Annotated in this window: 38 protein-coding genes, 1 other RNA gene and 1 pseudogene; 22 read left to right on the top strand and 18 right to left on the bottom strand. The window is 40.0% G+C overall.

Annotated elements, in window-relative coordinates; genetic code table 11:
• Positions 1-102: 102 nt before the first annotated feature.
• From RI561_RS10150 to queA, 4 genes are read right to left on the bottom strand one after another with little or no spacing between them, the layout of a single operon-like run.
• A complete protein-coding gene (locus RI561_RS10150) occupies positions 103-750 on the bottom strand; it encodes a DedA family protein (protein ID WP_395080120.1) in 648 nt (215 codons plus the stop codon).
• On the bottom strand, positions 750-1,235 hold the full coding sequence (gene ispF, locus RI561_RS10145; protein WP_395080119.1) for a 2-C-methyl-D-erythritol 2,4-cyclodiphosphate synthase: 486 nt from the start codon (positions 1,233-1,235) through the stop codon (positions 750-752). Before ispF ends, RI561_RS10150 begins: the two co-directional genes overlap by 1 nt.
• Positions 1,228-1,917, bottom strand: coding sequence for a 2-C-methyl-D-erythritol 4-phosphate cytidylyltransferase (gene ispD / locus RI561_RS10140; RefSeq protein ID WP_395080118.1), 690 nt, complete (start codon positions 1,915-1,917; stop codon positions 1,228-1,230). The genes ispF and ispD overlap by 8 nt, the downstream gene beginning before the upstream one ends.
• Positions 1,918-1,919: 2 nt before the next feature.
• Positions 1,920-2,975: a tRNA preQ1(34) S-adenosylmethionine ribosyltransferase-isomerase QueA gene (gene queA, locus RI561_RS10135; RefSeq protein ID WP_395080117.1), complete on the bottom strand. Its 1,056-nt coding sequence runs from the start codon at positions 2,973-2,975 to the stop codon at positions 1,920-1,922.
• A 164-nt stretch (positions 2,976-3,139) separates the two neighbouring features.
• Between queA and RI561_RS10130 the strand changes: the two genes are divergently transcribed.
• From RI561_RS10130 to RI561_RS10055, 16 genes are all read left to right on the top strand, one after another.
• Positions 3,140-3,646, top strand: coding sequence for a hypothetical protein (locus tag RI561_RS10130; RefSeq protein WP_395080116.1), 507 nt, complete (start codon positions 3,140-3,142; stop codon positions 3,644-3,646).
• Positions 3,647-3,661: 15 nt separating this feature from the next.
• Positions 3,662-4,126 (top strand): LytR C-terminal domain-containing protein, encoded by a 465-nt coding sequence (locus RI561_RS10125; RefSeq protein ID WP_395080115.1) that lies wholly within the window; start codon positions 3,662-3,664, stop codon positions 4,124-4,126.
• A gap of 184 nt (positions 4,127-4,310) precedes the next feature.
• Entirely contained in the window at positions 4,311-4,595 is a 285-nt protein-coding gene (locus tag RI561_RS10120) for an RNA polymerase sigma factor (RefSeq protein ID WP_395080114.1), read from the top strand.
• Positions 4,579-4,893, top strand: coding sequence for a sigma-70 family RNA polymerase sigma factor (locus tag RI561_RS10115; protein WP_395080122.1), 315 nt, complete (start codon positions 4,579-4,581; stop codon positions 4,891-4,893). Before RI561_RS10120 ends, RI561_RS10115 begins: the two co-directional genes overlap by 17 nt.
• Before the next feature lie 94 nt (positions 4,894-4,987).
• Entirely contained in the window at positions 4,988-6,043 is a 1,056-nt protein-coding gene (locus RI561_RS10110; protein ID WP_395080113.1) for a FecR family protein, read from the top strand.
• 229 nt (positions 6,044-6,272) lie between these two features.
• The gene (locus tag RI561_RS10105; protein WP_395080112.1) at positions 6,273-9,353 is read left to right on the top strand and encodes a SusC/RagA family TonB-linked outer membrane protein; all 3,081 of its coding nucleotides are present in this window, start codon (positions 6,273-6,275) and stop codon (positions 9,351-9,353) included.
• A 343-nt stretch (positions 9,354-9,696) separates the two neighbouring features.
• Entirely contained in the window at positions 9,697-11,190 is a 1,494-nt protein-coding gene (locus RI561_RS10100) for a hypothetical protein (protein ID WP_395080111.1), read from the top strand.
• Between the two features lie 195 nt (positions 11,191-11,385).
• The gene (locus RI561_RS10095) at positions 11,386-11,742 is read left to right on the top strand and encodes a hypothetical protein (RefSeq protein ID WP_395080110.1); all 357 of its coding nucleotides are present in this window, start codon (positions 11,386-11,388) and stop codon (positions 11,740-11,742) included.
• Between the two features lie 297 nt (positions 11,743-12,039).
• A complete protein-coding gene (gene rsfS / locus RI561_RS10090; protein WP_395080109.1) occupies positions 12,040-12,459 on the top strand; it encodes a ribosome silencing factor in 420 nt (139 codons plus the stop codon).
• A 9-nt stretch (positions 12,460-12,468) separates the two neighbouring features.
• Positions 12,469-13,452, top strand: coding sequence for a 2-hydroxyacid dehydrogenase (locus RI561_RS10085; RefSeq protein ID WP_395080108.1), 984 nt, complete (start codon positions 12,469-12,471; stop codon positions 13,450-13,452).
• A gap of 41 nt (positions 13,453-13,493) precedes the next feature.
• Positions 13,494-16,679, top strand: a complete 3,186-nt coding sequence (locus RI561_RS10080) for a HAMP domain-containing protein (RefSeq protein ID WP_395080107.1) — start codon at positions 13,494-13,496, stop codon at positions 16,677-16,679.
• Positions 16,680-16,700: 21 nt separating this feature from the next.
• Positions 16,701-17,369 carry a sensor histidine kinase gene (locus RI561_RS10075; protein WP_395080106.1) on the top strand — a complete coding sequence of 223 codons (669 nt, stop codon included), beginning with the start codon at positions 16,701-16,703 and terminating at the stop codon, positions 17,367-17,369.
• 120 nt (positions 17,370-17,489) lie between these two features.
• Positions 17,490-18,851: an MATE family efflux transporter gene (locus RI561_RS10070; RefSeq protein ID WP_395080105.1), complete on the top strand. Its 1,362-nt coding sequence runs from the start codon at positions 17,490-17,492 to the stop codon at positions 18,849-18,851.
• A 51-nt stretch (positions 18,852-18,902) separates the two neighbouring features.
• On the top strand, positions 18,903-20,006 hold the full coding sequence (locus RI561_RS10065; protein WP_395080104.1) for a type III polyketide synthase: 1,104 nt from the start codon (positions 18,903-18,905) through the stop codon (positions 20,004-20,006).
• 5 nt (positions 20,007-20,011) lie between these two features.
• Positions 20,012-20,707, top strand: a complete 696-nt coding sequence (locus RI561_RS10060) for a class I SAM-dependent methyltransferase (protein WP_395080103.1) — start codon at positions 20,012-20,014, stop codon at positions 20,705-20,707.
• The gene (locus RI561_RS10055) at positions 20,694-21,872 is read left to right on the top strand and encodes an FAD-dependent oxidoreductase (RefSeq protein ID WP_395080102.1); all 1,179 of its coding nucleotides are present in this window, start codon (positions 20,694-20,696) and stop codon (positions 21,870-21,872) included. The genes RI561_RS10060 and RI561_RS10055 overlap by 14 nt, the downstream gene beginning before the upstream one ends.
• On the opposite strand, the gene RI561_RS10050 is transcribed toward RI561_RS10055, so the two are convergent.
• Both RI561_RS10050 and ffs read right to left on the bottom strand, forming a co-directional pair.
• Positions 21,869-22,885, bottom strand: a complete 1,017-nt coding sequence (locus RI561_RS10050; RefSeq protein WP_395080101.1) for a GAF domain-containing protein — start codon at positions 22,883-22,885, stop codon at positions 21,869-21,871. The two genes, RI561_RS10055 and RI561_RS10050, sit on opposite strands and share 4 nt — an antisense overlap.
• Positions 22,886-23,114: 229 nt before the next feature.
• Positions 23,115-23,215: signal recognition particle sRNA small type (gene ffs, locus RI561_RS10045), an RNA gene on the bottom strand.
• 178 nt (positions 23,216-23,393) lie between these two features.
• Between ffs and RI561_RS10040 the strand changes: the two genes are divergently transcribed.
• The gene (locus RI561_RS10040) at positions 23,394-23,969 is read left to right on the top strand and encodes a DUF2179 domain-containing protein (protein WP_395080100.1); all 576 of its coding nucleotides are present in this window, start codon (positions 23,394-23,396) and stop codon (positions 23,967-23,969) included.
• Here RI561_RS10040 and RI561_RS10035 read toward each other — a convergent pair whose 3' ends face one another.
• The 9 genes from RI561_RS10035 to rpmH all read right to left on the bottom strand — a co-directional run bounded on the left by RI561_RS10035 (position 23,970) and on the right by rpmH (position 31,123).
• Entirely contained in the window at positions 23,970-24,389 is a 420-nt protein-coding gene (locus RI561_RS10035; RefSeq protein WP_395080099.1) for a secondary thiamine-phosphate synthase enzyme YjbQ, read from the bottom strand.
• Between the two features lie 70 nt (positions 24,390-24,459).
• On the bottom strand, positions 24,460-25,707 hold the full coding sequence (locus RI561_RS10030) for a 4-hydroxy-3-methylbut-2-enyl diphosphate reductase (RefSeq protein ID WP_395080098.1): 1,248 nt from the start codon (positions 25,705-25,707) through the stop codon (positions 24,460-24,462).
• Positions 25,697-26,029, bottom strand: coding sequence for a type II toxin-antitoxin system PemK/MazF family toxin (locus RI561_RS10025; RefSeq protein WP_395080097.1), 333 nt, complete (start codon positions 26,027-26,029; stop codon positions 25,697-25,699). The genes RI561_RS10030 and RI561_RS10025 overlap by 11 nt, the downstream gene beginning before the upstream one ends.
• Positions 26,014-26,205: a DUF2281 domain-containing protein gene (locus RI561_RS10020; RefSeq protein ID WP_395080096.1), complete on the bottom strand. Its 192-nt coding sequence runs from the start codon at positions 26,203-26,205 to the stop codon at positions 26,014-26,016. The genes RI561_RS10025 and RI561_RS10020 overlap by 16 nt, the downstream gene beginning before the upstream one ends.
• Before the next feature lie 47 nt (positions 26,206-26,252).
• Positions 26,253-27,590, bottom strand: coding sequence for an aminopeptidase P family protein (locus RI561_RS10015; RefSeq protein ID WP_395080095.1), 1,338 nt, complete (start codon positions 27,588-27,590; stop codon positions 26,253-26,255).
• Positions 27,591-27,660: 70 nt separating this feature from the next.
• Positions 27,661-28,575, bottom strand: coding sequence for a type I restriction enzyme HsdR N-terminal domain-containing protein (locus tag RI561_RS10010; protein ID WP_395080094.1), 915 nt, complete (start codon positions 28,573-28,575; stop codon positions 27,661-27,663).
• A 149-nt stretch (positions 28,576-28,724) separates the two neighbouring features.
• Complete coding sequence (gene yidC, locus RI561_RS10005) at positions 28,725-30,533, bottom strand: membrane protein insertase YidC (RefSeq protein WP_395080093.1); 1,809 nt, start codon at positions 30,531-30,533, stop codon at positions 28,725-28,727.
• Positions 30,534-30,546: 13 nt separating this feature from the next.
• Positions 30,547-30,987, bottom strand: a complete 441-nt coding sequence (rnpA, locus tag RI561_RS10000; RefSeq protein WP_395080092.1) for a ribonuclease P protein component — start codon at positions 30,985-30,987, stop codon at positions 30,547-30,549.
• Positions 30,965-31,123: a 50S ribosomal protein L34 gene (rpmH, locus tag RI561_RS09995; protein WP_071594700.1), complete on the bottom strand. Its 159-nt coding sequence runs from the start codon at positions 31,121-31,123 to the stop codon at positions 30,965-30,967. Before rpmH ends, rnpA begins: the two co-directional genes overlap by 23 nt.
• Positions 31,124-31,388: 265 nt before the next feature.
• On the opposite strand from rpmH, the gene RI561_RS09990 reads away from it, so the two are divergent.
• A complete protein-coding gene (locus RI561_RS09990) occupies positions 31,389-32,126 on the top strand; it encodes a tetratricopeptide repeat protein (RefSeq protein ID WP_395080091.1) in 738 nt (245 codons plus the stop codon).
• 669 nt (positions 32,127-32,795) lie between these two features.
• Here RI561_RS09990 and RI561_RS09985 read toward each other — a convergent pair.
• Positions 32,796-34,253 carry a glycine--tRNA ligase gene (locus tag RI561_RS09985; protein WP_395080090.1) on the bottom strand — a complete coding sequence of 486 codons (1,458 nt, stop codon included), beginning with the start codon at positions 34,251-34,253 and terminating at the stop codon, positions 32,796-32,798.
• 201 nt (positions 34,254-34,454) lie between these two features.
• On the opposite strand from RI561_RS09985, the pseudogene RI561_RS09980 reads away from it, so the two are divergent.
• The 3 genes and pseudogenes from RI561_RS09980 to nth all read left to right on the top strand — a co-directional run.
• Positions 34,455-36,251: pseudogene (locus RI561_RS09980) on the top strand (CotH kinase family protein); the annotation flags it as partial.
• Positions 36,234-37,418, top strand: a complete 1,185-nt coding sequence (locus RI561_RS09975) for a lamin tail domain-containing protein (RefSeq protein WP_395080121.1) — start codon at positions 36,234-36,236, stop codon at positions 37,416-37,418. The pseudogene RI561_RS09980 and the gene RI561_RS09975, both read left to right, overlap by 18 nt.
• A 39-nt stretch (positions 37,419-37,457) precedes the next feature.
• On the top strand, positions 37,458-38,144 hold the full coding sequence (gene nth, locus RI561_RS09970; RefSeq protein ID WP_395080089.1) for an endonuclease III: 687 nt from the start codon (positions 37,458-37,460) through the stop codon (positions 38,142-38,144).
• A gap of 36 nt (positions 38,145-38,180) precedes the next feature.
• Here nth and RI561_RS09965 read toward each other — a convergent pair whose 3' ends face one another.
• On the bottom strand, positions 38,181-38,528 hold the full coding sequence (locus tag RI561_RS09965; protein WP_395080088.1) for a four helix bundle protein: 348 nt from the start codon (positions 38,526-38,528) through the stop codon (positions 38,181-38,183).
• Positions 38,529-38,613: 85 nt separating this feature from the next.
• Here RI561_RS09965 and amrB point away from each other — a divergent pair, with 85 nt between their 5' ends.
• Complete coding sequence (amrB, locus tag RI561_RS09960; RefSeq protein WP_395080087.1) at positions 38,614-39,870, top strand: AmmeMemoRadiSam system protein B; 1,257 nt, start codon at positions 38,614-38,616, stop codon at positions 39,868-39,870.
• 795 nt (positions 39,871-40,665) lie between these two features.
• Here amrB and gldC read toward each other — a convergent pair.
• Positions 40,666-40,995 carry a gliding motility protein GldC gene (gene gldC, locus RI561_RS09955; protein WP_395080086.1) on the bottom strand — a complete coding sequence of 110 codons (330 nt, stop codon included), beginning with the start codon at positions 40,993-40,995 and terminating at the stop codon, positions 40,666-40,668.
• Between the last annotated feature and the right edge of the window lie 324 nt (positions 40,996-41,319).

Below are 41,319 nucleotides of genomic sequence, written 5' to 3'. Positions count from 1 at the left end.
ACAAAACCGTTGCTCTACCAACTGAGCTACACTGGCTTTTCGCGAAAGACTTCAAAATTAAGTATGATTGCATTGATTGTCAATACAATTTATTAAAAACTTTCAGTTACCTCTGTTGGTGTTTGAAGTCTTTTTTGCCGAATATGAAAAGTAAACTTTTCCTACTATAAAAAGAATAATAAGAGCCAAAATAATTTTCCCATAATTGGATAAATAATCCCCAATTATTGGCCAATTATCACGAATAATCCACCCCATACCTATCAACAGGCTGTTCCATAAAATTGAACTCAATAGCGAACTTAGTACTGTAGGCACAATCGGGAGCCCGGACATGCCTGCTGTTAAAGAAATGACTGACCGGGTTCCGGCTAAAAATCTATTGGCTATAACCACCCCTTGCCCCCAACGCTTCATCCATAATTTACCTCTTTTAAAATATTTATAGGGTATAAAACGGAGTATAAAATGGCTTTCCCTGTTCTCTTCAATTTGTGTTCCCCACCTTAATCCCAGCCAATACATTGTCATGAATCCAACAACTGAAGCTCCAATAGTTAAACTCCAAATTGGAAATAGTTTTATAACTCCTTCTGCTGCCAAATATCCACCGAAGGCTACCAAAACATCGCCGGGCATGGGGGGTATTAAATTCTCAAAATAAGCTACAGCCAGAAAAATCAGATAAATTCCTATTGGAGGAGCATAACTTATCCAGTCAACAATATTTTGAATTATTTGATCCGCCATTAGCCTGTTTTTTTGACAAGTAGCACTGCCTGTGCAGCTATCCCTTCTTCGCGTCCAATAAACCCTAATTTCTCAGATGTAGTAGCTTTAACGGATATATTCTTTATTGAAGTATCAAAATCATCGGCAATGCATTTCCGCATAGCTTCAATATAGGGTGATAATTTTGGCTTTTCTGCAATCAAAGTCGCATCAAGGTTCACCAATTCATACCCCTCTGCAGTTATCAAAGTGTAGCTTCTTCTTAGTAACTTTCTACTATCAGCATCTTTGTATTTTTCATTGGTGTCAGGAAAATGTGTGCCAAGGTCTCCTAATGCTAAAGATCCCAACAGGGCATCTGTTATGGCATGTAGTAGTACATCCGCATCAGAATGCCCTAAGAGTCCTTTATCATAAGGAATTTCAACTCCACCTAATATAAGTTTCCTGCCCTTCTTTAGTTGGTGTACATCGTAGCCATAACCAATTCGAATATTACTCATGATTTCCCTCCAATATTGATGCGGCTACTTTCAGATCGAATGGATAGGTAATTTTTATATTTTCAGGACCACCTTCAATCATCTTTACAGTACCTCCGATACGCTCCACTAATGATGCATCGTCTGTTCCAACAAAATTGGAAGCAGCTGAATATGCTTTCTTAAGAAGTTCAGTTTTAAAAACCTGGGGAGTTTGAGCTTGCCATAAGCTAGCCCTGTCAGGCGTTAACTTTATAATAAGATCTTCATCAACTTGCTTTATAGTATCTTTTGATGGAATACCTATTACTGCACCTCCGACTTGTTCGGCAACTTCACAGGCTTTATTTATCAAAGATGCTCGAATAAAAGGACGAACTGCGTCATGAATTGCTACCAGATCTATATCATCACCAACCTTTTGGATAGCATTCTCAATGGATTGTTGCCTTTCACTTCCACCTTCAACTATGACAAAATAATTCACTTTTTGGGTGAATGAGCTGCAAATAGATTCCACTTCTGAAAAATTCTCGCTGGAAGCAGCAATAATTATTTGGGAAACTTGTGGTAAGCCCACAAAGTTTACAATCGTATGCTGAAGTATGGGCTTTCCCCCAACCTTTAAAAAAGGCTTAGGGGTCTCGGTTCCCATTCTTTTACCCGACCCTGCCGCCGGTATTATGACCGACAGTTTGGACATGATTATAGAATCAGCATTGCATCACCGAAGGTAAACATTCGGTAATTTTCTTTCTTCGCTTCTTCGTATGCTTCCATCATAAAGTCGTATCCCGCAAAAGCGGCTGCCAACATTAAGCGTGTTGATTCAGGCTGATGAAAGTTAATAATTAGTCCCTCGGTGATCTTAAAATCATAAGGTGGGTAAATAAACTTATCTGTCCATCCGGTACCCGGTTTTGACATACCACTGGCCATTACACTGGTCTCGATGGTACGTGTAGGACTTGAGCCCACGGCAATCACTCTATTTTTCTTTTTCTTGAGTGTTTCGTTGATTTTATCGGACGTGTCTTTTGATATGAAATAATTATCCGAATCCATTCGGTGCTTCGTAAGATCTTCCACTTCTACATTTCGGAAAATTCCCCAACCAATATGAAGCGTGGTTGGCAAAAACTCGATACCTTTCTTTTCTAATTTTTCCACCAATTCCGGGGTGAAATGCATTCCGGCATTAGGAGCTGAAACCGCCCCTCTTTCTGTAGCAAATATCGTTTGATATCGCTCTTTATCTTCCTCAACAGGCTCCCTTTCTACATACGGAGGGAGAGGCATTTTTCCTAACTCATCCAAGCGCTTATACAGTTCTTGGTTGGGCCCCTCATATAAAAAACGAATAGTTCTTCCTCGTGAAGTTGTATTATCTACAACCTCTGCCATCAGCTCTTCATCTTCTTCTCCGAAATATAATTTATTGCCGATTCTGATTTTGCGGGCAGGCTCTACCAACACATCCCAAAGCATATTTTCGGGCATCAACTCTCGTAGTAAAAATACTTCAATATCGGCTTCCGTTTTCTCCTTCTTGCCCTCCAGGCGAGCAGGAAATACTTTTGTGTTGTTGTAAATCATTACATCACCATCATTCACATATTCGTGAATTTTATCGAAGGTGGTATGTTCAATTGTTTTTTCTGCACGATTTAGAACCATTAATTTTGCTGAATCTCTTTTTTCCAGCGGTTCTTCAGGGATATTTAAATCGTCAATCTCAAATTTAAAATCGGTGAGCTTCATGTATATATTTAGGTTTTCGGTCTAATTGGAAAAGTTGATAAAGATACAGTTTTTCTATAGCTATTTCAATTCCACAACTTAAAGTAAGTTGTTTCATTATTTAGCCCTATTCGTTATACTTATTGATGTGCTTTTGCGTTGTGATTATAAATCAATTGAGTATCATGAAAAAATTATTTTCTACTACTGTTATATTCCTTCTATTATTTAGTGTGCAATTATCAGCTCAACTACGGAGTGATGCGCCAAAATCCTATGAATTTTCGGGCCCCATTATAAACGCACAGGCTCCCACAGTGCAAAATTGGTTAAATGATTTTTTCCAGAACAAAGTCACAATGAGCCATTCCTATTCAATGAATTTTGGATCGTACGGCGGTTCTTATCAAAATGTTAATGCTTATACTAATACCCTTCATTTCAACTTCACCAAAGATTTAACCGGTCGTGTAGATGTTTCTTTTCTGCATTCTCCCTTTGGCGGCTCTGATTTTGTAAACACCAACAACAACATGAATGGTGAAATCATTATCAGAAATGCGGAACTTAATTATGACATTAGTGATAACGCCCGCATTAGTTTTCAGTATCAGCAGCTACCTCGTTCCTACGGATTTTATAATCGGGGGTTTGGAAATTATGGCTACAACAGGTTCAACCCTTGGTATTAGTAGAACGTGTAGTTAATGACAAAAGAAGACAGCAAAAGTTCCTCCGATACTAATCAACTATATTTAAACGCTGCCATTGGATTTCTGAGTGTTCTGCTATTGGTATTAGTGGCAGCACTTTTTACCCGCATTGTTTATCCCCGTATTTTTAATGAACGCTCTGAACTTCAATCGCAACTGATAAGCGAAGTTATTCAGATTGAAGTGTTAAATGGCTGTGGTGTTCCCGGTATTGCCAACGCTTACACCGGCTTACTTCGCGCGAATGGTTTTGATGTAGTGGAAACCGGGAATTTCGAAACATTTGACCTACAAGAAACTGTTATAATATCCAGAAGCGGGGTTATGGATAATGCTTACAGAGTAGCAAATGCCTTAGGAGTTTCTGAACAAAATGTAATTCAAGAATCTTCCGCTGATTTTTATCTCGATGTTAGTGTGGTTATTGGCCACGATTACGAAAAATTAAATACCGATTAAGTAGTAAATTTACTTTTTGCCTACCTTAATTTCTTATCCAAAACTACCTTCTTCGCCTTAGCTTTGTTTACAAATAATTGATAATATTTTATTACGTTTTTTATTTCAATCAATTTTGTCGATTATCAATCGCCTTTTTAAAATCGCCAATGAATTTAAGTTTTTAGCCTAAAGCACAAGTTTTATGTCAAACCTCGACGAACTTACGCAAAAAGACCTTTTGCGATTGGCACAGAAAATACGTCGTGGAGATCATCAAGCTTTCAAAAAGCTATTCAAGTATTTTCACGCCCCTTTATGTGAGTTCGTTTTGAGGTATGTACACAACAAACAATCTGCTGAAGATATTGTACAATCGCTCTTCCTCGACATCTATGAAACAGGGATGGACTGGAATCCACAAGATAATGTTAAAACCTATATATACAGTTCTGCCAGAAATAAAGCGTTGAATTTTTCTGCGGGATAATGAAAAACACACCTCTGCCTCTGAATTAGATCAAACAATCCATTCTATTTTTAAACACTGCCATATTGAAGAGGAACAACATGTTCGCGACCTTCGTGAAGCACTCCAAAAAGCATACGAAGTGATGCCTGACAAGCGCAGACTTGTATTTATCCTTAGCAGAGAAAGCGAACTTACCTACAATGAAATTGCATCTGTTTTAAACATTTCGAAAAAAACCGTTGAAACACATATGGGCAGAGCTTTAAAAGCCCTTCGTAATGAACTTCAAAGCTTCTTTACTCATGTTAAAAATTAGCAGAGATCACATCTATCAAAAGTAATTAGAATTTCTTGTAGGGGTATACCTCATGATTTAGTGTCTTATAAGAAAGGACACTAAAAAAAAGCACATGAGTTTTAATTCTGATTATGACGATATAGACTGGAACATACTTGCAAAATATTTTTCAGGTAATGCCAGCGAAGCTGAAACTAATACAATTAAAGAATGGGTAAACAGTTCAGCTGAAAACAAAACAAAATTCGAGAATGCCCGTGAAGCTTGGGAGGCAAGTAAAACCACCCGTCAAGTTTGGGATACTGAAGCAGCCTGGGCTAAGCTGAATAATCAAATAAGAGAAAAAGAAAGAGCATCCGCCCCAATTCCTATCCCGACAAAACGGGAGAATGCCTCTTCTTGGAAACACTATTTAAAAGTAGCTGCTATATTATTATTTGCGGTGTTGGTTGGTGTATTGTCTTTTCAAAACAAACAGGTGAAAAAGTCTTTAGCCATCGAAGAAGCTGCACCTGTTAAAGAGTTTTCTAATCAAAAAGGACAACGTTCTACTCTTAACCTGCCAGATAATAGCAAAGTTTATTTAGCCGCAGACAGCAGGCTCATATTACAGCCCGATTTTAATGACAAAAACAGAAAAGTGTTTATTGAAGGGGAAGCCTATTTTGAAATTACTAAAAATGCAGACCTTCCATTTATTGTTGAAACAAACCACGGAAGAATAGAAGTATTAGGTACAAAATTTAATGTAAATGCTTTCCCGGAGACAAATCAACAAGAAGTTGCTGTAACCGAAGGCAAAGTAGCATTTAGCTCGAATCAATCTACTCAAAATGCAACCATTTTAACTGCCGGCAAGCTCGGTATTTTATCCTTTGACAGTAAAACTGTTTCTGTTCAATCCATAGAAGATCTTGATTATCACACCGGGTGGATTACTGGTAAACTTGTATTTAAAGACACTGCCCTGCCTACTGTAATAAAAAAACTAGAACGTTGGTACGATATTGACATTAAATCTACTATCGGTGAAGAAGAAATGGGTAAAAAAGAGCTAGCAAGTACTTTTAAAAACCAACAACTGAATGAAGTATTAGAAGCTATTTCCTTGTCATTAGACATCAACCTCTCTAAAAAAGATAACACCTATACATTTTCACAAAAATAGTAAAGATAGTTGGGATTAAAGCCTATTGATGATTCCGTCATTTTATATGGCCACCGGAAATACATTCATCACATTAAAAATTTTCTCACTCCATATCATTAAAACAATAACACTAGCCTAACGAAATAATATGACAAAACATGCTACAATAATATTGACGTTAGTCTTTGCATTTTGCTCGAGTTTATCCTCAACAAGCATTGCAAAGCAAACGCAAGAGTCAAACTTTGTGCCAATTAACTGGTATGCACATGCAGAAAGCACAACCGCTTTCAAACAAAAAATTGATATAGATTTAAGTAATGTATCAATTGAAAAAGCCTTGCAATTAATTAGCAAAAAAGGAAATACGAGGCTTACCTATGCTAAAAACATATTGCCGGAGATTAACATTACACTGGAGCGAAATAGTATAAGTGTTATAGATGCTCTTCAAGCTGTGGTAGAAAATACTAATTTACGAATAATGGCTTCCCCTTCCGGGCAAGTTGTGATTTTAAAAAAAGAAGAAGCTATTCTAAATGGAACCATATCAGGTACCGTAATTGATGCTCAAACCGGCGAAACTGTAATCGGTGCCAGTGTTTACCTGGAAGACCGTGGAAAGGGAGATGCAACCGGTATTGATGGTAAATATTCCATTGATGGTGTTGAACCCGGTGAGTATAAACTTACAGCCAGTTTCCTCGGATACAGAAAAGTAACCAAAGATATAACGGTAAGCTCAAATGACAACTTAGTTGTCGACTTCGAACTCAATCCCAGCTCATTTACACTTGATGAAATGGTAGTAAGTGGCATGGTTGACCCTATTGACGGAAAGAAAATTCCATTCTCAATTGGAAAGGTAAGCAAAGAAAATATTGCTTCCGTACCCACCACCAACTCAGCTCTGGGAGCTATTCAGGGTAAAGTTGCAGGTGCACAAATTGTTCGAAGTGGCGGACAGCCAGGTACCGGAGTGTATATCATGTTGCGGACTCCTACTTCTATTGAAGGCAGTAACTCTCCCATGTATGTAGTGGATGGAGTTGTACTCGGTACTTCCTTTGGAGGAACAACCGTCGACTTGGAATCACTTGATATTGAAGATGTAGAAGTTATTAAAGGAGCTGCTGCAGCATCTCTTTATGGTTCAAGAGCGGCAGGTGGAGTAATTTCAATTACTACCTCCAGAGGTAAAAATCTAAACCTTGATGAAACCAGAATCACCTATCGCGGAGAGCTGGGAGTAACACAAGCTGCTTCAGATTTTCCAGTTTCTAACAGCCATTTTTATAAAACTAATGAGGATGGAAAATTCATAGATAGCGATGGGAATGTGACAACAGACCCAAATGCCAGAGTAACTTCAGACGATCTTATGATGGACAATGAATATGGCGTTCCTTTGTATGACAACCTCGGCACATTCTATAATCCAGGTGTTTTTAGGACCAACAGTATTAGTGTAAGTCAACGCCTCGATCGCACTAACTTTATGATTTCTGCCAATAATTACCGTGAGGAAGGATCATTGGCAAACAGTGATGGTTTCAAAAGAAACAACTTTAGAGTAAATGTAGATCATATTATAAATGACAAACTATATTTAAGCGTCAGCGCCTATCATAACAGAGGACATCGTGATAATAATGCAAGCGGATTTCAATCCCTTCTTTTATATCCAAGAACTGTTGATTTAGGAAAAAAAGATGAAAATGGAGACTATCTCATTCAGCCTGATTCATCAGTAAACCTCACTAACCCCATTTGGGCACAGGCTTCATCGGATAGTTACTCCGACCGCCAAAGGACATTAGCCAGCATTGATGTTAGGTTCACCCCCTTCAAATGGCTGAATGCATCCGGTAACTTTAGCTACGATCGTTCTGATATTATTTCTAGCTCATACACGGCTAAAGGCACCCCAACTTCACCAAATGAAGAAAGCAGATCAGATGGGTCCCTATCTAAATCTGTAACATATACCGATGCCCTGAACGGCTCTTTTAGCTTGAGTGGCCTTAAAAGATTCGGAAAGCTAAACACCCGAATTACCTTAAGAGGGATGTTTGAAAGTGAAACTTACAATAGTATTAGAGCCAGTGGAAACACCTTTGCTTTAGTTGGTCTTCCTGATTTGGACTACACCGAAGAACAGTATGCTTCCTCCTACGTTCAGGAGATAAAATCTAACGGCTATTTTGTGCAATCCGGATTAGATTATGATGACAAATACATTGCCGATCTGCTAATTCGAAGAGATGGAAGCTCACTTTTTGGACCCGATGCAAGATGGAATACCTACTACAGAGTAGGATTAAGCTATCGTTTATCTAAAGAAAAGTGGTGGAATATTGATGACATAACCGAATTCAAACTACGCTATTCACAAGGTACTGCAGGTGGTAGACCAGGGTTTGGAGATCGCTTTGAGACCTGGAGTTATAATACATCTACCGGGAGTGTATCAAGAAGTTCTTTAGGGAATCGTAATCTGCGACCTGAAAAAACTACCGAGCAAGAATTCGGGCTCGATATGATTCTCTATGATCGGTACTCATTTCAGTTAACCTATGTAACCCAATTAACAGATCAGCAGTTATTAACTAAACCTCTGCAAGCCGTATATGGTTATCCTGCACAGGTTGTTAATGACGGTAAGTTTGGTGGTACCACCTTAGAAGCTACTATTGAGGCTCAAATTATAAATACCCGTGATGCCCGATGTTCAGCAACTCTTGTAGCCGATAAATCAAACAGTGAAATTGAAGAGTGGAACAGACCTTCTTACTTCTCAGGTTTTAGACTGATTGAAGAAGGAGCCAACTTAAGTGACATGTATGGTGAGTATCACTACAGAAGCTTAAACAATTTACCTCAAGAGTTACAAGCCAATAGTGATCAATTCCAGATCAATGACGACGGATATGTTGTTGCTGTAGGTTCTGGGAATTCCTGGAAAGAAGGCCTTGAAAAAGACTTATGGGGTTCAACAGTTGAGATTGATGGCGAGCAATACAAGTGGGGACACCCAATAATAGCCAGAGATGAAACCGGCGGGCCGGCAACCGTAAAAATTGGTAGCAGTAATCCGGATTTTAACCTGGGATTACTAAATAACTTCTACTATAAAGGTTTCACCGTGCATTCCCACCTACATGCTCAAATTGGCGGAAATGTATATAACTACACTCGCCAACGTCTTTATTTCTATGAGAACCATGGTGACATGGATCAAAGAGGTAAATCAGAAGCAACCAAGAAGCCTCTTGGATATTACCAAACACTGTACAACTTCAGCAACTACACCAAAGAGTTTTCATAAAGTGGAACGTACCTGAAACTGCGTGAACTTGCTGTTAAATACACGGTTAGAAAAGAGCAACTTTCTAAGATAGGCTTGGGTGGTGTTCACTCTATTTCATTAGGTGCAATAGGCAGAAACCTACTTACGATTAGTAATTACTCGGGCTTCGACCCTGAAGTAGGTTCTGTGCTCCAAAGAATAGACAATTTTGGCTATCCCGTAACGAGCACCTTTACAGGTACAATTGAAATCTCATTTTAAACCGAATAACAGGAAACTTATGTTTAATAGTAAAATACCCTTTGATATAAGGGAATACACGCCAGGTGTAAAATACTTTGTTTTGATTTTGTGCCTTAGTATGTATTCTTGCCAAGATCTTGGCGTTCAAAATAAAACCGCCCCCGATAGAGTACGCGCGTTAAGTAATCCGGGTGATGTTGAGAAGCTCATAGCCAGTACCTTTCAAGAGTATTGGGGAAGAACCCAAACATCAGGTACTTCCATCAATACCATGCCTTTGATTGCAGACGAGATGAGTGGAACCTATGCTAATAATGCTGCTCTGGAAATGTCTTCAGAACCACGAACAGCACTTAACAATAGTCCTACTTCAGATGCCCATGAAACCGGAAGGTATCAATGGTATGCTTGGTATGGAGCCCTTTCAAGTGCTAATGAAGGCCTCGCAGCTATTGATGGTGGTTTAGAAATCATTGATGAAGATGGAAATGATAATACTCCACGGGCTGTAGGTTTTGCCAAATTTATGCAAGGTGTAAGTCTTGGATACATTGGCATGCTTTTTGACCAAGGTTCTATCACGGATGAAAATACTAATCTCGAGAACGAACAGGAGCTTGCCTACAAGCCTTACCCTGAAGTAATAGATGCTTCTCTTGAAAAGTTAGACGCAGCTATTGATTATATGGAAACCAGTAGCTTTTCTTTACCTAATGACTGGATGCTCGGTGCTCCACTCTCTAATGATGAACTTGCAAGAGTATCAAGTTCATTTGCAGCAAGAGTAATGGTTTACGGTGCACGAACACCGGCTGAAAGAAATGCTTTAGATTGGGATAAGGTACTATCCTATATCGATAATGGTATAACTGAAGACTTCAATATCGTAATGGAATACCCCGACTTAACCAGCTCGTACCATTACAGAGCGCAAACCGGTAGTTCTTACAGAGCTCACGCTGATAATAAATTAGTGGGACCTGCAGATACCAGTGGTGCTTACCAAAATTGGCTTAATTCCGATTTAAACGACAGAGAGGCATTCCTTATATACACTCCTGATCGCCGAATTACCTCACACGGTGATTCAGCCGAAACGGATGGAAAATATTTCAGATCTGCATCTTATGGCCTCAATAGAACAGAAAGAGGGATTTATCACAATTCTTACTATCAGTGGTACCGAAGAGATGGTGTTTGGTGGGAAGGTCCTCATGCGTTAATTCAAAAAGCAGAAATGGACCTTTTTAAAGCTGAAGCTTTAGTCCAAATTGGTGGAGCTGCGAATCTCCAGGAAGCGGCAGACTTGGTTAACAAAACCCGAGTTGCAAATGGAGAATTAGCCCCGGTCACTGTTGATGGCGTCCCTGCCGGTTCAGCACCAGTCATGGCTGATGGCTCCCCAGGCTCACTCCTTGACGCCATTTATTATGAAAGAATGATTGAGCTTGCTGGAACTGATGCCTTAAGAGCATATCTCGACAGGCGTGGTTCTGGCACTTTAACCGAAGGTACTTTTTACCACTTCCCAGTACCCGGACGTGAACTTCAAACATTGGGCATTCCCCTTTATACCTACGGTGGTGTAGGTAACGAAGGTAGTGCAGAATAATAATATTCACCCCTCCTTTATATAAAATTAAAGGTGGGGTGATTTTTCATTCAATAAAACAATATGACCAAAAGAACACTATATATATTCACATGTATCGCCTTAAGCTTCATAATTATTAGCTGTAGTGCTGCCTCAAATCTTGGCGGTGATAATCGGCACCAAGAACGTCTTGGAGTTTCCAACATTAGTACAATGAAAATAGAAACCCCTCGAATTTTCTCTCGATTTGGATATGAAGTTCAAAGACAGGAAGAATCGTTAAGTGATGTTTATTTTGAATCAAGATGGAGAAAAAGACCACCATTGGAAGATGAAGTGCAACTTGGTATTCGACAAGTAAATACACGACTTATTGTTCGGGCTACTCCAAGAGCAACAGCAGGAAGCTCAGGACACATTTACAAAGTCACATTAATAGCAGAAAATCAATACCAGGATTCTGAAACCGGGGAATGGAAATTCAGCCCATTAACTGAACAGGCTATAGCAAAAATTGAAGAAATAGCCGATGCTTTCAAGACAGAATTTCAGGTTAAGGGTTTAAACTAACTTAGGTATACCGGCATGAGTTTTTAACCAAACAACGTTTTTGTTAAAGTGGCTTAGTTGATTTGTCCTCAACAGCCGAAATGCCAAAAGGAGAAAATTGAAATTTTCTCCTTTTTTTTATTTCTAATTTTTTAAACTCATTTAATATTAAGAATGCTGCTATAACAGCCTTATCTTTGATGAGTATAAGGCATTCCTTGTTAGCAGTCTGCAAAGAACTCGGAATGTTCCCTTTCTTTTTCTCATTTTAAGAAATAGATAATGAACCAAGAACAAAATTCAAGTTGATAATCGTCGATGACAAAAATTAAAGCACCCTCAAAACAACAATTCCAAAATTCATTTTCTGAAGAAAGCACCGATTCCAAAGAAATGGTTGAGACTATTACGGAAGCATTACTCAGCCGAAAGGGAAAAGAAATAACGGTTTTAGATGTCTCAAAACTGACAACCCTCACTGATTATTTTGTGGTATGCCACGGTACTTCCGACATTCAAATTAAAGCCTTGGCTGATGCTGTTGAGGAAGATGTGCGGGAACAACTGGAAGAAAAAGCATGGAAAAAAGAGGGGCTGCAGGGTCGTAATTGGGTTATTTTAGATTTTGTGAATGTCGTGGTTCATATAATGAGTAAAGAGAAACGCGATTTTTATGGCATCGAACGAATGTGGAATGATGCAGATATCACATATATAAAAGACGCTGACGAATCCTAATCTTTTCTTTTGAGTACAAGCGCATATAAAATTCTGATCACAGAGCCCATTCCTCAAAAGACTATTTCTTTTCTTGAGGACTTTGGAAAGGTCGTAGTCGGCGAAAAGGGAGCTTACCAATCAGAAGATCGACTCATCGAAGATATTTCTCAGTACCACGCTTTACTGTGTATGCTTTCCACCCCGGTTACTGAGCAGGTTTTAAAGCATGGGGACAATCTCGAAATAGTAGCTAACTTTGCCGTTGGGTATGATAATATTAATGTGGAAGCAGCACATGAAATGGGAATCAAAGTAGCCAATACTCCTGATGTGCTAACCGAAGCATGCGGAGATTATGCTATGGGATTGCTACTCGCACTTTCAAGAAAGTTTAAAGAAGCTGAACAATATTTGAGAGATGGTAAGTTCAAGGGTTGGGAACCTTTAGGATTTTTAGGAATGGAGCTTCGAGGTCGTACACTGGGTATTATTGGAATGGGTAGAATCGGACAAGCTTTTGCTAATCGAGCTAAAGCTTTCGGGATGAATATCATCTACCACAACCGTACGCCCGTGGATAGAGATATAGAACAACAACTTGATGCAACGTATATATCCGACCATAAAGAACTTGCAAAAAAATGTGATGTACTCAGCCTAAACTGTCCTCTTACTGATGAAACTCACCATCTGGTTGACCAAGAACTATTGGCGATAATGAAAGATCATGCCCTGTTAGTGAATATATCAAGAGGTGCTGTAATTGATGAGGAAGCTTTAGCAGAAGCGCTTCATCAAAAAGCCATAGCCGGTGCTGCTCTTGATGTATTTGAAGAAGAGCCCAAAGTTCACCCTGAATTATTATCTGCACCCAATACTCTCCTCCTTCCCCACATTGCCAGTGCCACCCATAAAACCAGGGAAGCTATTGGTCAGTTGGCTGCCGAAGCTATCGTTGCAGTTCTGCAGGGTAAACCGAATCACGAAATACCAAACTTGATTAGCCGTTAATTATCGCTCATATTCATTCATCAATTACGAAATGAGCTAATTTGACTCCCCTGATAAAAAATAAAACCTGGTTTGTTGCTTCTCTGCTGGTTTTCACAGCCCTCGGCTATGGATTGTATGAAATAACAGCATCTCAAAGTGCGCTTAATAATGAGGAGCTGAACAAAAAAGCTACTGAGTCAGTCACCCAAGCTCTGCAAAGATTTTCAGAGTTTGAGTCAGATTTTCTGTCACAAAGCAATGCCCTTTTTTCTGACCTTCGAGAAGAGTTAAGCGATAATCCAGATACCGATATTTCTACCATCCCAAATACCAATGAAGATGATTTTTGGGGGATTTCGGTTTTCAAGGGAGACGAACTAATTCTATGGAATGGTTTTGGCCCAGCGGAACTATCAATAGATTCTGCTCAAATAAGCCGCCCTCATACTGAGGTTGCACGAAATAATAACATTACCTACCTACGGTATACCAATTCTTTTGTGATTCAGCGTGATACTGCTCACAAATATATACTTGTCACACGGAAGAAAATTCAACAAGAAAATGTTCTGCCGATCGGTAGAAATTCAGAATTAACTTCCCAATCCTTATTCCAGTCTCCATCAGAATACCCGGTACGCTTCAGCTTCTTTGATACCCCTCCTGAAAACTCAATATACTTCGCCAATATATCTACTCACAGCGTTGACTCTGCGGGAGTCATCTATGCATTGCAGGATGACCTGTCAGATTACAATAACGAACAACAAAATAAAGTAATCTTATATCGGGCGGTATTTTATGCCTTACTGATAGTTTTAATTGCTCTCTTTTTAATTTTTATATCACAACGACTCGACACCTGGCGGTCACTCTTCGTGAAATTATTTGCTTTACTTATAGCATGGCTTTTCTTCACCAACATCAATTTTGAAATTGGATGGACTCAGACATTTAACTCCTTGGAACAAGAAAGAATAAGTTCCATTAAACCGCTTATACATTATGGCATTCATGCTCTTTTTATTTTATTAATTACCCTTTCATCATATACACCACTCAGCAATAATGACCTGAAATTAAGTACACCACCTTTTTATTTATCATCTGCTATTTTGGGTCTTTCCGGTTTTTTCAGTGCCACTTTATTTTACTTCTTCCTAACGGAAACATATACCCTCTTCTATGAGACCTCAATTCCGGTCTTAGACCTGGAAATTTTTCCGTCGATCATAACGCTCTCTTTTTATGTACTCTCATCCGTATTTGTGACTTCTTTAATACTCTTGATATTCTTCCTGAACCGCTTCCTCTTCCAGCTATTTGAGTATGTTTTTCCGATAAAAACTATCATTACTTTTGCCGGATTTTTCACCGCATTAATGTTTCATACTTATTTGGGAGCCGCCCCACTCCCCTTGTTAGTGAGTATAATTGCGTTAATTTATTTTTCTCTGTTGATCGCCCTGCTTTGGACTAAAGAGCAAGGTCTCTATTCATTAGCCAACACTTCTTTTTTAAGAAAGCTTTTCGTGTTCAGTCTTTTCGCAGTTGGAATAACATACATAGGTATGTACAATGGCTACTCAGACCGACTTGATGAACAGATGGAGCAAGCAGCTGAAGAATTTGCTAACCAGGAAGAATCACAGGCCGACAGAATCGTCAGAGAATTGCTCATTAACCTGGAGCAATCGATGTCTCCTTTTTCATCCCAAAATTTGATGGAAAGGCCTGAATTTGCCGAACGCATATTCAACCAACAAATTCAATCCCTGATTCCGGAAGAGTGGAAGAGCTTTTCTATTTCTGCTCAGTTGATTAATGATGAGGGGGAGACCATCAGCGAATATTCATCCAATATCGACTCTCCGGCATGGACCAAAGCCTTCAACATGCAATCGCTGATTATCCCTTTTCAAATGGAACAAATCAGTATTAACAACCTGATTCCCATTGTCAGAAAGCGCCCATTAAATGAATCGAACTCTAACTACTCGACCTTCCGCAGAGCATGGATTCCCTTATATCAAAAAGGAGAAAACCCCGAGCGGCTTGGATGGATTTTATGCTCTGTGTACCAAGAAAGACCTCAGCATAATAAACCTCTTCGGGCCGTTATCGCTTCTCAGGAAAATAGTAACTGGAATGCCCCTATCAGCATTACAGAATTTATTGACCAACAATCTGCCCGTAAAAATGTAGTTGGCACCCCTATTGACCTGCCGGGGTATTCTCGTTTACCGGAAACTTTATATTCACAAATTCAGGAAGATTCACTTCTGCACCGTATCTCCCAGTTCACCGGACAATCTTTTCGGGAACTGTTTATTATACATGATGATAACCAAATAATACGGTCGGCTACCAAACATCCCGAGTTTGCGAATCATCTTTTTGCCTTTATGCGATTTTATTTTTCCATTTTTTTATTCGGATTGCTTGTATTGTGGATTATAAAATTAAGGAGTAAACTTGAAATAATAGGAACTGGGCATCGATTCCGGGACCGCCTCATAGATCAATTTACGCTCGCTTCCTTGACCTGCCTTATTGTACTTATTGGTGCTACCTACTATGGGGTGAAACATCAAACCCAGAATACCGTTCAGGACCAGCTTTTAAGCAAACTCAATAATCTCACAGAAGTTATAAGCAGCAATCTTAGCGAAAACGCTGACCTCGCCGATCTGTCCCTTAACGAACTTACTTCTACAATAGATGCCGATGCTTCCATTTACCAAAATAAAGCCGTTTTAACCTCTACTACAGAGCAGGTGTATTCTCAACATGTACTCCCCAATCTCCTTCCGTGGGATGTATATGAGTCCATTTTTGAGCGAGGAAATAACCAGGTCACCAGAAAAACAAAACTTGGCAACCAGGAATTATTGATTGGATATCAGCCTTGGTTTGATGGTAACAACGATATTGCCGGTGTCATATCGATTCCTACATTTTTGGAAGCCCCAAAATTCAATGAACAATTGCTTGCTACCACCAGTTACTTACTGGGTTTTTATGTGCTCATTTTTGGATTATTTATCCTCGGAGCCACATTGATCTCCAGAAAACTGACAGCTCCCCTTGAAGCTTTAAGAACCGGACTTAAACAAATATCGGGAGGCGACCTGGAAACTACACTCCCGGTTAAAAGTGAGGATGAAATTGGTTCTTTGACGCAGGCTTACAATACCATGGTTCACCGTTTACAAGATGTTCAAAAAGAACTTGCCAAAGCTTAGCGCGAAGCCGCTTGGAAAGAAATGGCCCAACAGGTAGCTCATGAAATCAAAAACCCGTTAACCCCCATGAAGTTGAATCTTCAGCATCTGGAGCGACAGCTTAATGTATCGGGAGAAGAGTTTCAAAAAATGAAGCCTCAGATCGAAAAAATTGCTGCAAATATGATCGGCCAAATTGAATCTCTGAACAAAATTGCTTCAGATTTTTCGAAGTTTGCTCAGCCTTCAGATCAGGAATTTAAAGCAGTTGAAATAAACGCATTACTAATTTCAGTATCCGAATTATATGCACAGGAAAAACAACTTGAAATAGTTACTGCGCTTTCACCTCAAAAACTCTGGATTATGGGAGCGGAAGACGAAATTCGAAGAGCTTTCATCAATTTGGTAAAAAATGCCTATGAGGCAATGCCCGATGGCGGTAAAATTATTTTGAAATCTGCAACCACCTCCAGTAAAGAGAACGTTGAAATATCGGTTCAAGACTACGGAGAAGGTATACCGGAAGAAAGCAGAGATAAAATATTCGTTCCGAACTTTTCGACTAAATCGAGCGGAACAGGTTTAGGGCTTGCCATCACCAAAAAAATAATTCAAGAGCACAACGGTGATATTTCATTCACTTCAACAGTTGGGGAGGGAACTATTTTTACGATAAAATTACCTGAAAAGGATGCTTCCTCAAATTGATGCAAAGCTAAAATTTCGATAGCCCTTCAATCTCTGGATTATAGGTTATTGGTATTGATATAAGATTTCACTAAAACTTAATAGCTTTAAGTTCGTACCTTTCCCGGCTCAATATTTTTTATGGAATATTTGCACGAAGAAATAAAAAAAGAAAGCCGAAAACTAATCTCTATCGGTAGTCCCATTATAGCAACTCAACTTATCAGTATGGGGTTGAATTTCACGGATACCGTGATGGCGGGAAATCTTTCGGCCTTAGACCTGGCAGCAGTAGCGATCGGGAATGCCATTTTTATGCCTATAGCTGTTTTTTGTATGGCTACACTTATTGCCATAAATCCCATTGTCTCACAGCATCTTGGGGCAAGACGATTTGAAGAAATTGGGAAAAGTGCCCGCCAAATGATCTGGCTCATCCTAATACTTACCATACCTGCCTTTTTTCTGCTCAGGAATCTTGAATTAGTTATGTCACTGATTGGTGTAACTGCAGAAATTATTCCCATTGCGGACGGATATTTAAAAGCCATTTCGTGGGGGATGTTACCGCTGTTGGTATACGCCGGATTTCGGTATTTCAGTGAAGGACTTTCCGTAACCCGCCCTGCCATGTTTATTGCCGGCTCAGCTTTGATATTAAATGTTGGAGCCAACTATGTGTTAATGTACGGTAAACTGGGTTTTCCTCCTTTAGGAGCCATAGGAACCGGATATGCCAGCTCTGTTGTCAATCTTTTTGCGGCCATAGCATTTTTGATATTTACCGCATCTTTTAAACCCTTCAAGCGTTTTAACATTTTTGCAAGAACTTCCGGACCGGAATTAGAATATATTCGTGAGATAATTAGAGTAGGTGTTCCAAATGGAGTCAGCTCGTCTATGGAAGTTCTCCTGTTTGCTACCGTTAGCTTATTGATGGGAACTTTAAGTGTTAAAGCAGCAGCAGCCCATCAAATTGCCATCAATGTTGCCGCTACAATGTTTATGATACCTTTTGGGCTGTCGATGGCAATATCACAACGCGTTGGTTTTTCCATCGGACAAGGCTCAATTGAAAAAGCTCGTTTCAGAGGATTTATTGGAATCGTTATCTGCGCCGGGGTGATGTGCCTGACGGCATTACTGCTATTTTTAGCACCGGAATTTATTATCAGAATATATACTGATGATGCTGAAGTTGCAGGTTTAGCTATTTCACTTCTTTTTATGGCAGCTGTTTTTCAGATATCCGATGGCCTTCAAGTTGGAGCTTTTGGCGCTCTTCGTGGACTTAAAGATACACGGGTGCCTATGGTTGTAAATTTTATTTCTTACTGGGTAATTGGATTCCCTACCGGGTATTTACTCGGCATTCATCTCAATTATGGTCCTGAAGGATTATGGATTGGACTTATAGGCGGACTTACCGTAGCAGCTGTATTACACAACTACCGCTTTAATAAACTTACCAAACCAAAAAATTCTATCCATCAATTCGAATGAACTTCTACTGCATAAGGTTTGGATAACACCTATAAATTGTTATTCTACTTTATGTCCGTTTTCATTCACAACATAGCTACTTCAACCCCCTCCTTCTCGAACGATCAGCAGCATATTCGGGAAGTGATGAAAGACCAACTTGGCTCAGACCGGAAAACACAGGCTATAATTCATCGTATTTATACCCAGTCTGGAATTAAAAAACGTCATTCGGTACTTGAAGATTTCTCTCCCAATGAAAAAGGAAATCTGTTCTTTAACGGTCAAGCTAAATCGGAGCCGGGCACGGCAGCACGAAATAAAATTTATGAGCGAGAGTCTAAAAAGCTTTTCGTTGAGACGGCTCAAAAGCTACTGAATAGTAACCAGGAATTCTCAGCAGACGAGATAACACATGTCATAACCGTTTCCTGTACCGGATTTTTTGCGCCCGGACCCGATTATGAAATCGTAAAAGCCCTGAACCTAAAACACTCAACTCAACGATTTCACGTTGGTTTTATGGGCTGTTATGCTGTTTTTCCTGCCCTGAAAATGGCTCAATCATTTTGTATTTCTGATCCTGATGCTGTAGTTCTCTTGGTGAGTGCCGAACTATGCACCTTGCACTTCCAATTCAAAAATGAAATTGACAATTTACTATCCGGCTCCGTTTTTGCGGATGGGGCAGCCGGCTTATTAATCTCATCAAGGAAGCCCGGCAAAAAAGCCCTTCAGATTCAGCATTTCACCTCAACACTGGCTCCAAAAGGTGAAAAAGATATGGCCTGGACCATTGGGGATTTTGGGTTTGATATGATCCTTTCATCCTATGTGCCCGACATCATACAAGAAAATCTAAGAGAAGCAATCGATCCTATTTATCAGGATTTGAAACTTACTCCAAAAGATATCGACTTTTGGGCCGTACACCCCGGGGGCAGATCTATACTGGATAAAATTGAATCATCGCTATCTCTGGAGCCTCATCAAATAGCAGCTTCGAGAAAAGTTTTAGCCGAGTATGGAAACATGAGCAGCGCCACTATTCTATTTGTATTGCAAGAGTTGATGAATTCTGATTTAGGAAAACATCAACAAATTTTGGGTATGGCTTTCGGTCCCGGATTAACTATTGAAAGTGGTCTTTTCCAAATCTATGAACCTGAAACCTGAGATTCATGAGTTTGATTTTTCCTGACAGACAAGCTCATCTAATTGAAGAAATGGACCGGGATGATTGTGAACCTGTTACTCTCCAAAACACCTACCGGCAGTTTTCAACAATCAATAAGTTATTATCCAAGTGGAAAAACATCTATAAACAGCAAATACGTCCTCTATTGAAAAAAGGAGAAAGCTACTCACTGCTTGACATTGGATTTGGAGGCGGAGATCTGTCGATACATTTAGCCCGGTGGGCCCAAGAAGATGGAATCGAACTTAACATTACAGCCATTGATACCGATGAGAGGGCTTATGATTATGCCACCGAAACATACCCATCTGATCTGGTTGACTGGAAACATCTATCTTCAAGCGAGCTTGTTGCCCAAAATAAATCTTTCGACTTCGTAATCTCCAATCACCTGCTTCATCATTTAGATAATGAAAGTTTAGCAGATTTACTACATGAGGCAACCCAACTGGCAACAAAGAAAGTCATTTTCAACGATATTGAAAGAAATGGATTGGGATATCTGCTCTTCAACATCTTTTCGAGACTATTATTTAGAAATTCTTATATAACCAAGGATGGCTTGATATCCATTAAACGCAGCTTTACTCACAGGGAATTAGAAGCCCTTGTACCGAAAGGCTGGCAAGTTTACCGGGTTTTCCCCTTCAGACTCGTTCTCTCCTATGAAAAAGACTGAAAAGCATATTCATGTTGTCATAATAGGCGGTGGTCCTGTTGGCTTATTTTTAGCTATCTCACTGCTCAAACGTGGAATACATTGTCGGGTATTAGAGAAAAGAAAAGATCCCGTTCCTGATTCGCGATCTCTTGGTATACACCCGGTTTCCCTTGAGCTTTTTGATGAACTGGGTATTTCGACTCCTTTTTTAGAAGCCGGATTAAAAATCAAAAAAGGAATTGCACTTACAGAAAATAGAAAGCTTGGTGAGATTTCATTTGAATCTTGCCCCGGGCCACATAAATACATTCTTGCTTGTCCTCAGTTCACCACAGAAAAAATATTGCGTAATGAACTTCAAAAATTAGACTCAGAAGCACTGATCACGGAATCCACTTTTGAACATTTTGAAGAAAAGGATGATGAAATCATTACAACTTATACGAACCGAAGAAATGAGAGCGTACAACTCACAAGTAGTTTTATTGTAGGGTGTGATGGCAAAAATAGTTCGGTTCGGCAACAAGCATCCATTCATTACTCCGGAAAAAGATATTCTGATACTTATGTTATGGGCGATTTTGAGGATACCACGAAATTTGGCGTTGATGCCGCCGTTTTTTTGGCAAAAGCCGGTTTGATAGAATGCTTCCCTTTGCCCAACGGGATGCGGAGGTGGGTCATAAAAACGGATCAATACATTGAAGAACCGGATGAAAACTTAATCAAAAAATTAATTCAACAAAGAATTCAGCATACCCTATATGCAGCCAAAAGCACCATGATAAGCAGCTTCGGTGTTCAACATTTCACTGCTGAAACATTTGTTAAGGGCAGGGTTATTTTAGCCGGAGATGCTGCCCATGTTGTTAGCCCTATTGGCGGTCAAGGGATGAACCTCGGGTGGTTGGGTGCTCAAAAAATTTCCCTCGCTCTTCAAGCAATAGCATCAAGTTCAACGGATCAAGACCAAGTTTTAGAATCCTTGAATGACTATAACCGAATCCAAAAGAACATATCAAAAAAAGTAGCGCGCCGGGCTGAATTAAATATGAGATTGGGCAGGAAAACATCTGTTCCAATTCTTAAAGAAATCATTATACGGACTATGTTATCGCCTCTGTTCAGCAAAAAAGTTGCAAGGACGTTTACAATGCGAGGACTTGAAAACGATTTCTTTTAAATCGGAAATGAGATAATGGTCGAAGATCCAATACCCGGGTTATGGGGATATTTTATTTCTCCGTTTAGTTTACTAACAAAAGATTTTACAATAAAGCGGGCATCCGGCTTAGAACTGAGCGTCTTATTTTCCTCTATCCCTTTTCCATTATTGGAAACCATCATCACTATTTTATCATCTGAAGGCTGACTGAGATTTACTACCACTTCCCCCATCGCCAACCCATCAAAAGAATATTCAAATATATTCATCAACAACTCATTGATAATTAATCCACAGAGTATAGAGCGGTTAGAATCCAGGTAGATCTCGTCAAAATTCGTACTTAATTGAATGTCTTTTTCAGTACCTTCAAAAAGATTTTCCACATTGTGAACCACATCTGTCAGGTAATCAGCAATGTTTAGCTCATTGTCCTGTGTCCCACGGTCCAAAATATTATGCGCTTTGGCCAATGACTTAAGTCTCAAAGCAGCAAATAAAAGCACCCGATGGGCTTTTTCATCTTTTATGTCATCCAGTTCAAATTCAATGAGCCCACTTATTACCGATAAGCTGTTTTTAAGCCGATGATGCAGTTCCGATATATATTCGGATTGTGCTCGGAGTTTTCTCTCTTTTTTATCGTAAATTTTTGACCGCTCAATGGCTATTCCGACATGGTATGCCAAAGCTTCAAAAACCTGTATATCCTTATCTTCAAAAGGCTTGTCATCAATCCTGTTTACAGCCTGCAATACCCCAAAAGGCTTTCCTGATGCTTTTTTCAGCGGGACACATATCAGATTTCTGGTTTTAAAATCGGAAGAAAGATCATGCCAAAACTGTTCCTCTTTCTCAACGTTGTTAGAATAGAAAGGTTTATTGTTGGAAATTACCCACCCACTAATTCCTTTTGTCTTAGGTATTTCCTTTCCAATAATTTCATCTTTTACCGGCCCGGTGGGAATACTTACATTCAGGTTACCTGTTTGTTCATCGAGAAGCATTAATGAACTGGCTTCGGTATCCATTACTATTTTTAGCAGCTTCCATACATTTTAGAAGCACTTCTTTTAGCTCAAGAGTCCTGTTTATTCCATCTACAACTTCGAGGATAAGCTCATTTAACAGAGGATTCTTTGAGTTCTTTTGATCAATATCTTTATTCCCTTTTTTGATAAGAACACCCTTTGATTGTCTAAGTACGTCAATATATAAAAAATCTCTCTATAAAATTTTACAGGAAAAGCAGAAATAAAAAAAGGGCAAGCGACCTATATCACGCCGCTACGACCTAATTACCGCTGCTGCATTCCTGCCCTGACGGAGTTCAAAGGGAGCTGGCTGTATAGGACTTGCCCAAGGCTTTAAAGATAAGGGTTCTGACAACCCACTATCAAGATTTATTTAAGGTATTTATTCTTCTAAGAAAACTAATTGGCGTCAATTATACTGTTGAATAACTAAAATAATTTTCGATTGTCATTCTTAGCCGTTTACTTTATTCATATCTTTGGAGCTAACCAAAAAAATATAGTGATGCCCGAGTTTTCTGTTTACGTAATGCCCGTTCTTATTTTCTTTGCCCGTATCGCAGATGTTTCTCTGGGTACGCTTCGCATAACTATGGTTTCCCGGGGTTATAAGCTTCAATCAGCTTTATTGGGCTTTTTTGAAGTACTTATCTGGGTTATTGTAGTAGCTCAATTGCTTACCAATCTTGACCATTGGGTTAACTATGTGGCATATGCCGCAGGATTTTCAGCCGGAACATTCATTGGGCTATATATAGAAGACAAAATGAAAGTGGGTACTGTTTTGGTTCGTATTATAACCTTAAATAAATCTGGGGAATTAATTGAGGCTTTGAAAGAGGCCGGCGTAGCTGTAACAAGCGTTGATGCAAAAGGGGGCTATAACGATGTGAAAGTAATCTTCACGGTGATGAAGAGAAAGAAATTGAATAAAGTTTTCACCATAGTAAAAGAAATTGATCCCGAAGCCTTTTTCTCTACTGAGGATGTTAAATATTCAAACAAACATCATGATCATTTATTAAAACCTGATGACCAAAACCCATTTGACAGATTGCTAAGGCTTCGTAAGGGAGTCTAGCTATTCACCTTGCAAGGTAACGACCAATTTTCTTGACCCACCGTTATTACGATGTTCACATAAATATACGCCCTGCCAGGTTCCAAGATTTAATTTACCATCGGTTACAGGGATAGTTACTGATGAACCTAACAAGGAACTTTTAATGTGAGATGTCATGTCATCAGTTCCTTCTAAAGTGTGTTTATACAAAGATGTATCTTCGGGAACTGTGCGGTTAAAATGAGCCTCAAAATCGCGTCGCACCGAGGGATCAGCATTTTCATTGATAGTAAGTGCCGCACTGGTATGTTTGATGAAAATATGAGCAAGCCCGGTGTTTATCTTTTTAATTTCCGGAACTTCTCTCAGTATTTCTTTTGTGATGATATGGTACCCTCTTGATTTGGGCGAAAGCTTAATTTCATTTTGTATCCACATGGTGTTGGTTATTCGTTATTCGTTAATTGGTTATTAGTTGAACCAAAATCAATTCCCAATAACCATCAAACTACTTTTCTTCTTCTAATTTCTCATCAAAGGGAGCGATCACTTTCTGCACGTTTTTAGTGCCATCAAAATATTTCAGCACTTCAAGCAATACCTCATCTACCGAAATATCCGGGCAAGAAGCACCTGATGTCAACGCAATCTTGACAGGTTGATTCATTTTAGGAAGCCAATTCTCGGTTTCCTTCATTTCCTTATCCCATTGATTGAAGTGATGGATTTTCTCTGGGGAAAGCTCGGTCATATCCCGCACGTGAAAAGTAGGGAACTTATGCTCCAGGATTTCAACCAAATGCATGGTATTGGAAGAATTGTATCCGCCTACAACCAGGGCTAGGTCAGCATCAGTCTCGGCCAAAGCGATAGTGGCCGATTGATTTTCATTGGTTGCATAACAGAGGGTGTCGGAGGTGTCCGCAAAATGATCAAGGATGTTAGCCTCCCCAAATCGTTGGATAGCCGCTTCCCTTAAAATTTCCATAACCCGCTGAGTTTCCGTAGCCAGCATGGTAGTTTGGTTGATCACTCCAAATCGCTCCATGTCTTCCAAGGGATTAAATCCTTCTGTGGATTTATGGCCAAAATATTTCTCGAAATCGGAAAGCGGGCGGTCTTCGGTCATAATATCTGCAAGAATCTGCGCTTCCTCAGGATTTAAAACAACTACCACTTCCGAATGGTCTGCACTGTGGGAAAAAGTCGCGCGTGTTTCTTCATGCTGATGTTTTCCATGCACCACCAAACTGTAGTCCTTTTTTCCCAATTGCTTCCCACGCTTCCATACCTTTTCCACAAAAGGACAGGTGGTATTATACTGATAGGGATCAATCCCTACTTCTTTGAGCTGTTCCTGAATTTCCAGCGTAGTTCCAAAGGCCGGGACAATTACGATATCCTCTGGATTCAGGGAGCTAATTGGGATTCGTTCGGTTCCATCCGTATCAAACAAAAACTGTACTCCCCTCTTCTGCAAATCTTCATTCACCGTGGGATTGTGGATCATTTCACTGAGCAGGTAAATATTCTTATCCGGATTTTCTTCAACCGTCCGATAAGCAATGTCGATGGCATTTTCCACTCCATAACAAAATCCAAAAAACCGAGGAATGTAGAACTGTACCGGACCAAAATCGAGCAGCGATGGCTCCAGGTCTTTCTTCATCGGGTCGATGATCTTAGTCGCCTCCTTAACCTTTCGGATAATCGGAGACTGATACATTTTTGGAATGTCGAATTTTTTACGTGCCACGTAAAATCTCTGTAATCTTTGTTATGACTTGTTCCATTTTATCTTCTTTCAGAATGCCAGCCTTATATAAAATTAAATTTTTTGAACAGGTAAATAATTTTTCAGGCCGAACATTACTAGTAACTCTAAGAGAACCTTCGCTGAAGTCAGAATCAGATAATTTAATGGCAAAATTATTCCTAATCGTCTTACTTGTGATTTGCGCCAGCAGTAAATCTTCACCAAAGTTTCTAATTACAAGAGCAGGGCGCCTCTTTGATTGAGAAAGATAAGAAAATGGGAAGGGAACAACTACCACGTCCCCTTTTATAAATGTTTCCATGCTTTGTCTTCTTCTGGCTTTTCCCAATCTTTTTTAAGTGAGGGCTCGCTTACTAAAGAAATATTCATTTGCTCCTTTTCCTTCTCAAGTAAAAACTGAACAAAATCGATTACCTCCTGAATTTTATGTTCAGGAATTTTTTCAATTTCCCTTTTTAATAATTCTTTATCACTCATTTGACTGACATTTTAAATTAAAAACAATCAATAACCTCACTAAAGCATCATCTACCAATCAATTTCTCGATCTCTGATCTTTCTTTTGGTACATCCGTGAGGTTTTCATAACCGTCTTCTGTAACAACAATATTATCCTCGATTCGAATTCCACCAAATTCATACATCTTGGTCAATTTATCAGCGTTAAGGAACTTTGATTTATTCTCATCCTTCATTGCCGGGATTAGTAATGCAGGGACAAAGTAACACCCGGGTTCAATCGTAATCACCATTCCGGGCTGTAGATCGCGTCGGACTCTCAAGTATTTTATACCCGGACGATCAATGCGATCCACTCCCTTTGGGTATCCTCCAACATCATGGGTGTCGAGGCCTAAAAAGTGGCCAAGTCCGTGTGGGAAAAACAGTGCAAAAATATCGTTTTCCATCAAATCATCTACGGATCCTTTAACCAAGTCGATTTCTTTCAATCCTTCCATGATGGTTCGAGCAGCGTGCAAGTGAAGATCTTCCATCTTCACTCCGGTTTCAACTTTTTCGATAGAGGAATTTAGTGCATTTAACACCGCATCATAAACACCTGCCTGCAGGTCTGTAAATGTTCCATTAGCCGGATAGGTTCTTGTAATATCAGAGGCATACCCTTCATACTCGTGACCTGCATCCAACAAGAACAAATCTCCATCTTTGATCTGACTGTTATTCTCAACGTAATGAAGAATAGCGCTATTCTTACCTCCGGCAAAAATTCCGTTATATGCATCTTGTTGCAAGCCGTGCTCATACTGAATTTTGGTGAACAGAGCTTTGAGTTCATATTCATACATTCCCGGTTTTATGACCTTCATCACTTCGGTATGTGCCAGATTATTTATCTTCGCGGATTTCCGCATGTACTCCAACTCTTCCTCAGTCTTAATTACACGGCAGTAGGTTAAAGCATCCTGGAGCGTTTCCATGTCGGCTTCAAAGCTTCGGTCTAAATCTTCAATTAGCTCTGCATCAGCCTCGTTCAGGCAGTACACCTTATCAGGATTGATCTCATTCATAACCGTAAGAATCTCATTGGTATAATGAAGATGATCGGGCTTATACTGTTCCTGCCAAGCTTCCTGAGATTTTACATATCCGTGCCACACTGCATATTGCGCATCACGTTTTGGTACAAACAAATGATATTCTTCTGTTTTCAGATCTAAAATAAGCGCACAATCCGGCTCATTCACGCCGGTCAAGTACCAAAAATTAGATTCCTGACGAAATGGATATTCATAATCAGTCTCATTCCGATAAAAAATTTCTGAGCCCTGAATAAAGACGGCTCCTTGTTGATTGTCATCGAAAAGTGAGAATAGTTTTTTACGGTGATTCTGATGCATCATTTTGGCTGAAGTTTAAATTTATTAGTGGTTGAAGAATACCAAAATACCGAACTAATATCGACTGTAGGGTTCAGGATTGTTTGGTTAGCAACTCACAAATTCCCTGTACCATCTCAGTTATATCACTTTGAAAAGTAAAACCAACTTCTTTAACTACATCGATCTCTTTTGTTCCCTTTGCTGAATGTATTTCAGCATTTATTGGCTCTTCCTGTGCTATCAGATCGAGCGAGACACTGCAAAATGCGGTATTTGCTCCCGCTTGATTCAGGACTACATTTAGTCTTGTTCCCCCATAGGAATTTGCTGAAAGACTTAGGGCAATTCTGAGATTCTCTTTCAGCCCAAAAATTCGATAATAATGTTTTAAGGCAAGTTCGGGCGAAAAGTCATCAAAATTGAGATATTTAACCGGCTGATGAGGATTTTCATACAGTGTTTTGCATGAAGTAACCGCAAACTTCCTTGCCTTAGGATTTAACTGTTCACCAATAAAACTCCTAAGCTCCCAGTATTGCAAATTCCTTTCGGGTTCCTTTTTTGAATGAAATCTGTCCGGTACCTCATTTCTGGTTTCGATATTTTTTTCTCCCACTTCAAACCAGAAATCCAACATCCCATTGCTAACCAAGACAAATGGTGCGCCTACCTTTTGATTATACCTCGCCACCTGAATAGCCGCCTTTTCATCCAGCTTTATTTCGGGTGCTTTACATTCGGCAAGCAAAAGCGGGTTGAAGTCTTTATCGTAGCAAATCAAGTCTGTTCGGGAAGAAGATTTATCGCCGATCAACTTAACGGGACTTTCAAATGAAATCCGGGAATGGGACACCTCAGCTTCCATCATCAGGTAATCAACCAGTGCCAACCTTACCCGCTCTTCAGGAAGGTCTGCAAAGCTTTTTTTTAGAATAGGATTCCAAAGAGACTTTTCTCCTTCTTTAAATCGGAATTGGGGATAATGTGCAAGGGCTTTACTTAGCAAGGTATTGAGTTACTTTGATAATTATGTTCAAGATAAATTACCAAAATATAGCCAGAAAGTTCTCTTGTCAGGGAATACGTGGATAAGGAATAAGTGAATTCAGAACCTATTTCCTTATCCCTTATTTCCTTATTCCCTTCCCCAAAAACTCAGGCCTTGGCTACTTCTTTATCCTCTTTATCTGCATGCAAACTACGCTTGATAAAGAATTGCTGAACGATAGAGAGAACGTTGAAAATGAGGTAATAAAGACTTAATCCTGCTGCAAAATTATTGAATATAAACAGCAGCATTATTGGGAAAATGTACTGTAGCACCTTCATTTGTCCGGCCATGGGGCTTGTGCCGCCGCCACCGCTCATTCCACCGGTAAGCTTACTTTGAACCATCATAGCTGCTGTCATCAACAGCACAAAACCTGCAATCTGATCTCCAAGGAAAGGTATTTCGAAGGGCAGATTGAATATATAGTCGGGAGCAGATAAGTCGCCCGCCCATAAAAATTCCTCCTGACGAAGCTGAATTGAATTTTGAAAATACCGCCAAAGGGTAATCAGGATTGGGAATTGTAGTAAGTTTGGTAAACAACCCCCCAACGGATTAACTTTGTTTTTACGGTATAGATCCATCGTTGCTTTTTGCTGCTTTTGAGGATTGTCTTTGTACTTTTCCTGGATTTCTTTCATCTGGGGCTGCAACTCGCTCATAGCCCCCATACTTTTATAACTCTTATAAGTGAGTGGAGACAATACCAACTTCACCAATGAAGCAAATACAATGATGATAACCCCAAAATTAGATGTAAACCGGGACATAAATTCAAAAAATGGAATTACCATCCAGCGAACGAACGGGTCAGAAAACCATCGTAACCAACTCCATCCTACATCAACCATATCATAGGCATGCTCATCAATTTTGGTAAGCTCTCTGTATTTCAGGGGACCGAGATACAGTTGAAATGAGGCATTACCTTGCTCGTCCAAATCGGTTCTAATGGAAGAGGTGTAGCGATGTTCCGTATTTGCATTATCAATGGAACCGGTAACTTCTCCCGTAAGAAGTGCAGCATCAGTTGGGGAAAGTGGCTTAATGATCTGGGTAAAAAACTTGGTTTTAGTAGAAGCCCAATCAATATTTCCATTGATCGTATTTTCCTCACGTCCGGCTTCATCCAGCTTATATTTCTCAAGTTCACCACCTGCATAAACATATGCAGCAGTTTCGAGGGCGTCTTGGGTTGGGTCTTTTTCAGTAAAATTCAGAGGGGCAGTCCAGCCAAAATCTATACTTCCACCTATCACATAATCACGCAAGCCAACAAACTGAACATCGGCATCAATTTCATAATTATTGCCGTTTAGTACATACGTGATTATGACACGACGTCCGTCATCGAGATCTAATTCATATCTTACTTCACGCTGTTCTCCGGCAGCTATATTTATAGACGATCCGCGCGTTACCTGTTCAAATAAAATATTCTGTGTCTCAACATTGTAATTCTCAGTAGAGAGAAACCCAATGTTATATGCTGACCGTGTAGTATCGTCTATAAGCTGAACCGGACTTCTTCTGTTCCATGTTAAATATTCGTTTAAAAGAAAAGAACTTGGGCCTGCGCCTCGGTTAGTGAAAGTGACATCATACAATGGAGTACTAACCTTCAATTCTTTTTCTTCTGTAACCGGACTGTTAGCAAACAATCCCTTAACCTCAGCAACTTCATCCTGTTCTTCAGAAATATTTGTTTCCTGACGCTCCGGTTCGGCTTCTTCAGGCTGAGCGACTTGTTCCAAAGAATCCTGTCGGTTCTGTTCAATCTGGGCAAGACTATCCTGAGTGGCTTGTTCTTGTCGTTGGCGAGCCAATTCTTCTTCTGAGGGCATAGTAAAATAAAACCATCCCAGCATGAGAAGAAAGATTAAAACAAATCCGGTAACTGTATTCTTATCCAAAAGTATAAATTTTTTATGAGGGTGAATTTTTTGACAACACTTGTTCTCGCAGTTGTTCCAAAAGCAATATTATTTCTCGCTGGACAATTTGGAAGGTAAGATGAGCGCGCTTTGCCATAAAAACATAGTGGAGTCCTATTTCAGTTGATATGGGCAAATCTTTGACAATGTGTTGATTTAATCTATAGGCTTCACGTAGAAGTCGCTTGGTTCTGTTACGTTCTACCGCATTTCCTATTCTCTTAGGGGCGACGAAGCCAACAAGGGTATTCTTGTCAGCATTGGGATAGGTTGCGTAGCGAAGGTTCACATTATGTGATTTTATAAGTGAGGATTGTGAAAACAAGTCCTCAAAATTCCTCCTGCCACGCAGTATTTGAGATTTAACTAAGGTAAATCTTCTTTCAGGAGTAGTTCCCTTTGAATATGGGTTACTTAGCTCCTTTTCTCTCATCGCTAACCGTTAGCTTATGACGGCCTTTCTTGCGTCTTCTTGCAAGAGCTTTACGTCCATTTTTACTAGACATGCGTTCGCGAAAACCATGCTTGTTCTTGCGCTTCTTGTTACTTGGTTGATACGTGCGTTTCATGAATTTGGATATTTTATGCGTTCAATTTCTTATCCGAAAAAGGCTTTAAATATAAAGAGAATCTCAGAAAAAACAGAACTATTATTTACACTATTCATTCTTTTAAATCCTCTTGTCGCAATTCAATATATGCCCCTTCTACTGCGTTAGCTATTTACTTTCTATCTTTTTTATAAGTTATTGAAAAAGCTGAAACTAATTCACGGATTCACTTATGTTGCAATGTTTATTTTATAAAAGGTTTAGCCTCGCTATCATTCTTTTTTTGACAATTCCTGACTTTACCAAAGCCCAAGACTCCCCTTCCATCGATTCGCTTACGAGTAAAGCATCTGTTTATTTTGATGAAGCTCGGGAGGAAAAAGCGCTCAAAACTTACCTTAGCGTTCTCAATCAAAAACCACAAAACTTTGAAGCACTTTGGCATACCTCCCTCCTTTATGCCCGAATTGGATTCCGCATGAATTCAAAAAAAGAAATGGAAGACTATTATAATGAATCGCTATCGTATGCCGAAAAAACCTTAAAACTTTATCCCGACAGAGGCTACACCCATTTTGTGTACGCAATAGCCCAGGGTCGTCTGTCTGATATATCCGGTGCAAGCAAGCGTATAGAAAAATCGCACATCATAAAAAAGCATGCCATTAAAGCTACAGAGTTGTTACCGGATTATGCCCCCGCCTGGCATTTGAGGGGAATATGGAATAGTGAGGTTGCCAATATAAGTTCTGCTGAACGTTTTGCAGCCGGTGTTTTTTCCCAGGGAATACCTGAAGACGCTTCCAACGAAAAAGCGGAGGAATATATTAAAAAAGCTATTGAATTAAACCCCGAGCAGGTGATACGTTTTAAGCTTGATCTTGCCCGGCATTACAACCGTTCCGGTCAGAAAGAAAAAGCCATAGAAGCATTAAAAGAAGTGGTGCAAGAAAATCCCCGTAATCCAATTGATGAGTGGAACATGGAGAGGGCAAAACAATTACTAAAAGAACTTTCCTGAAGACAAATAACCTGCTAGTCCTTTTTTCCCTTGTTGCTAACACCCCTCACAGCCAATCAGGAATAACTGATTGGTTGACCTCTCTTCAATGGGGCCTACGGGATCAAATCAACTTGCTGAATAATGAGTGAAAAGTAAGCTTTAGCAAAATATTTAAAAATCACCTTGAATAAGTCCTCCCTTGAGGGAGGTGCCGGACTGAACGAATGTGAAGTCTGGCGGAGGGTGTTGGTACCAAAGGCAATATTGTTTTATTCGACCTCGATTTTGCCAGTGGTTTAATTGTGTGATTTCATCAGACATCCCAGCCCTTACCGCCAACACCCTCACAACCAATCAGGAACAACTGATTGGTTAATCTCCCCTCGAGGGGAGACTTCGATTTTGAAGCTTGATAAACAGTTTAGGTATCGATTTAAAAAGTAAATAGTGAAAAATATTTTTTAATTATCCCAACGCGTTTACCGGTTGAAAACATCGTACAGAGAACCTGCGAGCGTCCGTAGGTCCTCGCAGCGTTCGGCACTTCAGCCATGTCCCAGTAACGCTCGCAGGACCTTCGGACGCTGCGAGGTTACTTTGCTCAAAGATTGCCCCAGGCTTATTATTAACTGGTATACGCGTTATCCCAATAGTTTTACTATCAAAACTTTAAGGAGAAAATTATGACTACTCCGGCTTCCAATCCTTCATACCATCACGGATTACTTCAGCAAGTCGGGAAACAGGTACTCTATCCTGACTCATATCATCGCGGTAACGGATGGTAACCGTATCTTCCCCTTCTGATTCCACTCCGTCAAAATCAACGGTTATGCAGAATGGTGTACCAGCTTCATCCTGTCGGCGATAGCGTTTTCCAATAGAACCGGATTCATCATAGAGCACAGAAAATTCTTCACGAAGCTCTTCCTCTATCTTATGGGCCAGATCCTGCAGCTTGTCTTTCTTAATGAGCGGGAAAATACCTACTTGGGTTGGAGCTAACTTCGGATTCATCTTCAACACCGTACGTGTATCTCCATCTACTTCTTCTTCGCGGTATGCATCACAAAGCACCATCAAAGTCAGGCGGTCAAGTCCCACAGACGTTTCGATTACATACGGGGTGAACCGTTCCTGATTTTTCTGGTCGTAGTAATCCATTTTCTTGCCAGAAAATTCGGCATGCTGGGTCAGATCAAAATCGGTTCGGTTATGGATGCCTTCCACTTCTTGCCAGCCAATTGGGTATTTGTACTGAATGTCGGCAGCGGCGCGCGCATAGTGTGCAAGTTTGTCTTCGGGGTGAGGAGCGGTTCTCAAATTCTCTTCACGGATTCCCATGAATTTGTGCCACTCAAGCCGTTTTTCCAACCATTTTTCGTATTCATCTTCATCGGTACCCGGCTTCACAAAATATTGCATCTCCATCTGCTCAAATTCACGCATACGGAATACAAACTGCCTTGCCACTACTTCATTACGGAAGGCTTTACCCGTTTGAGCAATTCCAAAAGGAACCGTTACACGAGCGGTATCCAACACATTCTTATAGTTCACAAATATTCCCTGTGCTGTTTCAGGACGTAGATACACCCCATCTTCTTCTGTTGAAGTGGACCCAAACTGGGTTTTAAACATCAGGTTGAACTGACGCACTTCAGTCCAATCGAATGCTCCTGAGTCGGGGGCACGGATTTCATTTTCCATGATGATCTCATATAGATCTTCGGTCAGGCTTTTGCGGGAGCCGCATGAATCCAGTTTTTCCTGGATGGCATTTGCTTCTTCATGCTTCTCATCTTTGCGCAGCTTTTCGATATGCTGCTCAATGATCATATCGGCGCGGTAGCGTTTTTTGGACTGCTTGTCGTCAATCATTGGGTCATTGAAACCACCCACGTGACCACTCGCTTCCCACACCTTGGGATGCATAAAGATGGCAGCATCAACCCCAACAATATTATTGTGGCGGCGGGTCATTTCTTTCCACCAGGCATCACGGATATTTCGTTTGAGTTCTACACCGAGGGGTCCGTAATCGTAGACGGCGCTTAATCCGCCATAAATTTCTGATGATTGAAAGATGAAGCCCCGCGCTTTCGCCAGCGATACAATTTTATCCAAACTGTCCAAATTCGACATGTGAGTGTATTATTTACAATTCAAAATTCGTTGAGCGCCAAAGATACGGAAATGAGTACTGAATATTGAATTTCGACGTCACGAATTCTTTTCTTTTTTAGCCTATTTAAGCTTGAATTAATAAAAAATACTAATTAATACTATCCTAATGAATAAGTAACTTAGTTATAAGACAAGGGTATATAATTTAAATTACGTGTTATGAAAAATTACTTTCTTTTCGTCATCTTTATTTTCTTTTTGGGCACTGCTCCCATTTCTGCACAAATTAAAATAAATGAACTGGTCGCTTCCAATAACTCTTCTCTTACGGATGAAGTCGGAGAGGCGGATGACTGGGTAGAAATCTACAACACGGGAAATGTTTCCATCGATTTTGGGGGAATGTTTGTAACTGATGATCCCGCAGAAATAGATAAATGGCAGATTCCTGCTGATCAAAATGATCAAACTATTATAGGACCCGGAGAATATCTCATTCTGTGGTTCGATGAAGATTTAGAACAAGGCCCTTTACACGTAAATACTAAACTTAGTGCAGATGGTGAATATGTAATTTTAACAGAAAGTGATGGAGAAACCCGTATTGATTCTGTAGCTTTTCCTGCTCTTTCCGAGGATATAGCATGGGGACGAATACCCAACGGTACCGGTGATTTCAGGAAACTAACCCCTTCACCAAACGCATCTAATGATGGAAATGAAATACCTGAAAAGGCCGAACCTCCTACATTTACTTTAGAATCTGGATTTTACTCTTCACCCCTAACTATCGGTTTAGAAGCATCCGGTGATGCTGAAATTTACTATGCACTTGGAGGCGAAGAGCCTACATCAAATTCCACATTATACAATGGGCCTATTACCATTGACACCTCAACTGTGGTTCGCGCAATTGCCATTGAACCCGGCTTTGCCCCAAGTACCGTTTCCACAAACAGTTATTTTTTCGAGGATCAACACACTTTAACGGTCGTCTCCTTTGTAATGAATCCGGATAGTTTATGGGATTATGACAAGGGAATGTATGCTTTCGGAGACTCATTTGAAGCTGAAGATTTCTACCCATACCGGGGAGCTAATTTTTGGGAAGAATGGGAATATCCGATGCATTTAGAATATTTAAATACCAACGGAGGCGTCGAATTTGAGTTTGAGGCCGGGGCAAGCATAGGCGGAAGTTTCAGCCGGGCTTTCCCTAAGAAATCATTCATAATAAATAACAATACCGAATATGGGATAGATCATTTAGACTACCCATTATTTCCGGAAAATGAGTACACCGAATATGATGGATTTGGCCTCCGTTCCGGTGCCGAAGAACGATCAAGTTTATTAAATGAGCTCATGTATGCAATAAATCAACAGTGGAATCATCATAATGACTTGCAAGCTTATAAAGCTGTGATATTATATATAAATGGCAAATATTGGGGGATTTATAACCTTCAAGAACGCAAAAATGATGATTTCGTAGAGTCAAGATATGGTTATGATGAAATTGACATGATTCGAACTGCAGATGAAGTCAAAGATGGAACCTATGATGCTTATTCAGAATTATTAGATCATTTTGAAGATGAAACACTTCAGGGGGAAGAGTTTTTTAACCTCGCTGATTCTTTAATAAACTTAGATAGCTTTACAGATCATTGGGTTTATCAGATATATATTTCACACGGAGACCCTTAAAATGTACGGTTTTGGAGACCAAGGGAACCCGGTGGAAAATGGCACTATATAACCCATGATTTTGATTGGTGGGAGAACCTTTCCAATGAACCAGGAGAGTATCATGAAGTGTTGAAAGACTACTTGAGCAGAGATCTATTTGGCTTTTGGATTATAGGACGAATGATTGAAAATGAAACATACAGAGAAATGTTCCTAAATCGATTCGCAGATCTGTTAAATACAAGTTTCCAACCCGATTACATGTTGGGGCTTATCGATTCTTTGGATACAGCTATTGAACCTGAAATGCCCAGGGATATTGACCGTTGGTCCGATAATTGGTATGATAACAGCGGGCCTACTAACTATAGTATGGAATACATTCGGTCACTAACTGAAGACTATGTTGTTAACTACCCTGCATTCATTTATTCCGAAATTAGAGATACCCTGAATACAGATACCTTACAAGTAACCCTTGCACAAACCACAAATGGTTCTGTTAAACTAAATTCCATCAATCCTAATACAAAAACAGGTTCATGGACCGGGATCTATTTTGAAAATACGGCTATCACTTTATCTGCCAAACCGGAACCCGGTTTTCAACTAACAAGCTGGATAGTCAATGGTGAGAACGCCGGATCTGGAAATGAAATAAACCTCGAGCTGACTGATAACCCGTATGTAATAGAGCCCACTTTCGAGGCCGTTAGCAATGATGAAATTGTCATAAACGAGATAAATTATAACTCAAGTGACGATTTTGATGCCGGAGACTGGATTGAGTTATACAACTTTTCTGACAGTGAAATTGATCTCTCCGGATGGGTTTTCAGAGATGATGATGACGAACATACTTTCATTTTGCCTGATGCTACTACCATTCAATCCGGAGGCTACGTAGTATTAGCTAATGATACTACGGCCTTCAAAACTGTACACCCCGGCATTTCATTTGTTAAAGGGGAAGTTGACTTTGGACTTGGTGGCGGAGGAGATCAGGTCCGTATTTTCAATGAAAATGAGGTTCTTATCGACTTCGTTGAATATGCCAACACTGCCCCATGGCCTACCACAGCAGATGGTGAAGGATACACCCTGGAGCTTCAGTCTCACGAATCTGACAATGCTTTAGCTGAAAGCTGGATGGCCTCTGAGGAAATTGGCGGTACACCGGGCTCATCTAATATTAGTACCAGCAGTGAAAATGAAACTGAGACCCCACAAATCTTTGCATTAAATCAAAACTACCCTAATCCATTTAACCCATCAACAAGTATTAGCTTTGTACTGCCACAGGCAGAAAAATTAAATCTAAAAGTTTTTAATATTTTAGGGCAGGAAGTTCATACAATTGTAGATCGGCAAATGACAGCGGGGCAACATGTCCTAAGTTTTGATGCCAGTAATTTACCAAGTGGTGTGTATATCTATCGATTTAAGTCGAATAGTTTTTCAGATACCAAAAAGATGATATTGCTTAAATAAGACTAAATTCAAAATTCAGAAATACAGATTAGTTAATTCATGGCACAAACCAAGCTCCCCAAGAAATCAAAGAAGCAAAAAGAGCGAGCTGAAGAAATATTAAATGAGCTTTATAAGCATTATCCAAATCCTCATTGTGAGTTAAACCATCGTAATCCTTTTGAGTTGCTAATAGCTACCATATTGAGTGCTCAGTGTACGGATGTGCGCGTGAATAAAACTACTCCGGCACTTTTCGAAACATATCCTACTCCGGAGCTGATGAAAGATGCTCCTCTTGAGGAATTGGAAGAATTAGTAAAGTCTACCGGCTTTTATCGAAATAAAGCGAAGTCACTTAAAGAAACCTCTCGAATATTGGTTGAGGAGTTTGATGGAGAGGTTCCCAAAAATATGAAAGACTTGCTGAAACTTCGTGGAGTTGCAAGAAAAACAGCGAACGTAGTTTTAGGGAATGCTTTTGGAATCAATGTGGGCGTTGTGGTTGATACCCATGTTAAGCGGTTTTCTAATCGATTTGGCCTTACCAGGGAAAAGAAAAACACCAACAAGATCGAAAAAGACCTGATGGCATTATTTCCACAAGAAAACTGGACGGACCTTTCACACTTGATGATCCATCATGGTCGTGGCCCTTGTAAAGCCCGAATCTCAGAGGCTCCCGATCATCCACTTTGCGAAAAGTATGGGGTGAATTGTAAATGCCAAAAAATGCGTAGTAACTAATTTTAAATTATAAATGCTAAATGTTAAATGATTGGGTTACATTTTTTGTGACGTTTTAACAATAGCCGTTAAAATTTTTACCAATTCATTTACATTATGTATATAAGATGAATAGTCCATTTGAACGATTTGGCTTTTATCAAGTAGTTTTAACCAATACCGAGTTTCTCTGGCTTCTTTTGAAGAAATTGTCATCTTATGGGCAAAGTCTTTCTTACTAGAAGCAGCTGTTGCCTCCTCAATGTTTGCACCTATACTTGTTGCAGAGCGTAGTAATTGTTTGGAAAGTACATATTCTTTATGCTTTATAAGCACCTTATATAATCCAATGATTGACAATGCAAAATTGAAACTTTTATCTAAAACAATATTTTCATTTTTCATGGTATCCTCATTTAAAATTTTGAATTAATCATTTAACATTAGTAAGAGCTATTCCAAACCAATTCCTTACAAATTATTTTCTGACGTGACTAAAAAATCTGATTCTATATTTTCATCCTACACCGATCCCATCCCCCCACTTCGTTTCGACGTGCAGATCATTCCCATAAAACAGGATGGCGAGACATTCCTTTATTTTCAGGATCAATATGGGTATGCCCCAAGTGATTTTGCCGTTCCGCAGTCGGCGCGTTCTATGTTGTCGATGTTTGATGGACAGCGCAGCGTGGAAGACATGATGGAGTTTACAGGACAAGGCATCTCCAAAGAGCAGATCCTGGAATACGTACAATTTCTGGATGAAAACGCCCTTTTGCATTCTGCATATTTCAAGGAAAAAGCGGAACAAACTGAACTTGAATACGAGCAGTCGGATGTCCATCAATCCATTACAGCAGGACTTGCCTATCCGGATGACTCCGATGAAATAACCCATTTTTTAAATGAAGCTTTTGAAAAACTTCCTACTTCGGAACCTGTTCAAAATGCCAAAGCACTCTATGCTCCTCATATTGATATTCGCGTTGGGCTAAACAGCTACACCAAAGCATTTTCTGCTATTAAGGATTTAAAACCGAAACGCATCATAGTGTTGGCGACTTCCCACTATTCCGGCATGTATCCGGATTTATATGAAGAAAAACCGTTTGTGATATCAACTAAAGATTTTAAGATGGTGAACGGGACTGTGAAATCGGATCGTGAATCTATTCAGAAAATAAAGGAACAGGTTGAAAGTGAATCCGAGCATTATGGCGTTACGTTCCAAGACCGGGCGCACCGTATTGAACACAGTATTGAACAACATCTCGTTTTCATTAATCATCTATGGGAGCATGAGTTTTCGATGATACCAATCCTCGTTGGCAGTCTTGATGAACTATTCTATAAAGCGGATGGATTCCAGGGGCAGCAAGTGGATAACTTCAGCGGATTGTTGGCTGAATTATTTGGCGGTGATGAGGATACTTTCTTTTTGATAAGCGGAGATCTGGCTCATATCGGTAAAAAATTTGGGGATGATAAACCGGCTAAAGAACTATTTGAAGACATTCGAAAATTTGATGAATCCTTTCTCGATTTTGGAGCATCCGGCTCACCCCAAAAAATACTTAAGCTGATGAGTCAAAAATATGATCCATACCGCATCTGTGGGTACCCACCACTTTATTCCTTCCTGCAGACAATGCCGGATGTAGATGGAGAGATATTAACCTACGATATTTGGGATGAAAGTGAGCGGGAAAGTGGCGTAAGTTTTGGGTCTATTTTGTATCGGTGATCATTTGCCTTGAAGATTTGTCACTGGATTTAATTTTTTTTAATTCTTCTTTCGGGTTTAATTTTAGCTACACAATTGCCACCGTCTCGTTGTTTGGCATCCGAGTCGTATCAGGGAGATTGCCGCGTGGTAAAACAACCAGCCCTGTGTTATGCACTGTTGGCTCCTCGCAATGACTGGGTTTTTAGGGGTTGGGAGGTGGTATCAGGGAGATCCTTCACTGCGCATTCGCTTCGTTCAGGATGACGGAGGCAATTAATACACTCGGTAGCCTCCCTCCGGTCGGGCATTGCCTTACAGGCAATAGAGAGACATATCCGGCACGGGCACCGACACGCTTGCGTGGAGTGCGGTTGCTTAACTACGCCCCCTGTCTTCCTTGTAGATGTTAGGTAATTCGAAGACAAAAACTAGTTAGTTTTTTAAAATAATATTATAAAGTCCTCCCTTGCCTGTCCCGTACAAGCGTGTCGGGGAGGGAGTTGCCGGACTGAGCGCATGCGAAGTCTGGCGGTGGGTGTTGGTACTAAGGGCAACACCTCTTTTACTATCCTATTATCCACATTAACTTTGATTCTGAGTTGTATCAGGCTACATTTTCCTTGGCACCAACACCCCTCAAAATCAGTCAGGAACAACTAACTGATTTATCTCCCCTCCAGGGGAGACTTCACTTTTTCAACAATTGTCAATGAATTGCATAACATCTACAGCAATGACGGGGTTTTTAGGGGTTAGGAGGTATATTACAAATAACGAATAATGAATTAGCGATTACCAAATACCGAAAACCCACTACTCCTTTATCTCCATACGTTCTGCAAAATAATCACAGAAATCTCTCATATCGCCTGCAATTCTTTCATCATCAGTGGAATTTTGAAGGGTATCTGCCATAGTTACTAACGTTTGATGGAAAAATATCTTCATTTCATCCACGGTCATATCCCTCGTCCATAGGTCAAGCTTGAGGGTATCTTTATTGTGAGCATCCCAGAAAGAAAGCAACATAGCGCGACAATTTACACCATCCACATTCGGCATGTCATCAGCTTTAAAAGCGATGTTTGTGGCCACGTTTTTTTCATCCAATTCTACAGTAATGTTAATCTCTTTTTTTTGCATAAAATTTAGTCTTTTTTGATTTCTGTAAAACTAAGGGTTTTTGCTGTTAATTCATTTTATAAAGGCCACGAAATCTCTAAGGCACAAAAAATTTTGGTTAGATTGACTTGATTCTGGAAACGAATGGGCCAACGTCTCGTTGTTGGAGCCCCAAGTCGTATCAGGGAGATTGCCACGTCGTAAGGCAACCAGCCCTGTGTTATACACTGTCGGCTCCTCGCAAGGACGGGTTTTTAGGGGTTGGGAGGTGGTATTAAAAAATCCACCACGACATCGTCATTGCGAAGGCTGACTTGAGCGATAGCGAATACAGCCTGTGGCAAT

Source organism: Gracilimonas sp., from assembly GCF_031581265.1.
Taxonomy (GTDB): domain Bacteria; phylum Bacteroidota; class Rhodothermia; order Balneolales; family Balneolaceae; genus Gracilimonas.
This window is presented reverse-complemented; position numbering and strand designations above follow the sequence as displayed.

Coding starts and splice junctions, on each gene's coding strand:
- RI561_RS10020 (WP_395080096.1), bottom strand. CDS start 26,205: ATGAGTGATAAAGAATTATTAAAAAGGGAAATTGAAAAAATTCCTGAA.
- RI561_RS10025 (WP_395080097.1), bottom strand. CDS start 26,029: ATGGAAACATTTATAAAAGGGGACGTGGTAGTTGTTCCCTTCCCATTT.
- rpmH (WP_071594700.1), bottom strand. CDS start 31,123: ATGAAACGCACGTATCAACCAAGTAACAAGAAGCGCAAGAACAAGCAT.
- RI561_RS10050 (WP_395080101.1), bottom strand. CDS start 22,885: ATGGATACCGAAGCCAGTTCATTAATGCTTCTCGATGAACAAACAGGT.
- RI561_RS10060 (WP_395080103.1), top strand. CDS start 20,012: ATGAGTTTGATTTTTCCTGACAGACAAGCTCATCTAATTGAAGAAATG.
- rnpA (WP_395080092.1), bottom strand. CDS start 30,987: ATGAGAGAAAAGGAGCTAAGTAACCCATATTCAAAGGGAACTACTCCT.
- RI561_RS10015 (WP_395080095.1), bottom strand. CDS start 27,590: ATGATGCATCAGAATCACCGTAAAAAACTATTCTCACTTTTCGATGAC.
- nth (WP_395080089.1), top strand. CDS start 37,458: ATGGCACAAACCAAGCTCCCCAAGAAATCAAAGAAGCAAAAAGAGCGA.
- RI561_RS10130 (WP_395080116.1), top strand. CDS start 3,140: ATGAAAAAATTATTTTCTACTACTGTTATATTCCTTCTATTATTTAGT.
- RI561_RS10110 (WP_395080113.1), top strand. CDS start 4,988: ATGAGTTTTAATTCTGATTATGACGATATAGACTGGAACATACTTGCA.
- RI561_RS09965 (WP_395080088.1), bottom strand. CDS start 38,528: ATGAAAAATGAAAATATTGTTTTAGATAAAAGTTTCAATTTTGCATTG.
- RI561_RS10070 (WP_395080105.1), top strand. CDS start 17,490: ATGGAATATTTGCACGAAGAAATAAAAAAAGAAAGCCGAAAACTAATC.
- gldC (WP_395080086.1), bottom strand. CDS start 40,995: ATGCAAAAAAAAGAGATTAACATTACTGTAGAATTGGATGAAAAAAAC.
- RI561_RS10095 (WP_395080110.1), top strand. CDS start 11,386: ATGAAAATAGAAACCCCTCGAATTTTCTCTCGATTTGGATATGAAGTT.
- RI561_RS10065 (WP_395080104.1), top strand. CDS start 18,903: ATGTCCGTTTTCATTCACAACATAGCTACTTCAACCCCCTCCTTCTCG.
- RI561_RS10055 (WP_395080102.1), top strand. CDS start 20,694: ATGAAAAAGACTGAAAAGCATATTCATGTTGTCATAATAGGCGGTGGT.
- RI561_RS10125 (WP_395080115.1), top strand. CDS start 3,662: ATGACAAAAGAAGACAGCAAAAGTTCCTCCGATACTAATCAACTATAT.
- RI561_RS09985 (WP_395080090.1), bottom strand. CDS start 34,253: ATGTCGAATTTGGACAGTTTGGATAAAATTGTATCGCTGGCGAAAGCG.
- RI561_RS10040 (WP_395080100.1), top strand. CDS start 23,394: ATGCCCGAGTTTTCTGTTTACGTAATGCCCGTTCTTATTTTCTTTGCC.
- RI561_RS10035 (WP_395080099.1), bottom strand. CDS start 24,389: ATGTGGATACAAAATGAAATTAAGCTTTCGCCCAAATCAAGAGGGTAC.
- RI561_RS09975 (WP_395080121.1), top strand. CDS start 36,234: ATGCCCAGGGATATTGACCGTTGGTCCGATAATTGGTATGATAACAGC.
- RI561_RS10150 (WP_395080120.1), bottom strand. CDS start 750: ATGGCGGATCAAATAATTCAAAATATTGTTGACTGGATAAGTTATGCT.
- ispD (WP_395080118.1), bottom strand. CDS start 1,917: ATGTCCAAACTGTCGGTCATAATACCGGCGGCAGGGTCGGGTAAAAGA.
- rsfS (WP_395080109.1), top strand. CDS start 12,040: ATGACAAAAATTAAAGCACCCTCAAAACAACAATTCCAAAATTCATTT.
- RI561_RS10100 (WP_395080111.1), top strand. CDS start 9,697: ATGTATTCTTGCCAAGATCTTGGCGTTCAAAATAAAACCGCCCCCGAT.
- RI561_RS10075 (WP_395080106.1), top strand. CDS start 16,701: ATGGCCCAACAGGTAGCTCATGAAATCAAAAACCCGTTAACCCCCATG.
- RI561_RS10120 (WP_395080114.1), top strand. CDS start 4,311: ATGTCAAACCTCGACGAACTTACGCAAAAAGACCTTTTGCGATTGGCA.
- ispF (WP_395080119.1), bottom strand. CDS start 1,235: ATGAGTAATATTCGAATTGGTTATGGCTACGATGTACACCAACTAAAG.
- queA (WP_395080117.1), bottom strand. CDS start 2,975: ATGAAGCTCACCGATTTTAAATTTGAGATTGACGATTTAAATATCCCT.